The organism is Aerosakkonema sp. BLCC-F183, from assembly GCF_041929145.1.
Classification (GTDB): Bacteria; Cyanobacteriota; Cyanobacteriia; order Cyanobacteriales; family Aerosakkonemataceae; genus Aerosakkonema.
In genome coordinates this window covers 1-57,671 of sequence record NZ_JBHFNU010000021.1, presented here as the reverse complement: position 1 = coordinate 57,671, position 57,671 = coordinate 1, and the positions used below count along the sequence as shown (strand labels likewise).

General features: G+C 42.9%; 49 protein-coding genes and 1 tRNA gene. 22 read left to right on the top strand and 28 right to left on the bottom strand.

Going from position 1 to position 57,671, the window contains the following annotated elements; all coding sequences use genetic code 11:
* Nucleotides 1-187: 187 nt before the first annotated feature.
* The 4 genes from ACE1CD_RS05390 to ACE1CD_RS05375 form a co-directional block, all read right to left on the bottom strand.
* A complete protein-coding gene (locus tag ACE1CD_RS05390) occupies nucleotides 188-817 on the bottom strand; it encodes a precorrin-8X methylmutase (RefSeq protein ID WP_374798737.1) in 630 nt (209 codons plus the stop codon).
* Between the two features lie 159 nt (nucleotides 818-976).
* A complete protein-coding gene (locus ACE1CD_RS05385; protein WP_374798735.1) occupies nucleotides 977-1,786 on the bottom strand; it encodes a TPM domain-containing protein in 810 nt (269 codons plus the stop codon).
* A 244-nt stretch (nucleotides 1,787-2,030) separates the two neighbouring features.
* Entirely contained in the window at nucleotides 2,031-2,600 is a 570-nt protein-coding gene (locus tag ACE1CD_RS05380) for a DUF948 domain-containing protein (RefSeq protein WP_374822141.1), read from the bottom strand.
* 47 nt (nucleotides 2,601-2,647) lie between these two features.
* Complete coding sequence (locus ACE1CD_RS05375; protein ID WP_374798731.1) at nucleotides 2,648-3,058, bottom strand: YtxH domain-containing protein; 411 nt, start codon at nucleotides 3,056-3,058, stop codon at nucleotides 2,648-2,650.
* Nucleotides 3,059-3,243: 185 nt separating this feature from the next.
* Between ACE1CD_RS05375 and ACE1CD_RS05370 the strand changes: the two genes are divergently transcribed.
* Nucleotides 3,244-4,458, top strand: coding sequence for an RNA-guided endonuclease InsQ/TnpB family protein (locus tag ACE1CD_RS05370; RefSeq protein WP_374798729.1), 1,215 nt, complete (start codon nucleotides 3,244-3,246; stop codon nucleotides 4,456-4,458).
* Between the two features lie 266 nt (nucleotides 4,459-4,724).
* Here ACE1CD_RS05370 and ACE1CD_RS05365 read toward each other — a convergent pair whose 3' ends face one another.
* The 8 genes from ACE1CD_RS05365 to ACE1CD_RS05330 all read right to left on the bottom strand — a co-directional run bounded on the left by ACE1CD_RS05365 (nucleotide 4,725) and on the right by ACE1CD_RS05330 (nucleotide 11,214).
* Nucleotides 4,725-5,087, bottom strand: a complete 363-nt coding sequence (locus tag ACE1CD_RS05365) for a hypothetical protein (protein ID WP_374798727.1) — start codon at nucleotides 5,085-5,087, stop codon at nucleotides 4,725-4,727.
* Between the two features lie 38 nt (nucleotides 5,088-5,125).
* Nucleotides 5,126-5,611, bottom strand: a complete 486-nt coding sequence (locus tag ACE1CD_RS05360; RefSeq protein ID WP_374798725.1) for a DUF2721 domain-containing protein — start codon at nucleotides 5,609-5,611, stop codon at nucleotides 5,126-5,128.
* 4 nt (nucleotides 5,612-5,615) lie between these two features.
* Entirely contained in the window at nucleotides 5,616-6,434 is an 819-nt protein-coding gene (gene cobA / locus ACE1CD_RS05355) for a uroporphyrinogen-III C-methyltransferase (RefSeq protein ID WP_374798723.1), read from the bottom strand.
* Entirely contained in the window at nucleotides 6,431-7,237 is an 807-nt protein-coding gene (locus ACE1CD_RS05350; protein WP_374822138.1) for a sirohydrochlorin chelatase, read from the bottom strand. Before ACE1CD_RS05350 ends, cobA begins: the two co-directional genes overlap by 4 nt.
* Before the next feature lie 226 nt (nucleotides 7,238-7,463).
* Nucleotides 7,464-8,150, bottom strand: coding sequence for a manganese catalase family protein (locus ACE1CD_RS05345; protein WP_374798719.1), 687 nt, complete (start codon nucleotides 8,148-8,150; stop codon nucleotides 7,464-7,466).
* 237 nt (nucleotides 8,151-8,387) lie between these two features.
* Nucleotides 8,388-8,945, bottom strand: coding sequence for a Dps family protein (locus tag ACE1CD_RS05340; RefSeq protein WP_374798717.1), 558 nt, complete (start codon nucleotides 8,943-8,945; stop codon nucleotides 8,388-8,390).
* Nucleotides 8,946-9,220: 275 nt separating this feature from the next.
* The gene (locus ACE1CD_RS05335; RefSeq protein WP_374798715.1) at nucleotides 9,221-10,645 is read right to left on the bottom strand and encodes a GUN4 domain-containing protein; all 1,425 of its coding nucleotides are present in this window, start codon (nucleotides 10,643-10,645) and stop codon (nucleotides 9,221-9,223) included.
* Nucleotides 10,646-10,833: 188 nt separating this feature from the next.
* On the bottom strand, nucleotides 10,834-11,214 hold the full coding sequence (locus ACE1CD_RS05330) for a DUF4359 domain-containing protein (protein WP_374822136.1): 381 nt from the start codon (nucleotides 11,212-11,214) through the stop codon (nucleotides 10,834-10,836).
* Between the two features lie 106 nt (nucleotides 11,215-11,320).
* Between ACE1CD_RS05330 and ACE1CD_RS05325 the strand changes: the two genes are divergently transcribed.
* Nucleotides 11,321-11,393, top strand: a tRNA-His gene (locus ACE1CD_RS05325).
* Between the two features lie 36 nt (nucleotides 11,394-11,429).
* Here ACE1CD_RS05325 and ACE1CD_RS05320 read toward each other — a convergent pair.
* Genes ACE1CD_RS05320 through fraC form a run of 4 tightly spaced genes read right to left on the bottom strand, consistent with a single transcriptional unit; the run spans nucleotide 11,430 to nucleotide 15,180 of the window.
* Nucleotides 11,430-12,761 carry a response regulator gene (locus ACE1CD_RS05320; protein WP_374822133.1) on the bottom strand — a complete coding sequence of 444 codons (1,332 nt, stop codon included), beginning with the start codon at nucleotides 12,759-12,761 and terminating at the stop codon, nucleotides 11,430-11,432.
* A gap of 18 nt (nucleotides 12,762-12,779) precedes the next feature.
* A complete protein-coding gene (locus ACE1CD_RS05315; RefSeq protein WP_374822130.1) occupies nucleotides 12,780-13,559 on the bottom strand; it encodes an ABC transporter permease in 780 nt (259 codons plus the stop codon).
* Nucleotides 13,560-13,593: 34 nt separating this feature from the next.
* Entirely contained in the window at nucleotides 13,594-14,640 is a 1,047-nt protein-coding gene (locus ACE1CD_RS05310) for a DUF5357 family protein (RefSeq protein ID WP_374822127.1), read from the bottom strand.
* A gap of 18 nt (nucleotides 14,641-14,658) precedes the next feature.
* Nucleotides 14,659-15,180, bottom strand: coding sequence for a filament integrity protein FraC (gene fraC, locus ACE1CD_RS05305; protein WP_374822125.1), 522 nt, complete (start codon nucleotides 15,178-15,180; stop codon nucleotides 14,659-14,661).
* A 175-nt stretch (nucleotides 15,181-15,355) separates the two neighbouring features.
* Here fraC and ACE1CD_RS05300 point away from each other — a divergent pair, with 175 nt between their 5' ends.
* Nucleotides 15,356-16,489 (top strand): cob(I)yrinic acid a,c-diamide adenosyltransferase, encoded by a 1,134-nt coding sequence (locus ACE1CD_RS05300; RefSeq protein WP_374798703.1) that lies wholly within the window; start codon nucleotides 15,356-15,358, stop codon nucleotides 16,487-16,489.
* Between the two features lie 128 nt (nucleotides 16,490-16,617).
* Here ACE1CD_RS05300 and ACE1CD_RS05295 read toward each other — a convergent pair whose 3' ends face one another.
* A complete protein-coding gene (locus tag ACE1CD_RS05295; RefSeq protein WP_374822122.1) occupies nucleotides 16,618-17,349 on the bottom strand; it encodes a Uma2 family endonuclease in 732 nt (243 codons plus the stop codon).
* Nucleotides 17,350-17,528: 179 nt separating this feature from the next.
* Here ACE1CD_RS05295 and ACE1CD_RS05290 point away from each other — a divergent pair, with 179 nt between their 5' ends.
* Entirely contained in the window at nucleotides 17,529-17,948 is a 420-nt protein-coding gene (locus ACE1CD_RS05290) for a hypothetical protein (RefSeq protein ID WP_374798699.1), read from the top strand.
* Between the two features lie 240 nt (nucleotides 17,949-18,188).
* Nucleotides 18,189-19,004: a phosphate/phosphite/phosphonate ABC transporter substrate-binding protein gene (locus ACE1CD_RS05285; protein WP_374798697.1), complete on the top strand. Its 816-nt coding sequence runs from the start codon at nucleotides 18,189-18,191 to the stop codon at nucleotides 19,002-19,004.
* A 34-nt stretch (nucleotides 19,005-19,038) separates the two neighbouring features.
* Here the strand turns inward: ACE1CD_RS05285 and ACE1CD_RS05280 are convergent, their stop codons facing one another.
* Nucleotides 19,039-20,376, bottom strand: a complete 1,338-nt coding sequence (locus ACE1CD_RS05280; RefSeq protein ID WP_374798695.1) for a tetratricopeptide repeat protein — start codon at nucleotides 20,374-20,376, stop codon at nucleotides 19,039-19,041.
* A gap of 734 nt (nucleotides 20,377-21,110) precedes the next feature.
* Here ACE1CD_RS05280 and ACE1CD_RS05275 point away from each other — a divergent pair.
* Nucleotides 21,111-21,404 carry a hypothetical protein gene (locus ACE1CD_RS05275; protein WP_374798693.1) on the top strand — a complete coding sequence of 98 codons (294 nt, stop codon included), beginning with the start codon at nucleotides 21,111-21,113 and terminating at the stop codon, nucleotides 21,402-21,404.
* A 239-nt stretch (nucleotides 21,405-21,643) separates the two neighbouring features.
* Here the strand turns inward: ACE1CD_RS05275 and ACE1CD_RS05270 are convergent, their stop codons facing one another.
* From ACE1CD_RS05270 to ACE1CD_RS05255, 4 genes are all read right to left on the bottom strand, one after another.
* Nucleotides 21,644-22,420: a Uma2 family endonuclease gene (locus ACE1CD_RS05270; RefSeq protein ID WP_374798691.1), complete on the bottom strand. Its 777-nt coding sequence runs from the start codon at nucleotides 22,418-22,420 to the stop codon at nucleotides 21,644-21,646.
* A 321-nt stretch (nucleotides 22,421-22,741) separates the two neighbouring features.
* Nucleotides 22,742-23,593 (bottom strand): hypothetical protein, encoded by an 852-nt coding sequence (locus tag ACE1CD_RS05265; RefSeq protein WP_374798689.1) that lies wholly within the window; start codon nucleotides 23,591-23,593, stop codon nucleotides 22,742-22,744.
* 323 nt (nucleotides 23,594-23,916) lie between these two features.
* The gene (locus ACE1CD_RS05260; RefSeq protein ID WP_374798687.1) at nucleotides 23,917-24,090 is read right to left on the bottom strand and encodes a hypothetical protein; all 174 of its coding nucleotides are present in this window, start codon (nucleotides 24,088-24,090) and stop codon (nucleotides 23,917-23,919) included.
* A 50-nt stretch (nucleotides 24,091-24,140) separates the two neighbouring features.
* The gene (locus ACE1CD_RS05255; protein ID WP_374822119.1) at nucleotides 24,141-24,890 is read right to left on the bottom strand and encodes a 4'-phosphopantetheinyl transferase family protein; all 750 of its coding nucleotides are present in this window, start codon (nucleotides 24,888-24,890) and stop codon (nucleotides 24,141-24,143) included.
* A 40-nt stretch (nucleotides 24,891-24,930) separates the two neighbouring features.
* Between ACE1CD_RS05255 and ACE1CD_RS05250 the strand changes: the two genes are divergently transcribed.
* From ACE1CD_RS05250 to ACE1CD_RS05230, 5 genes are all read left to right on the top strand, one after another.
* Complete coding sequence (locus ACE1CD_RS05250; protein WP_374822116.1) at nucleotides 24,931-28,302, top strand: amino acid adenylation domain-containing protein; 3,372 nt, start codon at nucleotides 24,931-24,933, stop codon at nucleotides 28,300-28,302.
* Nucleotides 28,299-33,113 (top strand): amino acid adenylation domain-containing protein, encoded by a 4,815-nt coding sequence (locus ACE1CD_RS05245; protein ID WP_374822113.1) that lies wholly within the window; start codon nucleotides 28,299-28,301, stop codon nucleotides 33,111-33,113. Before ACE1CD_RS05250 ends, ACE1CD_RS05245 begins: the two co-directional genes overlap by 4 nt.
* 165 nt (nucleotides 33,114-33,278) lie before the next feature.
* On the top strand, nucleotides 33,279-33,881 hold the full coding sequence (locus ACE1CD_RS05240; RefSeq protein ID WP_374798679.1) for a type IV toxin-antitoxin system AbiEi family antitoxin domain-containing protein: 603 nt from the start codon (nucleotides 33,279-33,281) through the stop codon (nucleotides 33,879-33,881).
* A gap of 225 nt (nucleotides 33,882-34,106) precedes the next feature.
* Nucleotides 34,107-34,511 (top strand): glycosyltransferase, encoded by a 405-nt coding sequence (locus ACE1CD_RS05235; RefSeq protein WP_374798677.1) that lies wholly within the window; start codon nucleotides 34,107-34,109, stop codon nucleotides 34,509-34,511.
* A 36-nt stretch (nucleotides 34,512-34,547) separates the two neighbouring features.
* Complete coding sequence (locus ACE1CD_RS05230) at nucleotides 34,548-34,877, top strand: hypothetical protein (protein WP_374798675.1); 330 nt, start codon at nucleotides 34,548-34,550, stop codon at nucleotides 34,875-34,877.
* 198 nt (nucleotides 34,878-35,075) lie between these two features.
* On the opposite strand, the gene ACE1CD_RS05225 is transcribed toward ACE1CD_RS05230, so the two are convergent.
* Nucleotides 35,076-36,503 carry a glycine zipper domain-containing protein gene (locus tag ACE1CD_RS05225; protein WP_374822110.1) on the bottom strand — a complete coding sequence of 476 codons (1,428 nt, stop codon included), beginning with the start codon at nucleotides 36,501-36,503 and terminating at the stop codon, nucleotides 35,076-35,078.
* A 1,000-nt stretch (nucleotides 36,504-37,503) separates the two neighbouring features.
* On the opposite strand from ACE1CD_RS05225, the gene ACE1CD_RS05220 reads away from it, so the two are divergent.
* Nucleotides 37,504-39,618, top strand: coding sequence for an EAL domain-containing protein (locus ACE1CD_RS05220; RefSeq protein ID WP_374822108.1), 2,115 nt, complete (start codon nucleotides 37,504-37,506; stop codon nucleotides 39,616-39,618).
* Nucleotides 39,619-39,733: 115 nt separating this feature from the next.
* Here the strand turns inward: ACE1CD_RS05220 and ACE1CD_RS05215 are convergent, their stop codons facing one another.
* The 3 genes from ACE1CD_RS05215 to ACE1CD_RS05205 form a co-directional block, all read right to left on the bottom strand.
* The gene (locus tag ACE1CD_RS05215; RefSeq protein WP_374798669.1) at nucleotides 39,734-42,421 is read right to left on the bottom strand and encodes a glucosidase; all 2,688 of its coding nucleotides are present in this window, start codon (nucleotides 42,419-42,421) and stop codon (nucleotides 39,734-39,736) included.
* Between the two features lie 16 nt (nucleotides 42,422-42,437).
* Nucleotides 42,438-42,998, bottom strand: coding sequence for a sugar O-acetyltransferase (locus ACE1CD_RS05210; RefSeq protein WP_374822105.1), 561 nt, complete (start codon nucleotides 42,996-42,998; stop codon nucleotides 42,438-42,440).
* An 80-nt stretch (nucleotides 42,999-43,078) separates the two neighbouring features.
* On the bottom strand, nucleotides 43,079-43,573 hold the full coding sequence (locus ACE1CD_RS05205; protein WP_374822102.1) for a cupin domain-containing protein: 495 nt from the start codon (nucleotides 43,571-43,573) through the stop codon (nucleotides 43,079-43,081).
* A 549-nt stretch (nucleotides 43,574-44,122) separates the two neighbouring features.
* On the opposite strand from ACE1CD_RS05205, the gene ACE1CD_RS05200 reads away from it, so the two are divergent.
* The 10 genes from ACE1CD_RS05200 (at nucleotide 44,123) to ACE1CD_RS05155 (ending at nucleotide 56,094) form a co-directional block, all read left to right on the top strand.
* On the top strand, nucleotides 44,123-44,542 hold the full coding sequence (locus ACE1CD_RS05200) for a hypothetical protein (RefSeq protein WP_374798663.1): 420 nt from the start codon (nucleotides 44,123-44,125) through the stop codon (nucleotides 44,540-44,542).
* Nucleotides 44,543-44,599: 57 nt separating this feature from the next.
* Nucleotides 44,600-48,676: an amino acid adenylation domain-containing protein gene (locus ACE1CD_RS05195; RefSeq protein WP_374822099.1), complete on the top strand. Its 4,077-nt coding sequence runs from the start codon at nucleotides 44,600-44,602 to the stop codon at nucleotides 48,674-48,676.
* A gap of 145 nt (nucleotides 48,677-48,821) precedes the next feature.
* Entirely contained in the window at nucleotides 48,822-49,034 is a 213-nt protein-coding gene (locus ACE1CD_RS05190) for a hypothetical protein (protein ID WP_374822096.1), read from the top strand.
* Between the two features lie 76 nt (nucleotides 49,035-49,110).
* Nucleotides 49,111-49,983 (top strand): MBL fold metallo-hydrolase, encoded by an 873-nt coding sequence (locus ACE1CD_RS05185; RefSeq protein WP_374822094.1) that lies wholly within the window; start codon nucleotides 49,111-49,113, stop codon nucleotides 49,981-49,983.
* Nucleotides 49,984-50,044: 61 nt separating this feature from the next.
* Complete coding sequence (locus ACE1CD_RS05180) at nucleotides 50,045-50,593, top strand: cysteine hydrolase family protein (protein ID WP_374822092.1); 549 nt, start codon at nucleotides 50,045-50,047, stop codon at nucleotides 50,591-50,593.
* A 316-nt stretch (nucleotides 50,594-50,909) separates the two neighbouring features.
* A complete protein-coding gene (locus ACE1CD_RS05175) occupies nucleotides 50,910-53,333 on the top strand; it encodes a TIM-barrel domain-containing protein (RefSeq protein ID WP_374822089.1) in 2,424 nt (807 codons plus the stop codon).
* A 56-nt stretch (nucleotides 53,334-53,389) separates the two neighbouring features.
* Entirely contained in the window at nucleotides 53,390-53,875 is a 486-nt protein-coding gene (locus tag ACE1CD_RS05170) for a GNAT family N-acetyltransferase (RefSeq protein ID WP_374822086.1), read from the top strand.
* Between the two features lie 195 nt (nucleotides 53,876-54,070).
* The gene (locus ACE1CD_RS05165) at nucleotides 54,071-54,523 is read left to right on the top strand and encodes a hypothetical protein (protein WP_374798649.1); all 453 of its coding nucleotides are present in this window, start codon (nucleotides 54,071-54,073) and stop codon (nucleotides 54,521-54,523) included.
* Between the two features lie 126 nt (nucleotides 54,524-54,649).
* Complete coding sequence (locus tag ACE1CD_RS05160; RefSeq protein WP_374822083.1) at nucleotides 54,650-55,300, top strand: GNAT family N-acetyltransferase; 651 nt, start codon at nucleotides 54,650-54,652, stop codon at nucleotides 55,298-55,300.
* 170 nt (nucleotides 55,301-55,470) lie between these two features.
* Complete coding sequence (locus ACE1CD_RS05155; RefSeq protein WP_374798647.1) at nucleotides 55,471-56,094, top strand: hypothetical protein; 624 nt, start codon at nucleotides 55,471-55,473, stop codon at nucleotides 56,092-56,094.
* A gap of 58 nt (nucleotides 56,095-56,152) precedes the next feature.
* On the opposite strand, the gene ACE1CD_RS05150 is transcribed toward ACE1CD_RS05155, so the two are convergent.
* The gene (locus ACE1CD_RS05150; RefSeq protein WP_374798645.1) at nucleotides 56,153-56,665 is read right to left on the bottom strand and encodes a type IV pilin-like G/H family protein; all 513 of its coding nucleotides are present in this window, start codon (nucleotides 56,663-56,665) and stop codon (nucleotides 56,153-56,155) included.
* 233 nt (nucleotides 56,666-56,898) lie between these two features.
* On the bottom strand, nucleotides 56,899-57,465 hold the full coding sequence (locus tag ACE1CD_RS05145) for an SRPBCC family protein (RefSeq protein WP_374798643.1): 567 nt from the start codon (nucleotides 57,463-57,465) through the stop codon (nucleotides 56,899-56,901).
* Nucleotides 57,466-57,671 lie beyond the last annotated feature (206 nt).

Below are 57,671 nucleotides of genomic sequence, written 5' to 3'. Positions count from 1 at the left end.
TGTTTGTTGTGTTAGAGATGTGTCCGATGATGGGTTACGGCACGGCAACTTAAATTATGGCTTGAAAGTTCTGAATTTATCGCCCGTGCCTAACCCATCCTACGATTAAATAAGTTTCTACAATCGCCACAAAAACTCTTTAAACTTCTTCCCCTAACCCCTAGCCCCTACCCCCTAACCCCTGTTTCTAAACTCCCACAGACCCTTCTTGTCCGTAAGCTTGCCAAGCCAAATCCACCAATCCATTTACAATCGCGGATGCTACCACCGCACTACCCTTCCGTCCTTCTGTGCGGATGTGGGGAATTAAGGAATCTTGCAATCTTTCTTTGGCAACATCGACATCGACAAAACCAGCAGGTGTCCCAATAACTAAAGCGGGACGAATTTCCTCTGCTTCAATTAGTTCTACCAAAGAATTTAAAGCTGTTTGCGCGTAACCTACTATAAAGATGCCTTCTGGATAACGTCTGGCTAAAGTTTCTATCCCCCAAGCAACGCGGGTTTTTTCTCTTTGGGGTCGCGTCAGTGCGTCCATACTACAATATACCGGGTTGGCAAAGGTATTTTGGATACTCGGTGTGATGCCGACTTGCACCATCGGCACATCTACGACAATAGTGCTGCGAGCCGCCAAAGCTGCTGCCCCTGCTTGCAAGGCTCGTTCGGAAAAACGAATTAAAGATTTGTACTCAAAGTCTGCTGTAGCATAAATCACCCGACGTACTATTTCGTATTCTGCTGGGGAAAATACGTGCTCCCCTATTTCGCGATCGATAATTGCCAGACTCTGAGCATCTGTAAGGTGCCATTCCATGATTTCTGCTACATAAAACGGAAGCAATGCTTGATTTTCTCTGTCTGGCTCATATTCTACCGCGCTTTTATGGCATCTGTTTCTAGTTCCGCCGCATTGTTGCACTCATCGTCTTGGGACAGAAACCCGGTTTTGGTGAAAAACCGGGTTTCTTAATGCTTAGCGGCTAGAACTTTCAGAAGGAGAAGTTAGCATTGGCGATAGGTAGGCAACCAGCGCACCAATCATAAAGCCTGCCACATTTCGGAACAAGGGCAACCACTCAGAAGTACGGGTGACGACTGGGCCAATACCGAAGGCAATAAACAATATCCCCCACAATGGCGAGAAAATTAAAGCCCATTGCCAAGCCATAACTTGTCCTGGTTTGCGGGGTTGGGCGGCGAATCCAAACACCACACCGCCAACAATCGAGGTAACTAGGGTAAGAATCCACTGCTCGCGGGGCAGTCCCGGTACTACGTTGCAACCGCCCTTGAGCAAACAGGTTTTAATCGAGTTAAGGGATTGAATAATGGATTGGTCTTCACCTTCTTCGCGGACAAAGTACAGGTTGCCGTAACGAGTTTGCAGTTCAATCCAGAAAGTACGAGGTAAAAGATTGTAAATCTCGTCCCCGACGCTGAAGTTCAGGATATTGCCGCCTCGCGAATCAGCAACGAGTAAGACGCTTTTGTCATCCAATCCCCAATAATTTTTGACGGCACGACCGGGAGTTTGGTCATATTGGGTCAAAACTCGCAGCTTCCAGCCAGTTTGTGCCTCAAAACTCTGTATATCTTGTGCAAGAGCTTGTTCCTGAACGTCGGTAAGAGACTTCGCTAAGTCAATAATTGGCGTTTGAATTTGGGGCAGTAACTCTGGATTGTCGAATGCCTGTGCTGCGGGTGCTTGGGCCCAAACACTTGCGGCCAGGAAGAAGGCTGCTATGGATACCAAAAGTCGTTTTACAAAATTATGCTTCTGCATTGGCTTTTTTACCAGAATCTCAAGTCGCGGACACTAAAATATTGCTTTCTTAATCAAAGGATAATAGAAAAATTATATTTCTTTACACTTGTTTACAAAAAATTTTCTAAAAAATTGCGATCGCAACCAGTCAGCTATGAATTGTAAGGATATCTGCGTAAAAAAAGTTTTTTTGCGCTATAATATCAAGGCTAAAATTTTCGGAATTGTAACAACTACAACAAACCAGTAGCAGTGCTTGAAATTATTCAGCTTCATCGCCAGACCAATATACTTCCGAATCTGAGTGAGAAGCCTCGGCGTTTCGCCGCTCGGCAATTTCTCGGTTAGACTCAGAAGCGCGATGAGAAGGTGCGATCGCTCGATCGCGAACATCCAAAGCAGTTCCTTGAGAAGGCGGGAGAGGGGTAGCCGCAGATCGCCGTCCTACAGAGGGAGAGGGGCTAGTTTGGCTGCGAGTAAAGGTTTTCCAAGCGGCTTTAACACCACTAAACACGCTGCGAGTAGTAGTTTGCACTTTTTTTGCCTGCGTCTTGGCGGACACAACGCTTTGCTCGACTTGTTTAGCCGCAACACCAGCGCTTTTAACTCCCTCGCTGACATCATCTGTCAAATCGCTGATTTCCATACCGGTCAAGCGAATCGCTTCCAAAGTAGGAGGCAATTCGCGAGATAGGGTATCAGCTAATTTTTCCACACTGCGAGCAGCACGGGCGATCTCCTGCAATGCGGGTATAGCTGCCATCAAAACAGCCGCAAGACTGACAGCAACCAGCAGTATGGAAAATCCTAACCAAAATAAAGGGTCAATCACAGGATTTGTGCCAAAAGCGAGGGTTATTTTTGCAGTTACCTGAGAGTTTATGTCGATGTGATGTCTTGGGAAGCCACTGTAGTCCCCGAACCATAGGAATTCGAGTATAGCTCCTCCGGGTCGGGGGATGAGTTTTTTTCCGAAGGCGCTGCGGCTTCTGTCCGTTCAAAGGCTTTGCTTTCTTGAGCCCCAGCCTCTATTCCAGCAGATATCGCTTCTTTAAGTCGCGTCAGGGTGTCATCCCAGTTTCTCAGTGCAGATTCGGACAGACGATCGGCTTGCAGCTGTACAGTAGTTGAGAGGTCTTCTGCCAAGTCCGGTAAAGCTTCGGCAGATTTTTTCAGCAGATGTCGCGTTTCTCTGCCCGTGCGCGGTGCTATCAGCAAGCCCGTGATGGTGCCGATCGCCGCTCCGATCAGCATACCGCCAATAAAAGCTCCAGAACGCTTATCAGACATTTTCGGGTCTCTATAGTTATAGTTACAGATTTTATCGCAATGGAGCAAGAAGACTCATGTCATAAGGCAGTTTGGCGGGAGATGAATTGCGACCAGCTTGCATTAATTGAGCGCAGCGAATCAATATAGTTTGACAATGCTATTCCTCCCAGCTACACTGCTAATAACCCTAAATTGACAGAGAGATGTTGACAGCGTTAAAGGTGAGATTGTATCCGAATAAAGAACAGCAAATAGCCTTAGCCAAAAACTTTGGCTGTTGTCGTTTTGTTTGGAACTATTACCTAAACAAGATCAACACTCAATATCAAGAGACGGGAAAAGAGATGAGTTATTGCGACATGGCGAAAGACTTAACGCAACTGAAAAAACATGAGAATTTCTTATGGTTAAAAGCAGCGTCTTCTTCCGCATTGCAGCAATCACTCAAAAACCTAGAAGCAGCATTCAAAAAATTTTTTGAACATCGGGCTGGATTCCCAAAGTTCAAAATCAAAAGTAGACACAGAAAGCAATCTCTGAGATACCCAGCAGGTTGCTCAATCAAAAAGAATGGTATCCAACTTCCCAAACTGGGAATTGTTAAAGCAGTAATATCGAAAAAGCTCTTTGGCGAAATAAAATCCGTAACCGTCTCGAAAGACAGTACAGATAAATATTTCGCCGCTATTTTGTGGGAAGTTGAAGATAATCCAACAGTTAGAGAAGGTAATATTTCGGGAGTTGATTTAGGTCTGAACTCCTTGGTGACAGTGTTTGATGGAGAGATAACTTATAAAGTCGATCCAATCAAACCCACTAGGAAATATGCCAAACGCCTAAGACGGAGACAACAATCATTATCCCGGAAAAAGCCCTGCTCCAATAATCGGAAAAAACAAGTTAAGAGGGTAGCCAAGGTTCATCAAAAAATAGCAAACACTAGACTTGATTTCCTGCATAAACTCTCTCGGAAATTAGTTAACGAAAACCAAGTTGTTGTAGTAGAAGACCTTTGTGTAAAAGGGCTAGCGCGTACCAAGTTGGCTAAATCAGTTTTAGATGCTGGATTTGGGATGCTGCTAAACTTCTTAGGCTACAAGTTGAAAAGAGAAGGCGGAATTATTATAGAGGTTGATAGATTCTTCCCTAGTACGAAACTTTGTAATTGTTGCAAGTTTAAGAATGATTCCCTTACTTTGAAAGATCGGGAATGGATTTGCCCAAAATGTCAAACCCATCACGATAGGGATGGGAATGCGACGAAGAATTTGCGGGAAGAAGGGATTAGAATTCTATCAAAAAATACCGATGGGCAATCGGGATTTCAAGCTTGTGGAGAAGATGTAAGACTCGTTAGTAATTCTACTAAAAAGCGTTCTTCTATGAAACAAGAATCTCCCGTTATAGCGTCAGCTTAACGGGAGAGTGTCAAAGACAAATATTACACTTGCCCGCTCCAAGCGTTTTTTTAGGCGTTAAGGGGCTAGGGGAAGAAAGGTCTAGAATCAAGGGTTTCTAGAATTAAGAACGTCCTAATTGCCTTGATGGTTGCTATACCTGTATTCCTTCGGGAAGCCGCTACCCGTCTGTGAGAAATGCTTTCCCGATCATCCTAGCACTACTATTCACGTCCGTATTAATCAGTCTGCCGTCGCCAGCGCGAAATAAATCTCGGTTAATTCGCTTAACTTTGTCCTCGCTCGATCGGCAATTTCGCTACTTTTTTGAGAAATTTAGACTGCTTTGCCAGCTGACTTCGAGGCTTTTGCCAGACTTTCCCTACTAGCGCTAAGATGCCTATAATTTGTTGCACCCTTTGGATCTGAAATTCCAGCACCTGATACCGCTCTCGCAGCACCGATACGCCCTTCTGTCCTTTAGAAATTGCATTGGGTGCATTGTGCAGCACGTTATGAGTGCCCCGTTCTGCTGCAAGTATGGCATTTGCTGCGCGTGCCAGTATTCGTCGCAGTTTCCACACTCGCCAAGCAATATAGAAGTTGATTAGGGCAATGAGAGTATTTATAACTACGACGACTGGGATCATTTCTTAGCTTCTTACAAACAACTCATCTAGTTTCGTTCTTAATGTTCATCTTTCACTTCTATAATGATAACTCGATAAGAAATAAAAATATCCAATACCATACAAGTAACGCCGCCTAGAACGAGAAACATACCACCTGTAAATAAATACAGTGGCAACCCCTGAATTAAATTTGTAGAAAAAAAGAAATTTATCCCGATGGATAAGGAAGTTAAAACGAAGCAAATTACCGCTAAAACCTGACACATAATGGCATTGCGAACAAACCATGCCGCTCGCAATAATATATTTACTTGTGTGATGATGTGCAACAATCTAATATTGTCCGACTCATCAAGTTGACCTTGTTTGGTCATAAGTTTATTCAGGTTTCGCTTTTCATCATTCAATAACCTGATGCGAGTTAAAAGTGCTATATACCTGGCACTTAATCCCAAAAAAAATAAGGCACTAGAGGAAATCATTACCGCAGGTGCCAAAATCGCTTGAATTGCTTGAGTGGAAGTTATGGCATTGCCATCCATAAATTCATAGATGTGACGGGCGACAACTGGAAAGAATACTGTGTAAGTTTACTACAGATCCAATAACGGCGATCGCAGGTGCGCCAAATTGATTTTTTTCAACTAACTCGACAATTGTACCCAGCTTACCGTAGAGTTCTTGCTGTTCCGGACGAGTACCCCAGCGCACTAACCCGACAGGTGTTTCCGCACTTAAGCCAGCTATTTGCAATTGTTCCGCAATATAAGGTAGATTGTGAACGCCCATGTAGATTACAATTGTTTCCGAACCGTGAGCGATCGCACTCCAATTTACAGCGGGTCGATACTTCCCAGCCGCTTCGTGTCCGGTCACAAAAGTAACCGAAGAACTGTAAGAACGGTGAGTTAAAGGAATACCAGCATAAGCAGGTGCGGCAATTCCCGAAGTTATTCCCGGTACCACTTCCACCGATACACCCGCTTTTACCAAGTCTTCCATTTCTTCGCCGCCGCGACCGAATACAAAGGGATCGCCACCTTTCAAACGCACAACTATTGCTTCAGTTTGCGCCTTTTCTATTAATAAGTCGGTTGTTTCTTCCTGTAATAAGGAGTGACGACCCATCCGTTTTCCCGCATCAATTTTCTCAGCTTGCGGGTTAATCATTGCTACAATTTGCGGACTGACAAGGGCATCGTATATCACCACATCGGCACATTCCAACAAAGCTTTTCCCTTCAGCGTCATTAAGCCCGGATCTCCCGGCCCCGCACCTACTAAATATACCTTACCCAAATACTTTTTCCTCTCTATTTTTCTCTCTTGTGGAACAGGCGTCTCGCCTGTGTATCTGTAATTCATTCTCTTGTTAATTCCAATATCAAATTTACCAACTCAGCACTCGCGCCTATAGGTTCGGCTAATTGGAAATTTACATCAGGGAACTGTTGTTTAATTTCCTTCATCGATTGAGCGATCGCATCCGTAATTCCACCAGCAAATAGAAAACACAACAAAATCCCAATGCTTTGATAACCTGCCATCACTAAATTTTTCACCTGTAACTCTAGGGTCGGAGGTACAGACCAATAGGCAGGTATCGCTCCTAACTGGGTAGCTAGTGTTTCCATCGCCTGATTTCCACCTTGACGGCGACTACCGTGCGATAGCAAAATCCACGCATCTGCCTGAAGATAGGTTTTCTGCTTTGCCAACAACTGACTGAAACCGGGGTGGGAACCAATGTAAGGTCGGGTCTCAACAGTCAATTTCGATCCAAAAGTTTTTTGTGCGGTTGCTACTTCGGCGGGAATATCTTCCATAACGTGAACCCCCGGCAACAAAAACAAGGGGATAATTTGGAGGAGTTCGCATCCAGAGGCGATCGCACTCTTGCCAAACTGCTCGATTTGTTCGTGTAACGACATCGGCGCAAGTTCCAAGCAAGCTGTACCGATCGAAGGTTTCAAGGCACTAGCGACTGTAACCCACGATGCTGCTAACTTACCGGGATAAAAGCGCTGGGATTCCGGAACGCCCAATCGCTCAAACCGATGAATTTGCACCTGACGGGCGATCGACTCAGCCAACTTCTCGACCTCAATTTGAGGCCGTGGGTCACGGCTACCGTGGGATACCAGTAGATAGGCAGATTGCAATTGCAAGCGAGTATCTAAAAGCGAAGACTTGTATGTTTCAGTTAAAATCTTAGCGTTTATTTAGAACAAATTTTGTATCCGATGTTTCTGTATTGGCAATTTCTTGAAAAATATCAAGAGACAGGGAGTAAAATCTTCCCCGTCCCTTCCTTTTTCCTTCCCTCTTAGGAAAGACTCAAAAGACTTTTGACTTTTGACTTTTGACTTCCGGCTAGCAGCACTAGCCCCTAGTTTAAACCTTCTGCTTCAACGGATCGGCAACATACCTGAAATGCGGTTCGCTATTCCAAGGGCCGCGCTCATCCTTACCATTTTGAGACAAATTGAAGTAAAGATCGACGGTACTATCTGGGGGGATATTGCCAAACATAGGATCTGTTAACTTACCCAGCGATTCCAGCGCCTTCATGAACATTTTGGTATGGGAAATTTCGCGGGTTAACAAATGCACTAACGCATTTTTGCTGCCTCCATCGGGTGCCATTTTAATCAACTGTTCATAGGTTTGACGCGCACCGGCTTCTGCACCGATGTTAGCGCGAAGGTCGCGTACAACGTCGCCTCCTTCGTTGATATAAGCGGCAGTCCAAGCTACACCTTGACTATCTAAGAAATGTGGCCCCATACCGCGCACGGCAAACAAGGTACTTTTGAAAGCTTCGGTTTGGTCAACATTTTTAGTGTGCTGCTCGATCATTTTACCCACCATTTCCAAGTGGCTAAATTCTTCGATCGCAATATCTTGCAGCATATCTCTAATGCCAGCATTTTCGCAGTGAAAAGATTGTACCCAGTATTGTAAAGCAGCTGTCAGTTCGCCCGTTGCCCCACCAAATTGTTCTAGAAGAAGCTGGGCGAAACGAGGATTTGGCTCGACAATATTTACAGGTTGAATCGTTTCTTTTTTGTGAAAGAACATGAAAAATTTCCCTCTTCGATCGTATTTAAAGACGGTGCAACCAGTCTGATCGCAGACTGGGAATTATCTTTTGCCCTAGTCAACAGCTTATAGCGGGGAGAAAGTACCAACCTGCATCTGGAGACAGAATCGATATAGTTAATATCTCTATCCTGAGTAAGTCGATAAAAAAAGTGCCAGCAGGCACTATAATAATTGAAAGTTACAATTGGGTAATTAGGATCGACAAAGATTTAGTTAGTTGCCGTTCAGAGACTTGACAAAGCCCAGAGTGAGACTATCGTGGGCGAGGAAGTGAGCCAGATGAAATGCTCTGTCTTCGGTTTCGTAGAGAATTTTTTCGTATAGATAGCGAGTGGCGCGATCGCCCAAACTCTCTGCTTGTGACGCTTGGCTGCGAATATGCTTGATAATCGCTTGTTCTGCTTCCAGATCGTGTTGCACCATCTGTCTGCAAGTAAAAACACCATCCGGTTCCGGGGTGAAGCAGCACAATTCGGCGAGTTTGGTAAAGCTGACTACAGGAATGCCACCCAAACCGTTCAGGCGTTCGCCAATTTCATGGGCGTGTCCCTCTACCTCTCCGTAGCTTTTTTCAAAGAATTCGTGCAGCTGATAGAATTCGGAACCTTCAACGACTAAATGATGTTTCTGGTATTGCAGATACAGCGCCTGGAAACTAGCAAACGCGATGTTAAACCCCTCGCAGATAGGTGTAGTAACAGATTGCTCTAGCAAAACTGGATTGTCGTACACTCGATCGGCAGACCGTAGCAAACCTACAGCTTGAGTCATGGTTTTCCTCTCTTCCCCTTGGGATACTCGGTTGCAGCTACTGTAAATTTATCACTCTTCCTTCCCTTATGAGTCAAGAGCTTTTTTAGCTTGATAACATTAATTCTCAATAATTAAGAACTGCTTAATTATTGGGATGCTGTCAGGTATCAAGTCCTAAAATTCTCAGTAGCTGTGTCTGCTACAAATTGAGATAAATTCACAGTAAGGAAAAAAATCAAAATTTGATAACTTTTGTGCGATCGCACTTAATAGTTAAGTTGCTCATGTTGGCTTTAGGCAATTTGGCATCGGTCTAGCTTGGATGCCATGATCGCAGCGTGACGCCACCACTGATATCCGCCTATCCAACTCCGCGACGGTAGGTGTCCCAAAGGCGCTGATAAACTAAATTTTAAATAGGGGCTGCGAGCATCGTGACTTGGCCAACCGATGCGATCGCAAAATTGAGCGTAGTCTTCCTCTACCAGCTCGAAAATTTGTTTTTGCACGCTCCAACCGAAGTGCCCTTTGCTGAACTTCACCCACAGTCTGTCAATTATCTCCAAATCCTCACAAGGTAACTTTTCGATATCCCCTGTTTGTAGATAACTGCTGGGCGATTTTGTCAATATCTGACACATCACTGTCCAAGTTTCTTTATCTGCCTGTTCCCATTTACCGGCAGCGAGTAAATACTGTAACCTGCTGTAGTCAATCCCCGCTTCGGAAATCAAGTTACCGCGCTGTATCTGTCCAATTTGAGGACGGAAAAGCTTGGTAAAAAAGTTAACATTAGTAGGTGGTGGGGCTTGTTGCGGTTGACGAGGCGCTCTTGAGGTTACTTCCATCGCCTGCATAACTTCTGCAACAGATTTGTAGCGTTGGCTGACTGTACTTTTGACTAATTTATCGAGAATCCGACCCAAGCGATCGCTTACTTGTGTACCCGGCGGTAAGAAATCTCGCCACACCCAACGGTTTTCCACTGCATCAAACATATCCAAAGGCGGAACGCCAGTCAGCAAGTAAATGCAGGTAACGCCCAAACTGTAGAGATCGCTAGCAGGCAATGCTTTGCCCTTCATTTGTTCCGCTGCTACATATTCTGGAGTTCCTACCGCAGTGCCGGTACGATATAAGCCAGTATCGGTAATCACTTTGGCGACACCAAAATCGATCAGTATGAGTTTGCCATCTTTGCGACATCGCATGATGTTGGGCGGTTTGATATCGCGGTGGAGTATATTGCGATCGTGGACATATTTCAGCACCGGCAGCAAATCTCGCAACAATTCCCAAATCTGGGTTTCGTTAAACACACCCTTCTGTGACTCCTGTTGCAAAGTCTCTCCGTCTACGAACTCCTGTACCAGATAAAGCCGCTTTTGCTGCTCAAAGTGGCCAAGTAGCGCCGGAATTTGTGGATGTTTGCCCAATTCGTTTAAACGCGCCGCCTCTTGGTGAAATAATTGTGTCGCTTTTTTTATCACCAAAGTATTTTGAGTCCCCTCAAGATAGAGTTGCTTGATTACGCAACGCTGCTTAGAGGGATGATTTTCATCCACAGCTAAAAAAGTTCTGCCAAATCCGCCCTTACCAATAGGTTTGAGCGATCGATACTGCTGTTTGAGCAACAATGGGGAACCGCAACTCAAGCAAAATTGAGCGTTATCTGGGGCTTGGGGGTTATGGCATCCAGGGGTGAGACAGTAACTCATCTTTAGGGGCTAGGGGTTAGGGGTTAGGGCGTCGGGAAGAGCGGCTAGCGGCTAGGGCGTAGGGAAGAAGGAGAGCGGGAGAAATTTTGACTTTTGACTTTTGACTTTTGACTTTTGACTTTTGACTTTTGACTTTCGACTTTTGACTTTTGACTTTTGACTTTTGACTTTTGACTTTTGACTTTCGATCATTGGGCTTCGGCTTGATAGATGTAGAAATTTTGAAAAGCTCCTAATGTTTCAACGTGATAACCGGGTAGTAACGGGTGTACAGCTAAATCTGTGCTATAAATGCTGAAAAAGACAAAATTATGCCTATATGTATTCTCTGCTATGATACGCTTAAGTTTGGGACGCCCGGTATCAACGAGTTTTTTGCATTCGCGCTCTAAAAAGTTATTGAAACCTTTGGGAGCTTCGGTACAAACATTAGTTTTTAAGTAGTTGCTTAGCTGTCGGCCAGCATACTCTTCATAATCCGACTGGCTGGGATTGCTGGCTACCATCGATAACCCCAGTCCAGCTAAAGTTATACCGATCGCCAATTTGAGAATGTTTAAGCTTTTCATCGCGTTAACGGGTGTTTCAGTTCTAGGTTAGCCGAGAAAAATTTGCCAATATCAGCAAAGCTCTGGATCTATTTGACTGACAAGTGCTATACTAGGTAACGCAACGGCGAGCGTAGCCAAGTGGTTAAGGCAGTGGATTGTGGTTCCACCATTCGGGGGTTCAAGTCCCCTCGTTCGCCCTCCCATCGCAAGTTCAGGTAGCTCAACGGCATTGGCTAGTATTCGGTTTGATGTACTGGGATTTCGATCGCAAACTCTGCTCCGTGTCCCGGTGAGGAACAACAAAATAGTTGTCCTCTATGTTTTTGTACGACTATTTGGTAACTAATCGATAATCCCAGTCCGGTACCGCTACCGGGAGGCTTGGTCGTAAAAAATGGGTCAAATAAACGCGATTGTACTGACTCCGGAATTCCTGGGCCATTGTCTGCAATCCGAATTCTGACGGTATGGGAACCTATCAATTCCGTGCAAATACGAATAGTTGGTAATGGATACTGGCTGGTGGCTAGTGGATTAGATTGAGATCCGCTAGCCAGCAACGAATATTGAGTAACTTGTTTTAAAGCGTCGATCGCATTATTTAACAAGTGCATAAAAACTTGGTTGATCTCGCTTGCATAACAAGTAACTAAAGGTAAATTTCCATAATCTTTAATAACTTGAATAGGCGGATGTGTTTCTGTTTGGCGGAGTCGATGCTGCAACATTAGCAAACAGTTATCTATTCCCTCATGGATGTTGACTGGCTTCATTTCTGCTTCGTCAAGCCTGGAAAAGTTACGTAAGGAAAGTACCAGATGCTGAATGCGCTCTGCACCTCTGTGCATTGCGTCGATAATGTTATGCGTATCGTCAAGCAAAAAATTTAAGTCTATAGTGTCAACAATTTGTTGAATTTTTGCCGTGCTGTTGGGGTATTCTTGTTGATAAGCTTCTAGCAAGCTAAGCAAATCTATAATATAATCTTTAATGTAAGTGATGTTACCATAAATTAAATTAATTGGATTATTAATTTCATGAGCTATTCCTGCCACTAACTGTCCCAAAGCAAGCATTTTTTCATTTTGAACAAGTTGCACTTCGGCATTTTTTAATTCGCCTAGAGTTTTTTCAAGCAAAAAGTTTTTTTCCTGAACTTTTATTTGCAGCGATCGCAGTTTAAGCTGATTGCCAACACGCGACAAAACTTCTGCCTCCTGAAAAGGTTTGGTAATATAATCAGTAGCTCCAACATCAAAAGCTTTTACTTTGTCCAATACATCATTAAGAGCGCTAATAAAAATTACAGGAATATCGCGAGTTTTTTCATTTTCTTTCAACTTTTGACAAACTTCATAGCCATCCATACCGGGCATCATTACATCGAGTAATATCAGATCTGGCAACACAGTTAGGCACGCCGTCAGAGCCATCTGACCGTTTAAAGCTTTGCGAACTACGTACCCTTTTTCGGTTAGCATAGCTGACAAAAGGCGTAAGTTATCTCGTGTATCGTCAACTACGAGAATATTTTCTACGTAAGGTTCTGTGAGATCGCTGTTCATGTTATATTTTGCTCAAGCTTAAAATTGACGTCGAGAGAAAATGAGGGTAGAAATGCTTAACAGCAGCGCAATGTAAATCAATCCATAGATAAGATTAATCAGCATCACTCCCGCATGGGGGAATAGCTGAATACCATAGACCGCTTCATTTTTAAAATCCAATTTTGTTAAGTCTGGCAATACGAGGTAAATTCCTCGTGTCAAACTCTCTATGCTGGCATTTTTGGATATTTGACCCAATTTGACTAGATCTGGGCTAAGGTGTCCCATCAAATACACAGCTAAAGTTAAGAATGTTGCTAGTAGCGAACTGGTAAATACTCCAAATAAAATCGCCACAGCAGTTAGTAAAGAAAGTTCGATAAACAAATAAAAAATTGCAACTAATATGCTCCAGAACGGCGAAGAAATCCGGTTGAGTATAATAACTAAAAAATAAATTACGGTCATGGAAGCCAGCAGCACTCCCAGTACTGCCGACAAACCCAAATGTTTGCCAATAATAAATTCTGCTTTGCCGATCGGCTTAGCCATTAAGACTAGAACTGTCCGCTTTTCAATTTCTTTGTTTACCAGTCCGGTGCCAATAAATATAACCACGACTAAGCCAATTAAAGCAATGCCGGCCAAACCGATATCCAGGGTAATTTTGTTTTCGGTACCAGCTGCTATTCGAGGTAATAGCAGCGCAGCAGCAAAGAACACAATGGCGAATAAACCGACTAAATAGAGAACGCGATCGCGAATCACTTCTCGAAATACGTGCGTCGCTATTACTAATATCCTGGCGTGACTCATATCAATTTTAGTTTTTAGATTTTAGAGTATGATACTATGACTTTGAATACTTAGGTTGTCCCTTAATAGGAGAAGTAACAGGCCCACAGATAACTCTACTCAGGGTTACAGGTGAAGATGCCGCTATACTTACTACTGGGGTTGTACGATTGACAGCAGAACGCGATCGTCTCAATCTTAGGATATTCTCCCGCGTACTGGGTAAATAGCTGCCTTCTATAGGCACTGGTGAAATTCGACAAGTTTTTTTGATATGATAACCTTCAGGCATAGAACCCAGACCTTGCCACTTCCCTAACAGTTGTAGATTATACCCTATTTGGCTTGGCAAAAACTTAGTTTCAAAGATCCACATAGAATTTTCTTCAGCAGGAGGAAGTTTTTTCATTACTTCGTCTGCCAGAATTGCTACTCGCTTATCGGCATCTATTAACCATCTTTCCGTCTGCGGCCAAGGTTGATTATCTATTTGTGTTTTTATTTGAGACTCTATAGCGTCTAAAATGCTAGCACCTCTCGAAGTTGTATTCGATAAATATGCGATTTTTATCACAAATGTACTTTGACTAAAATTATCTACCAGCAAACTTGGATATCGTTGTAACCAGTCCTGGATGAAAAAGTTAAATTGTAACCAGCAACTAATCATAACGTGAATTAAAAATAATATTACCAGTCTTTGGCCACTTGCTGGCGAAGGAATTTTAAACTTTCCTTCCCGGTGTATCAATTCCGCCGTTACAGCAATAATTCCTGACAGAGTAGGCCAAATTACCAACGCAAAAGACTGTATTGTATGGCTGGAAATGCTAAACAAAAAAATAGACATCAATGCTCCAGAAATCCAAGGACTCAGAGCAATGCCACCGATAGTTAAAGATTTTTCTATTGCAAACAAAACCGAACTAATGAGTAAAAACAACCAGCTAATCAAGGCTAGTATGTTTTGTAAAGATGCTATTGTAAATAAAGCGATCGACCAAATCAAAAAACTGATGATAAATCCCGTTTGCCAAGAAAATATTTGAGGCGGTTTGATTAGCTTGACAAAAATACTTACCCATTTGCTTATTTCTTTCATTTTGCTCAAAAACGATAATTATAGTATTTGGATAAAAAAACAAAGCAAAAGTATAAGGCTTTGGCTGTAAGCATTAGCTAAGAAGAGGCTATTAGGTTCGATGACTTTAACCTTTGTAATCTGTGATTGAAAATCTGCCTTGTTTGAGACATTACTTTTAAGTATATTATTTAGTTTGATTAATAAATTTAAACTAAATAATTCAATAAAAAAACTTAATAAAAATACTAAAATAGCCAGTAATATTATATTAAAATAAATGCTAGTCGAGGGTAAAGATTGTGGAAATACAAAATTATCAAAAAGAATAAAATTAATTAACTCTTTTCGCAATAATTGAGGTAAAAATGGTTCCATAAAAAAGAAAGTCAGCCAGCCGAAGATAGTGGAAAATAAATTAATAGATGTTGCATACTCTAGGCTAACTCTACGGGATAAACCGAGCCTTTTCTCCAAAACGAATGATTCTACAGCGATCGCGATCGACAAAAACAAAATTTGGAACATAATCGCCCGCAGAGGCAAGACAACTATAAACATAGATATGAACGAGATAAATTGTAGATTTTAGACAAAATTTACATCTTAAATCCAAAAATTAGTATTTTCTAACTCCGAGTCACCATTTTATATTGCCTAATCTTGAATAAACACTAATGATTGTGACACGATTAGCTATATATTAGTTAATTCTGACAATCTCGACTACTGAAGTATGACTAGAACGGGAATTGGTATTCGCACGGCTCAGATACGTCCGGAACGCATCCTGGGACAAATACACGTATACGATGGCGCGGGTAAAGGAAAATCTAGAGCAGCGCTGGGAGTGGTTTTGCGATCGATTGGATTGGGTATCAATGCAAAAGTTTACAATAGAGTGTTGCTGCTGCGTTTTCTCAAAGGGCCGGGACGTACTTACGATGAAGATGGAGCGATCGCAGCTTTACAGCAAGGATTTCCCCATTTAATCGATCAGGTGAGGACGGGGAGAGCGGAATTTTTCGGGCCAGAGGAAATAACCCGGTTCGATCGAATCGAAGCGCAACGCGGTTGGGACGTGGCCAAAGGAGCGATCGCTTCCGGCTTGTATTCGGTCATCGTCTTAGACGAACTTAACCCAGTTTTGGACTTAGGTTTGCTGTCCGTCGATGAAGTTATCCACACCCTCAAACACAAACCGGAACACTTAGAAGTAATTGCTACAGGTAGAGCCGCACCGCAAGCGCTGCTGGATATCGCCGATTTGCATTCGGAAATGAAGCCTCACTACCATCCCATGTCTTTAGAACAAGGCATTGAAGGTATAGAAATTTATACTGGTGCCGGTAAAGGCAAATCTACCAGCGCCTTGGGAAAAGCTTTACAGGCGATCGGCAGAGGTATCAGTCAGGACAAATCTCACCGCGTCCTGATTCTACAATGGCTCAAAGGTGGCGCAGGCTATACAGAAGATGCGGCGATCGCCGCCTTGCAGCAAAGCTACCCAAATCTAGTAGACCATCAACGCTGCGGGGGAGATGCGATCGTTTGGCGCGGACAACAGCGAGAGATAGACTACGTAGAAGCAGAACGAGGCTGGGAAATCGCCAGAGCTGCGATCGCTTCCGGTCTGTATAAAACTATCATCCTCGACGAACTCAACCCCACTGTTGATTTAGAGCTGCTACCCCAAGAACCGATCGTGCAAGCGCTGCTACGCAAACCTCGCGATACGGAAATCATTATCACGGGTAGGTGTTTAAATACACCAGCTTATTTCGATTTGGCCAGCGTTCACTCGGAAATGATCTGCCACAAACATTATGCCGATCGAGGAGTCGAACTCAAACGCGGAGTGGATTTTTAACAGGCGATCTCAAAAATGTTAATAATTCAAGTTGCAGCTTTAGATTAAGTAGGGTGCGTCAACCGATCGAGAACTTTCAGAAACCGGGTTTCTTGAAGAAACCCGGTTTTTTTGGAGAGCAATTTTCGTTAAAGGTTCGGCAAATTATTGGGATCGATACCCTGAGATCTCAAATAAGCCATCAGCCTTTCTTTTTCCTGACGTTCCTGTTCGATTTTTTCTAGCGCCCAAAGTAACAAATTACCATCTTTGTCCCACCATCTTAACCAATACCCAGTTCTGCCTTCTTTTGTGCCTTGCCAAGTTCCCAAAAATAATCCCATTGTTTCAATCCAATGCCGACCGTTTTCATCTGGTTGCTTTAATTCATAGCGCCCATTTTCCAATTGATAATATTCTAATATTCCGCCGTCTGGGTCAAATATCGCGTAAATGGGAATTTGCAATATCTGTTCGTAAAAAAACCATTTTCCTGGTGGATAGGTGCGTTTAACCGAATATTCGCCACCATCTTTATCTGATAAAAATTCTATGCCGATCGCTGGTACTTCCCCTTCTAAATTGGGTGTATAGCTTTGGCGGTCTGGTAAAACTTCTTTCACTGATGCTACATATACCCAATCTGGTGCTTTGGCGATAAATTGCCCGTTTATTGTCGCACACAGAGCAAAGTTAGAGGCGATTAACATTTGGGGTTGAATGAAGCCACCGATTTCTAAACTTTCCCGTAAAGCACCTGCTAAAAGTGGCTGTCCTGTATTTTCCACTGGTTCATCCTCTAACTGGAAATCATCGGGTAGAGCCTCCCAAGAAATGACTATTCCTGGGGGTGATTTGGTTTCGCTGAGTAGAGTTGCCATAAACGCTACTTTTGGGTTAATTTGTTTTAATTTTATCAAACTTTTAGTGGTTAGGTTTTGAGCGAGATTCAGAAACCCGGTTTTTTAGAAAAACCGGGTTTCTAAAGCCTTAAAGAGTACTTGCTATTTCTTACCTAAATGAGGCAATATAGGAAAAAATCATATCTATAGGTCAACCTATGCCGCCAAGCCGTAGATTAGCTGACTTAGAAAAAACGTTAGAGTTGTGGTACGAGCAACTTGGGGGGTCAGAAAAGGCTCTCCCGATGACTTTTGACCCCAAGGTATATACCGCAATCAACCAGGACATCCGAGTACAGATTTTACCAGAAATTCGCAAGTATGAAGCTGAATATTGGCAACTGCTGACGCAAGAAGCACGCCATTGCGATGTGCCAGAAGATGATGCGAGTCTTGCCATTGTAGAAATTGTGCCAGAAGTTGAAATAATTCAAAGCCAACCGAGTGCTAAGTATCCCGATGAATTGATTAAGTTGTTATTGGAAATTCGGGATAAGTTGAACGAACCTGGGACACCTGCGGCGGCTAAGGCGAAATTCGCTTTGAGTTTAGTTCTGTGTCTATCACCAAAAATTTGACTTTCCTAAGCTTGCTCAATATACTCCCTGTTTGAATTTCATTTAGGATCGCTATAGTAAGGATTTGTTTAGCGGAATATTCGAGTTAATTGATTGGTTAAAAAGGGCAGATTCATACTATAAAAAGACGTTATTACCATTAGAAGATGGTTTTTGAATTAGTAGGATATATTGAAACAATTTTAGCTTAAAATAATAAATTCCAATAGATAAACTGTACATTAAGAAACAAGAAGTTTTATGAGCCGACCTCAATCCCTGAAGCTGTTGTCCTATCTATCGCCTAATATGTTTTGGTTTTACGAAGCAGTTGGTGCTTATCTTGAGCGTGTCTTTGCTCTAGAAACGCAGATTGTCCAGAGCGTTGTCGATCCCCTGTGCGATCGCGCTATGTGGGATGAGGAATTAGACATGGTTTTTATTTGTGGTTTACCTTTTATTCGATATCACCGTCAGGCCCCTACTCAACTAGAAGCGTTAGTTGCCCCAGTGATGCAAGCAAGCCGCTATCAAGAGCGTCCAGTTTACTTCGCTGATGCGATCGTCAATGCTGCCAGCGATATCCAGAACTTTGACGACCTAGCAGGAAAAACCTTGTGCTATAACGACAAAGGATCTAACAGTGGTTATAATCTCCTGCGTTATCGTCTGATCCAGGGGAGATACTCCAGTAATTTTTTTGGCAAAGTTATTCCATCAGGTTTCCATCAACGTTCTATTAAATGGGTCGTTGACGGGTTGGCTGAATGTTCAGTCATTGATAGCACTGTTTTGGAACAAGAACTACGCAACTCCCCACAATTGTCACAACATTTGCGGATAATTGAATCGCTTGGCCCATGTGCAATGCCACCTGTCGTTGCAGCCAAGCGGTTAGGAACAACATTTATCGATGAGTTAAAATTTGCACTCCTTAATCCAGATCTAGAATTACAATCGGCAATGGAGCGAGCACAAATCAAAGGCTATGCTGCTGTATGTTTAGAAGATTATTTTCCGATTGGTAGGATGTATGATGCCGCCGTAGCAGTGAATTTTGAAATTGGAGAGTCTTGAGTTCTTATGCTCAAGACCAGAATGTTCCTCATGTTTAACTTGCCTTGAGTACCGATCCTAAATTGTTGTAGCTTAAGGTTAATTCATGGGAACGTAAGGGAATATAGCGGCGAGATGTCACGCGCTTATTGAGCAAACGCAGTGCCGTATGGTTGTGTTCGTTACGCAACCAGGCATCAAGATAAATCTGTTCAAACAAATCCCGTTGAGCATGGCTGCCGCCAACTTCATGCAGACGTGGTAAAACTGCTCCAATTTGGGCGTAAGCTTTAATCCAATTTCCTTGAGCGTGAGCGACCATTCCCTGCATAGCTGGGATCGTTACCTCCCGCCAAACTTTTTGTACAAAAGGAAATGCTTTATTGACGTAGGTTTCTACACTCAATAGCATTTGTTGCAACAGTTCGCCTCGCTCTGCTTTAGCAAGCGCATACACGTAATGCAAATCTTGAAAAGGTAAAGTATGTTCGCCAATGCGAGAATTTAAATAAGTTGCCAGTTCTTGCCAGCGAGAACCCACATCTACGCCTCGTAGTTCCAAGCGCAAGAGCAATGAGATAGCCCCTACTTGGTCTTTGGAAGATTCTTTAGTGGCTCTACCCCAGATGTATCGATCGTAAAGTGCTTTAACTTTGGGAAAATCTTCTTTTTCCAAATAATAAAGCGCGATATGCCACCAATTATGAGTCAATAACATGGAATTGCAACTTTCCCAAGTGTCGCTAAAGCTTTCCATCCAAGCGATGCCTTCATCGATCCGTCCTTGTGTTTCCATCACATGAGCCACTGCATGTTGCGCCCAAGGATCGTGACGGTTGATTTCTACTGCACGCTTTCCTACTGCTTCGGCTTCTTCAAGACGGTAGCATTGCTCTAAGCCAAAGGCTATCATACCGTACAGGTAATGATTATCTCGAAAAGCTGGGATAACTTTTTCCGCAATCATCAGCAGACGCATAGAGTTTCCCATATAGAAATAGTGATATTGACCCATTTGAACCGAGAGTAGGTCGTGTGGATATTTTTTGGCAATTTCTTCATGGCGATCGAGTGCTTGCTGAATATCCCCTTGCGCCCAAGCTAAGACGGCACGGATGTAAAGCTGTTCGCGTTCCGTTGTACGTGCCATGTACTTTTGCGCCTCAGCTAGATAGGGTGTAGCTTGAGAGCGAGTTGAGGCGCTTTCCTGGGTGAGGTAATAAGTGGCTGCGTAAGCCTGAGCGATCGCGCAAGTCGGATCGGCAGCAATTGCATCTAAGATCGCTTGGGCATCTTTCCCATAGCGAAGTGAGGCATCGATAAAGCGTTCGATCGCGGAAAGCGCCTCTGCGGAATTTGTTGTAATTGGAAGTCCATTGGAGCCTTTTAACATCTGCTGAATTTAAACTCGCTATAAACTACGGTAAATCGGTAGAGATAGTGTACTTTCTATGGAAAGTATGCCGCACCTTATGGAAAAAAGCAAGTCATTACAGATAATTCGATGACCTTTGGCGAATCTGGTTGCCAAACATTGCTAAAGGGGAGACAACTATCAGTAGACCGAAAAGTTTTGCGATCGCCACAGCACAATGGGCCGACAATGGTTGGTAAGACTAAGTAAATTGTATTTTTGAATACAATTTACCCAGCTATAGGGTCTAGGGATTATATAACTAAATTTAATGGTATGTCAGCGTTAGGCCACCCCTCTCATGGCCATCAGAATCGTTCTATGAAGGCTTTTTTATTGATGTCTGTTAAATTAAATACGTGAAAAATAGCTGTAAAACTAAAGGAGAATTACTTTGGAGAATAATTCTAGCCGTCCCGCATTAACAGACAGGCAAACTTTAGATACCGTAGTTAATTAATTGTTTAAGCGAACATATTCCCATATCGACGCAAGGAAGCTGCCATCAAAAAACTATATTTGAAATTTTAATCAGAGCAGCAACTCAAAAAGATAGTATAGAAAATACAGCGCGGGTATTAACAAATGCGCCCAGCAGTAATAATATCCGTTATCATTTAGAAAAATATGATAATCTACCAGACTTAGAAACAGCTTTAAATCAAGCGTTACAAAGCCAGTTACCTGAGCGTTTGCGCCAAAGTTCACAAAAGGTGGCAATTGACTTTAACTTAATTCCCTATTATGGGAGACCATCGTCAGCCGAATTACCATTCGTTTATAGAAGTAAAGCGAAAAATGGCACTTGCTCATTCTATGCTTATGCTACATTATATGTGATTAAAAAAGGTAAACGGGTTACACTGGCAATTAAAGCTATCCGTCGCCAAGATACTAAAGTAGCAATTCTTACTTACCTTTTAGCGTTAATTGAGCCTTTAAAGCTGGAAATCAAAGCTTTGTCTTTAGATAGAGAATTTTTTTGTGTGCCAGTAATACGCAAGTAGATCTGCGAGTTTGTCAATTACATTTTGATAGTGAAATGCGATATTTCTAGGAGAGGCTATGCGATACGTTGCTACCCTATGCGCTTACGCGCAGGCTACGCCAACGGAAACGCCTGCGGCTAACGTAACAGGCTTCGCCAACGCACCTACTTGAGTGAGAGAGAATAGCGATCGCTTTTTTTAGATGTAGTGAAAGTGCGATCGCTTAAGCATCAGCCTTTCTATTGAGTGCGATCGATCTAAAGATCTGGATCTATCCCCAACTCTCGCAATTGTTGAGCTAATCGATCGGCACGTTGAGCTAATTGTGCGGCACGTTGAGCTTCCTGGGAGGCACGTTGAGCTTCCTGCGCGGCACGTTGAGCTTCCTGGGAGGCCCGTTGAGCTTCCTGGGAGGCACGTTGAGCCTCAAATTTAACCTTTTCTTCAGGCGTCAAATAACGTTTTCCCTCTGCGTCATACCAATATAACCATTCTCTCGTCACCCCAGAATAATTTCCCCTTTCGCAGCCAATTCCTAAACCTATTTCCGGCATCCAAACTGGATTTCCTGATTGTAACTCATACTTGCCATTAACTAACTTATGGACTTCCAAATGTGGTTTGCGGCGACGACGGGAGGAATAAATGACGTAATAAAGTATGCCTAATTCTTGATATTGAGCTAATTTATCACTGTATTCCTTCCGATAGTTTTGGGAAACGACTTCTAGCACCAAAGTTGGTACAACATTTTCATCCCACAATACATAACTGGGGCGCAATTCTTCATCATAAAATCGTTCCACACCTAAACTTAAGAAAGCATCTGGCACGATCGGGGGTTGGTCAGGGTGATAATAAATACCCATATCGATGCCAAAAAACCAATCCATGCGTTCTGCCCAAAGGATGAGCAAAATTGCCTTTAGCAACCCCGGTATTAATTCTTGCAGTTCGTTATCCACAGGTGTCTCATCAGAGTCAGGTAGTTCTTCAGCAGAAGGTAAATATCTCGACAAGTCGTACTTTAACATAGCGGCTTTGCCCAAAACTCACTTACAGGTCTTAATTTTATCAATTTTTTTTGGTTAAATTGTAGGAGCAATTTATGAATTGTCCTTACAATCAGATTTGAGTATTGCGAGCTAGTTCGGGTAAAAACTCTGGAAAATGTGGAATAAATTTTAATGTGATATCGGCACATTCAGACGAAGAAAGGAAGAGCGATATTATCAGTAATAATGCCTATAAGGTGAGTAAACTTTAAGTTTACTCACCTTATAGTAGCAGATTGCAATTATAGCAATTCTAAACGATCCGTAAAAGGTACTTTCCTTTCTGCGCGACCTTTACAGTTAATTAGCGCTCAAAATAGACCATTTCACGGTTTGAGTACCACTATTGTCATAATATACACCTTGTTGGTCGTTGTTGATGAAGGATACAGTTTCGCCCGGTTGAAGCTCAATTGTTTGTTTTTTGCCGTTAGCAACAGCTTGGTCATTTTTGAGAGCGACTAATGCAGCTGGTTTGATGTGGGAGAAACGCACATAGGGTTCTCGTCCCGAATTCTCCGGATTGCCATTAGCATCTACTGGATTCGCAAATATCCATGAGTCGCCATAATTCCACGAGCCCTCAGCTTGAATTTGCAATGTTATCTTTATATGTGATTCGTTAGTTAAGCTGGGAAGGTTTTGTTCCTCATTTGCGTAAACAGTAAGTTCGCCTGTGGGTAGTTCATAATTTTCATTGTCCGGCTTAGAGACAATAGAGCCTTCTTTAGTTTCGCCATTGCCGTCAGTCTTAATACCCGCAATAAACCACTTAATTTTGAGACTGCCTTTGTTGTCGTTATAAACGCCTTTTTGGTCATTATTGATGAAAAATACGGTCTTGCCCGGTGGGAGATCGAAAGTCTGCCCCTTACCGCTCGCCACAGCTTTGCCGTCTATTTCTGCCACTAGCGCTGCTGGGGTGATATTTGGGTATCGCAGATATGGGTTTCGCCCCATATCCTTCGGATTGCCATCGCCACTTACTTCTTCGCCAAATCCACCTTTGCCGCCATAAGTCCAAGTTCCCTCGGCTTCAATTTTCAATGTAATTGTTTTGCTGGAGTTATTAGTCAAGCTGGGAAGGTTAGTTTCCTCTTTTGCTTCGACGGTAAGTTCGCTGCTGGGTAGCTTTATGCTGGATTTTGTCATGGCTTTTTGGTGTTTGTTTACACGAGTAACTTTAGCATAAACCTCTTCATAAGCAAGCAATATTTGGGGCAATTATGTATTTTTTATAACAAAAAACACGAGTATAAAGGTAGGAAAAGTAGGTAATTTTTTTCGGTAATATATTATCTCATTTATCTTATGGCATTGATAAAAAAGAAATATAACTGCACCGCCAGACCTATAAAAAAATGCGATCGCTTTTATGGTGGCGATCGCACTTTGATTATGGTATAGGTAGAAACGCATTAAATTACGTCTCTACTGTATTTGTGAGGAAGAGCCGTTCTGACCTCAAGAATGAATTAGGAGGTCATCGCTGGTTCGGTTACTTGGGTAAAATTCAAACCGTTGACTTGTTCGCTATTTGGTTGTATAGTTTTAGCGGCATCGGAAGATACTGCTCGATCGCGGCTCAAGTCGAGCTTGACGACACGCCATTGTGCTTCTTCCACTTTTGGCAGCCTCAGTGTTAACATACCATTCTTCAAGTTAGTGGGGAAAACCTACTTAAGCAGTGAGATTTTCATTACTCCACCCATTCCCAGCAGCTAATGTTAAAGCCGAAACCTTGTACTGCGATCGCACCCACGTAGCCAGGAAAAGGGTTCAAATGCTGGAAGAACCAACCAGCAGCTAATTGCCGATCGCCTTTAATACTGAGTAGCCTAGCAGGTTCTCCCGGCACTAGGGAAACATCAAACTCATCTAGGGGTAAAGCTAAGCCATCACCAATTGCTTTAACGTATGCTTCTTTGCGAGTCCAGCAATTAAAAAACGCAGCTTGTTTTTGACTGGAATCGAGGTCGCGCAACACAGCATATTCTTGCTCAGAAAAAAAGCGTTTGGCAATTTGTTCCGCATCTTCCATCGGACGGATTTGTTCGATATCGATACCGAGTTCGCGATCGCGAGTAACCGCATATAAAGCGACCCCATCAGAGTCAGATAAATTAAATCGAATTGTCTCCCCACTACAACTTTTTGCCAGTGCAGGTTTGCCGCGAGAAGCATAATCAAACTGCAATTGCTTCGGCGACATATTCAAGTAGCGACCCAACAGCGTTCTAAGAAGGCCACGGCGAACAATGAAACGTTTTTTATGTTGCTCAAAATAAAAGCGATCGGCCCTCTTTAGCTCATCCTCAGAGAGAGTTTGTGCCAACTGCACCACCCGCACGTCTGTTAAGTCAATATCGGCACACCAAATATGAATATCATTACTCGACAATGTAAAGTCTGCTGGTGGAGTATCCCAGAGACAAGCAGAAATAGCCATTATTAGTTATCCTTTACGAGGGAGAAACAAAAAAAAGATTATGCCAAATTTTTCGGAAAATATAAATACAGATAATTTAGGAGAAGTCAATCTTCCTCAAGAAGAAGATGTTTTCATTTTTCCTGCCTCTTTTGCTCAGCAGCGACTGTGGTTTATCGACCAATTGGTTCCCGGCAAAAGCTTTTACAATGTGCCGACAGCAATTCGCCTGACAGGTTCGCTCAACCTAACCGCCTTAGAGCAGACATTGAATGAAATTGTACGACGACACGAAGCTTTGCGTACCGCATTTGGGATGATGGAGGGGCAACTCGTGCAGGTAATTGCTCCTACTTTTAACATATCCCTACCCGTATTCGACTTGCGGCATTTGCCTACAGAAGAACGGGAGACGGAAGCAAAACGCATCGTCAGCGCAGAATGCGATCGACCTTTCAATTTATCGACTGGCCCATTGCTGCGATCGATGCTGTTTGAGCTTGCCGATACAGAACATATTTTATTGCTGAATATGCACCATATTATCTGCGATGATTGGTCGATTGGGGTGCTAATTCGGGAACTGAGTATTATCTACACAGCGTTTGCAAAAAATTTACTTTCTCCTCTGCCAGAATTACCTTTACAATATGCAGACTTTGCTCACTGGCAGCGCGAATGGTTGCAAGGCGAAATGTTGGCGACTCAGTTAGCTTATTGGCGACAGCAATTAAACAGCATTTCTATACTAAATATACCTACCGACAAACCAATATCGGCTAAACAAAGCTATCAAGGAGCAAGGGAATTTTTAGAGTTACCAAAACATTTAGCCGATGCGCTAGAAACACTTTCTCAGCAAGAAGGCGTTACCTTATTTATGACATTGCTGGCGGCATTGCAAACATTGCTTTACCGCTACACCCATCAGGAAGATATTGCAGTCGGTTCGCCGATCGCAAATCGTAACCGCAGCGAAATTGAAGGATTAATTGGTTTTTTTGTCAATAGTTTGGTATTGCGTACAAACTTAAGTGGAAACCCAACTTTTCGGGAACTGCTAGCGAGAGTGAAACAAGTAACGCTGTCCGCATACAGCCACCAAGATTTGCCTTTTGAAAAGCTAGTTGAGGAACTGCATCCAGAGCGAAATTTAAATCGACATCCGTTATTTCAAGTGGTGTTTGGTTTCGAGAATGCTCCCATGTCCGCACTAGAACTGCCTGGGTTAGTGCCTAGCTTTATGAATATTGACTTGACAACAACTCGCTTTGATTTGGAGTTGCATTTGTGGAAGTGTTCGGAGGATTTCAGAAGTTTATGGGGAGGAAAGTGGGAGTATTCGGAGGGGATTAGAGGCGTAGTGGTTTACAACACCGATTTATTCGATCGAGCTACGATTGTTAGAATGTTGGGACATTTTAAAACGCTGCTGTCAGGTATCGTTGCCAATCCAGAACAACGAATTGTTAATTTACCGTTATTGAGCGAAAATGAACTATATAAAATATTAGTTGAATGGAATAACACGCAGGCAGATTATCCTCAAGATAAGTGTATACATGAATTGTTTGAAGAAAAAGTGGAGCAATATCGTGATGCGATCGCAGTTAGTTTTGACGGCAAGCAACTTACTTACGGAGAGTTGAATATCCGCAGCAACCAACTAGCACATTATCTCCAAAAATTAGGTGTAGCTTCGGAAGATTTAGTAGGCATCTGTATGGAGCGTTCTGTAGATACGATCGTCGGGTTATTGGCTATCCTGAAAGCGGGGGGAGCTTATGTGCCTTTAGACCCAAGTTATCCATGCGATCGCTTAAATTTGATGATAGAAGATGCCCAAGTTTCAGTATTGCTAACACAAGAAAATTTAGTTAAGTATTTTGACAATTTTTCCAAGCCAGTCCTTAATATAAATAAAGACTGGCAAACTATTTCTCAAGAAAGCAAAGAAAACCCAAATAGCAGCGTGACAAGCGACAATTTAGCTTATGTAATTTACACTTCTGGTTCCACAGGAAAACCCAAGGGAGTTGCTGTCAATCACAAAGCTGTAAATCGCCTTGTCTGCAACACAAACTATGTGCAAATAGTACCCGAATATAAAATTGCCCAAGCCTCCAATACTTCCTTCGATGCAGCGACATTCGAGATTTGGGGAGCGTTACTTAACGGGGCTCAACTTGTGGTAATTAGCAAAGATATCATCCTTTCGCCAAATGAATTGGAATGGCAACTTCGCCAACAAAACATCAGTATTTTATTTTTGACCACAGCCTTATTCCAACAAATTGCCAGATCTGCTCCCCAAGCTTTTGGTGGGTTGCGATACCTGCTATTTGGCGGCGAGAATGTCGATCTCAGATGGGTGCAAAAAGTTTTGAAAAAGGCAGCGCCAAAGCACTTAATTCATGTTTACGGCCCTACAGAAAATACAACGTTTTCATCTTATTATCCCGTGCAGGAAATACCAGAATCGACCAGATCTATTCCCATCGGTCGCCCGATCGCCAACACGCAAATTTATCTGCTGGATGCACAATTACAGCCTGTACCTATTGGCGTTGTTGGTGAATTGTACATCGGCGGTGATGGACTGGCGCGAGAATATTTACATCGTGCGGAATTAACTGTCGATCGCTTTATTTCAGTTCCAAATCCAAGAAACCCGGTTTCTCCAAGAAACCGGGTTTCTGTTCTTCTTCCATCGCGTCTTTATAAAACTGGTGACTTAGCCCGCTATAAACCAGATGGCAATATTGAGTTTTTAGGTCGTATCGATAATCAAGTCAAAATTCGGGGTTTTCGTATCGAATTAGGAGAAATTGAAGCCGTACTTTGTCAGCATTCAGAAGTTGCAGAAGCTGTTGTAATTGTCAGGGAAGAAATACCGGGCGATAAGCACTTGGTAGCTTACATAGTTCCTGAAAAACAACCAACTAATCCAAAATCCAAAATCCAAAATCCAAAATCGCATGACTGGCGCGAGTTCGCGAAAGAGAAGTTACCAGACTACATGGTGCCTTCAGTTTTTGTGATGCTGGAATCCGTACCGCTGACACCTAATGGCAAAGTCGATCGCACTGCCTTACCTACGGTAGATACGCTCAGTCTTAATATCGAAGAAGATTATATAGCACCTCGCACTTCTGTCGAAGAGGTGCTAGTAAAAATTTGGGGTAAAGTTTTGGGAAGACAGCAGTTAGGTGTCCACGATAATTTTTTTGAATTGGGCGGACATTCTTTACTCGCAACTCAATTGACTTCCCGAATACGCGATGCTTTCCAAATAGATTTGCCTATACGCACATTGTTTGAAACACCCACTGTGGCGAGTTTAGCTAGGTACATTGAAACAATGTCTTGGGCAGCGAGAAATTTAGATAGCAGTAACTCTACGGCACACGATCGAGAAGAGGTAGAATTTTGAATATAGTTGAATTTTTATCCCAGCTTCGCAGTCTAGATATTCAGGTTTTTGTTGATAGCGATCGCATTCGTTGCAATGCACTTGAAGGAGTTATCACACCTGAACTGCGTGTACAAATTCAAGAACGCAAAGCCGAAATTATTTCATTTTTAAAAGCTGCTAATTCCACAAGTAAAAACAATACTATATCCCTCGTACCTATTTCTCGCGATCGAAATATTCCGCTCTCATTCGCGCAACAAAGATTGTGGTTTTTAGATCGGTTAGTACCTAACAATCCCTTTTATAACGTTCCGGCAGCAGTGCGTCTCACAGGGTCGCTCAACTTAGAGGCACTGTCACAAACTTTTAACGAAATCGTGCGACGTCACGAAGCTTTGCGTACTACTTTCGTAACAATTGAAGGGCAACCAGTTCAAGTAATTAATCCAGCCTTAAAAGTATCTCTACCAATCATCGATTTGCAAGATTTACCACCAGGAGAACGAGAAAAAGAAGCGCGACGACTGGCAGCACAAGCATCTCAACAACCTTTCAATTTGTCCGCCGATCTATTGCTGCGAATAACGCTGCTGCGACTGAGCGAAACAGAACATATTCTATTATTGAATATGCACCATATTGTCTCTGATGGTTGGTCGATCGGCTTATTAATTAGAGAAATGGCAATCCTCTACACAGCCTTTGCCAGCAAGCAACCTTATCCTTTGCCAGAAATACCAATTCAATATGCAGATTTTGCTTTTTGGCAGCGCGAATGGTTGCAAGGTAAAATGTTAGAAACGCAACTTAGTTATTGGCGGCAACAATTAAACGGCATTTCTACACTAAATTTGCCGACAGATAGACCTAGATCGGCTATTCAAACTTACCGAGGTGCGCGTAAAATTATACAATTACCTAAAAATTTGAGCGCAGCGCTAGAGGCTTTTTCGCAGCAGGAAGGGGTGACACTGTTCATGACCCTGCTAGCAGTGTTTCAAATTTTACTTTATCGCTATACGCAACAAGAAGATATTGCTGTAGGTTCGCCTATTGCCAACCGCAACCGCAGCGAAATCGAAGGATTAATTGGCTTTTTTGTCAATAGTTTGGTGCTGCGTACCGATTTATCGGGAAACCCAACTTTTCGGGAAGTTTTAATGCGAGTCAAAGAGGTTACTTTGGGAGCTTACGCTCATCAAGATTTACCTTTTGAAAAGCTGGTGGAAGAACTGCATCCAGAGCGCAATTTGAACCAAAATCCTTTATTTCAAGTTGTGTTTGCGCTACAAAATGCACCGATGTCGCCGCTAGAATTACCAGATTTAATGCTAAGTTCGTTGCCATTTGATACCGAAACGACGCGGTTTGATTTGGAGTTTCATTTATGGGAACCATCTCCCAACAATAAGCTATGGGTAGATAGCGCCGAAGGAATCAGCGGTTTTGTCATTTACAGCACTGATTTATTCGATGAATCTACAATTAATCGGATGTGGGGACATTTTCAAAACCTGCTTGAAAGTATTGTTAGCAATCCCGAACAAGCAATTGCAGAATTACCGCTATTAACTGAATCTGAGCTACACCAGTTGTTAGTCGAATGGAATGCTACTCAAGTAGAGTATCCCAAAAATCAATGTGTTCATCACTTATTTGAGGAGCAAGTCAAGCAAAACCCAGATGCGATCGCGTTAGTATTTGAAGATAAGCAACTCACATATCAAGAGCTAAATATACGCAGCAATCAACTTGCACATTACCTACAAAATATGGGTGTTGGCGCAGAAGTTTTGGTTGGTATTTGTGTAGAACGTTCCTTTGATATGGTAATTGGGATGTTGGCCATCCTGAAAGCAGGCGGAGCTTATCTTCCTTTAGATCCAACTTATCCGTCCGAGCGCTTAAACTTTATGCTAGAAGATGCTCAAGTATCAGTTTTATTGACGCATGATCGCTGGTTTAGCAGAGTGCGATCGCAAAATTCAAAAATTATATGCTTGGACAAAGATTGGCAAACTATCGCTCAAAAAAGCGAAGATAATCCGAGCAGCAACCTTACAACAAACAACCTCGCTTATGTCATCTATACTTCTGGTTCTACCGGAAAACCTAAAGGAGTTCAAATCGAACACAAGGGATTATTAAATCTCATCTATTGGCATCAAAAAACCTTTGCAATATCACCGAGCGATCGAGCTACACAGATTTCTGGCGTAGCATTTGATGCTTGTGTTTGGGAAATTTGGCCCTATCTTAGTGCAGGAGCTAGCATTTATTTCACAAATGAAGAAACTAAGCGATCGCCCGAACAAATTCGAGATTATTTAGTATCGAAATTAATCACTATTAGCTTTTTACCAACACCTTTAGCGGAAAAAGTTTTATTATTAGATTGGCCGCACGCAGTAGCTTTGCGAACCTTACTCACAGGCGGAGACAAACTACATCACTATCCTATAGTTGAATATCCTTTTCAGCTATTTAATAATTATGGGCCAACAGAAAATACTGTTGTGACAACTTCCGGGATAGTTCCTGTCAGCAAGCAAGCCGATGTAGCGCCTGCGATCGGTCGTCCTATTGCCAACACACAAGTTTATGTGCTGGATAAACATTTACAACCTGTACCTATTGGCATTCCTGGGGAACTGTACATAGCTGGTGATGGACTGGCGCGAGGTTATTTAAACCGCTCGGAATTAACAGAAACGCGATTTTTCCAAAAAACCGGATTTCTCCCAGAAGTACGCCTTTATCAAACAGGCGATTTAGTTCGGTATAGAGCAGACGGTAACATCGAATTTTTAGGTCGTCTCGACGAGCAAATAAAAATTCGCGGTTACCGCATTGAATTAGGCGAAATAGAATCAGTACTCAGTCTGCATCCAGCCGTGCTACAAACAGTAGTAACCAACCGCGAATATGCAGGCGAAAATCGTTTAGTAGCTTATATTGCGCTGAATCCAGAATACAGCAGCGAACAAGCACAAATTAAAGAAAAGCAATTGCAGAATGAGCAAATTTCCCAATGGCAAATGCTCTACAACGAAACTTACAATCAATCTGTCAACCATCCAGATCCTACATTTAATATTGTCGGTTGGAATAGCAGTTACAGCAATCAGCCAATCCTAGCAGAGCAAATGCAAGACTGGGTGAATAACCAAGTCGCACAAATCCTCGCATTGCAACCCAGCCGCGTGTTAGAAATTGGCTGTGGAACGGGTTTATTACTATTCAGAATTGCGCCTCACTGCCATAAATATTGTGGAACCGACTTTTCTTCTGCTTCGCTTAACTACATCCGACAGCATTTGCAAAACCAAAAATTACCTCAAGTAACGCTGCTTCAAAAAATGGCTATTGATTTTGAGGGAATAGAAGCTAAAAGTTTCGATGTGGTAATTCTCAACTCTGTTGTGCAATATTTTCCCAACATAGACTATCTTTTGCGTGCGATCGAAGGCGCTATTAAGGCAACTGCTCCCGGTGGTGTTATCTTTATAGGAGACGTGCGTAGCCTGCCGTTGCTGCAAGCTTTCCATGCCTCGGTGCAACTGCATCAAGCCGAGCCATCTCTCACCCGCGAACAGTTGCAGCAACGGGTACAAATGCAAATTTTCCAAGAAACTGAATTAGTTATCGACCCAGCTTTTTTCAGTGCATTAAAACAGCACTTTCCGCAAATTAATGACGTGCAGTTGCAGTTGATAAGAGGTTGTCATCATAATGAATTAACTCAGTTTCGTTATAATGCGATTCTTTATATTGGTGTTGAAAAAGATGGTGAAAGAACCCCACCCCAACCCTCCCCGCAACGGGGAGGGAGCCAGAGCATTCTTACTTCCCCCCGTGGCGGGGGGATGGAGGGGGGTAAACAGGCTTCCCCCCGTGGCGGGGGGATGGAGGGGGGTTTTCCAGACTGCTTGGACTGGGAGAAAAATAACTTAACTATCTCAACAGTGCGGCAGATATTGATTGAGAATCAACCGGAAATTTTAGGCATCGCCAATGTGCCGAATGCGCGGGTAATGGCAGCGGTAAAAACGGCAGAATGGCTATTCAATACAGAAAAGTTTGCAACTGCAATCCAGATGCGAGAAGCTTTGCAAAAGCTCGATCGCATAGGAGTCGATCCAGAAGATTGGTATGTTCTAGATGTACCGTACAACATAGATATTAGCTGGTCAGATTCTCATAGCGAAGGGCGCTACAACGTAGTCTTGCAACGACAAGATGCAAGCAGCAAAAAATTAATTTTTCCACACACCACTCAGTTACGTCCGTGGCAAACATACGCCAATAATCCCCTACAAGCTAAAGCCGCACGTAAATTAGTGCCGCAATTGCAGATGTATCTGGCAGAAAAGCTACCTGAATATATGATGCCTTCGGCTTTTGTAGTGTTGGAATCTTTGCCTTTGACGCCGAATGGAAAAGTCGATCGCCGCGCTTTACCCGCACCCGATCCAATTAAACCAGAATTGGCAGCAGGTTATGTTGCACCTCGAACTCCTGTTGAGGAAATATTAGTGAAAATTTTTGCGGAAGTTCTGGGAGTTAAGCGAGTGAGTATTCACGATAATTTCTTTGAATTGGGAGGACATTCTTTACTCGCGACTCAGCTTGTTTCCAGAGTGCGCGACTCTTTCAAGGTGGAGTTGCCTTTGCGTAGCGTTTTTGAAACACCGACAATTGCCGAATTATCTAAGGTGGTGGAAAGTTTTAAAGATAGTAATACTGAAAGTAAAGCGCCTGCTTTGGTGCCTATTTCTCGCGAGAGTCGGCGGATGAAGCTGTCATCATTGAACAAAGAAAGCAAATAGAGATCTCTTGCAGCATTTAATTAACATATTAAGCCCCAAACCAAGTTAGCTATTTGCATATGGCAATAAAATTTGATATAATACGCAGCCAAAATCAGGAACTTGTGACAAAATGTAGGTATATATTTATAAATACCGACGCTTTGTAACAACGTGGAGAGTTATATGGCTAATTCCAAAGCTGCACAAGTGCTGGAACGAGTGAAAAATCAAGGCGTTATCCGATCGAGGGACTTCCAAGAGGAGGGAATTGAGCGAGAGTACCTGCGCCGTCTGGAACAGCAAGGGCTGCTAATGCGATCGGGCCGTGGTATCTATACTCTGACTGATGCCGAGCTGACAGAGAACCACAGTCTCGCTGAAGCCAGCAAGCGCGTGCCTCATGCTACTGTCTGTCTGCTCTCCGCACTCCGTTTCCACGAACTCACAACCCAAGCGCCTTTTGAGGTTTGGCTGGCTATTGACAATAAAGCACGTACTCCAAAGGAGGATATTCTCCCCCTGCGTATTGTGTATATGTCTGGCCCATCTCTGAGTGCTGGCGTTGAAGAACATCAAATTGAAGGAGTGCCAGTACGAGTCTACAGCCCCGCAAAAACAGTGGCAGACTGCTTCAAATATCGCAACAAAATCGGACTGGACGTTGCGATCGAAGCTCTACGTGACTGTTGGAAAAAACGCCGCAGCACAGCAGATGAAATTTGGCACTATGCCAAAATTTGCCGAGTTTCCAACGTTATGCGTCCCTATCTTGCATCAGTTGTATGAGCCAAAATCAGCATCTGTAGCGAAAGGAGAAACATTTGATAAAGTCTGGATACCACCTGGAGCTTGGCAGAATCCTGAGCAAGCGAAGACCTCTGACCCTCCAAAACCTCAATAACGACTCTCATAGGGTTGATAAAAAATAAATGTTGAGCAATTAGCACAAGTATTCATATTTCTGTATTAATTTAATAATCGATTTTTTTAACTAAGGTGGAGAGCCAATAAATGTTAGTTTCCGTTATTACGCCCACAACTGGCGATCCTTTATTAAAGCAAAACGTTGAAAGTATACAAAATCAGGACTATAAAAATATCGAACATATAATCGTCATCGATGGCAAGGAAAGAGAGGATGAAGCTTTCAAGATAATAAATAAAATCGAACTTAAGAAACAAACTTATGTGGTAACTTGGCCTTATGCTACGGGAAAAGATAGATTTAACGGACACCGAATCTATGGGGCGAACTGTTATTTAGCGAATGGCGATTATCTGGTGTTTTTAGATGAGGACAACTGGGTGGATGAGAATCACATATCCTCATTAGTCGAATTGGTAAGTAAATGGCAATTAGATTGGGCTTACTCATTAAGAAAGATTCTCGATCGCCAAGGCAACTTCATCACTTAAGATGATTGCGAAAGCCTTGGTAAATGGCCATCATTTTTGAACGAAAAAGATCATTTAGTTGATGTTAACTGCTATTTTCTCAAAAAACAAGTAGCAGTTACAATTTCCCCTCTTTGGTATAGAAAAGCTAAAGAACCTGGAGTTCAAGATGTAGATAGAGCTATGTGCGCCAATCTTATAAAATTATACCCTAATTTTGAAACTACAGGTTTTTACACTGTTAATTACCGAGTTGGCTCGACGGAAATATCAGTTAAACCGGAGTTTTTTATAGAGGGGAATAAAATCATCAAAAATAAATATCCTGACGAGTACCCTTGGCGTAATTCAAAATGGAGTTTAATAAGCAATAAAGAAAGCTTTTAGTCGCTGCGATCGCAACCAACTTTAGCCATATTTTACGATAAAGGGTGGGTATCTTATTGACCCACCCTCTATCAAAGCTAATAGACATCTTCTCCAAAAGAATCTCAAATGGCAGGCAGGATGCCTACCCCACAAGAATTTTTGGAGATGTCTAATTAACTACTAGCTTTAAGCAAACAAAAAGCTTAAGCAAATTTCTTACAGCGGTGTGCTGCGATCGATAATTCTCCTGTTTTCAGCATCAATGTTTGACTGTCGCCGACGCATCTCCTCTTCGGATTCAACAAAGTCGTCGTCCGCTGCTTTGGGAGCGTTAAAATCTGCGGTGGTAGACATTGGTGATTGAATGTAACCAGTATCTGCATATGCTTCCATTGGAGCGACATCTCCTGGATAAAAGCTTGCACTAGCAGGAGTTGCTGGCATTACCGTATCTACAGGGGTAATGGCTGGTATTCCAGTTTCTACAGGGGTAGTGCGGTTGTCAAGAATAGTCACATAGGAGACATCCTCAACTGCACCTTTTCCTGACTCCTCTATAGAGGATTTGGCTGACTCAGCTTTATCCTTGACAGCATTGCCGACATCTCGAACAGAAGATTCGATTTTCTCAGCGCTACCTTTAACGGCATTTACTACAGAAGGTTTGGCTTCCTGAGCAGTATCGCTGACAGCATTGCCGACATCTCGAACAGAAGATTCGATTTTATCAGCGCTACCTTTAACGGCGCTTACTACAGAAGGTTTGACTTCCTGAGCAGTATCGCTGACAGCATTGCCGACATCTCGAACAGAAGATTCGATTTTCTCAGCGCTACCTCTAACCGCGTTTACTACAGAAGGTTTGACTTCTTCAGCAGTATCTCTGACGGCGTTTCCTACACCTTGAACAGAAGTTTTAATTCCCTCAGCGCTACCCTTAACTGCTTCTACTACAGAAGGTTTAACTTCTTGAACAGCACTCTTTACGGACTGCGCTACATCTTTTACAGAAGGCTTAACATCCTCAACTGCTTCGTTAAGAGTTTGGGCGGCATTTACTACAGAAGGTTTGGCTTCTTCAACTGTACTTCTTACCGACTCGGCCATACCTACTACAGAAGGTTTGGCTTCTTCAACTGTACTCCTTACCGACTCGGCTAAACCTATTACAGAAGGTTTGGCTTCTTCAACTGTATTCTTGACGGACTCGGCTATTCCTACTACAGAAGGCTTGACTTCTTCAAGCGTACCTTTTGCTGCATCGCCCACATCTTCTACAGTGCGGTTAACTCCTTCGGCTACACCTTTGACGGCATCTACTACACCTTCTACTGTTTGACTGACACTTTCACCTGCATCGTTACCGGTGAGACCGCCAGCTACTGCGCCCGCTAAAGCACCAATCATTGCACCAGGACGACCGCCAATTAAACTACCAATTGCGGCTCCAGCTACTCCACCAGCAGCAGCGCCAATGCGCGTAGCAACTGGATGACTGGCAGATCGATCGCTCGTTTCTTGAGTGTTTTCGCGATCGTTCTCACTCTTGACAATCTTTTCTTCTGTTGAAGAAGCATCAGATTGACTCATATTATATTGGACATTCTCGTCATCCTGAGAAAATGTCTGTTCGTTCTGATTCATCTCTATTCTTTCCTCCGTAAATTTTTTTGTCCGTTCAGCAAGGGAATATCTAAACTGTCTTCCTAATTGTTAACCACTGAATCTTTCCAGCTAATAACTTTCAGATTTTGAGTAGCATAACCCGCTCGGCTGCGGTTTTTTTCACCAACAATAAACATAACAACTACAGGCGCTCCCCAACACCGCTCCACCGAAAGATATCGCTAAATGCCTTGTCAGTCTCTGGTTGTAAGCTTTTGGTTGATAGGAGTAATTACGCATTGGAAATCATTATCTAATGTGCATCTCTGGATCGCAATTAAATCCCACCAAAGATGAGCAAAAATTTACCAAACCTATCTATGGGTTGATGAAAAAACTAAATATTGTTAAACAAACAGAGGTATTAATCTTCCTGTTATACCTTAATACTGACATACCGATCGTGCTGTGTAGTGCAAAAATGTTCGTTCTGAGGATTAAGTTAATCATAACTCTGAAAAAGTTGCGAATTTTGAAGTAAGCTGGAAGGATAACGCGGGATATACCCGTTGGAACCAAACTATTGCAAATAATATGTATGTTTTTATACTAAGTAAATTTTAAAGACAGGACTGCAATCGGCGATCGTCAAATGAACGATCTCTAATCATGGTCGAGAGATTAGTTTATTAAGTCTTCTGTGGCTTAAAGGGCAAAGTTAAGCGTGCAATTAAGATTCAAGCCTGATACGGTAATCAATGTTACGGTTAACACAATGGATTTTTCTACCGGAAGACAGATGCTATTTATATATATCAGAACTATATTTGGGTTTTAACAAAAGTATTAAGGCTAGTATTGTCAATTTAACTTAAACAAACTGTTTTTGAGAGCTATGATGTGAAAGTACTTAGATCGAAAAATATATTGGATTACAAACGGTATAGGCATTCTTCTGGCCGCATAGTACTTGCGAAGGGTTTCTATTACAATTTTATTCGGCGCAGTAGAACTGTTATTTGCTGAGAGGTCAATACAGATGGAGAGCGAAAAACGCTACTGCGCTGCGATCGAACAACCTTCCGGAGGTATTTATTTTGTTGATGTTGATAGCAAAGGTATTCTGGAAGCAAATCAGGCCATTTGTAATTTGCTCGGTTACACACAAGAGGAATTTTTGGAACTGACACTTTACGATATCCTTGTTGTTGACAGAGAAATTATTAACTCCGATATCAACCTGCTTTTAACGGAAAAACAATTCTTATTAATTAGCGATGGCTGGAACCGTCGTAAGGATGGTTCCTTAGTTAATGTTGAGGTAAGCCTTAATCTAATTTGCTGCGGCGGCAGGAAAGTTATCTGTGCTGTAGGGCGGGACATTACCGATCGCAAACAGGCAGAAGAGTTGCTTCGCAAGAGCGAGGCGGCAAATCGCGCTCTCCTGAATGCTATACCCGATTTGATGATTAGAATCACTGGAGATGGCACTTACCTGGATGCGATCCCGGCAAAAAATTTTCAGACTTGGACGACTCACCGCGATATGGTGGGTAAAAATATATACGATGTGTTGCCACCAGAAATAGCTCGGCAACGGATGTATTACATCAAGCAAGCACTTTCTACTGGCGAAACGCAAATATATGAGTTTGAGCTAACTTGCGAAGATGCTAAAGTTTCCTATCAAGAAGCTCGTATCGTTGTGAGCGGAGAAAATGAAGTCTTGGTAATTGTGCGCGAAATCAGCGATCGCAAGCAAGCAGAAGCGACGATCCAGTATCACGCTTTTCACGACCTACTGACCGGCTTGCCTAACCGCACAATGTTCGATCGGCACCTATCAACAGCCCTGGCAAATGCCCATAATAGCAAAACTATGCTGGCTGTGATGTTTCTGGATATGGATCGGTTTAAGACGATCAACGATACTCTGGGTCATGCTGTAGGCGATCGATTGTTGCAAGGCTTTGCCGAGAGAGTGAAAGCCTGTTTGCGGGAAAGCGATATCGTTGCGCGTTGGGGAGGCGACGAGTTCACCGTACTGGTGCCCCAAATTACCAGCCCAGAAGATGCCGCAAAGGTGGGGCAACGAATACTCGAAGCTCTAAAGCCAGCCTTTTACCTGCAAGGACACGCTACGGGGGAGGAAACCCCACCCCTACATATCACCAGTAGCATTGGCATTGCGCTCTATCCCCACGATGGTGAAGATGCCGAAACTTTATTAAGAAATGCTGATGCCGCACTATACCGCGCTAAAGAACACGGTCGGAATAATTATCGGTTCTACAAGCCGGAGATGAACGCACAAGCTTCCCAATTGTTGGCGTTAGAAAATCGCCTGCACCAAGCGCTAGAGCAGCGTGAGTTTGAAGTTTACTACCAGCCTCAGATACACATCAACACTGGGGAAATCATCGGTATGGAAGCTCTTGTACGCTGGCGACATCCAGAACTGGGTCTAGTCTCACCAGGACAATTTATTCACCTAGCAGAAGAAAACGGATTAATTGTACCGATCGGCGAGTGGGTGCTGCGGACTGCTTGCGCCCAAAATAAAGCTTGGCAGAATGCGGGATTTTCGCCGTTGCGGGTGGCAGTTAACCTTTCGCCTCGGCAGTTCCAACAACCTAACATCGCATCTAGAGTGGCAATGGTGTTGGAAGAGACAGGGCTAGATCCTCAGTATTTAGAGCTGGAAATTACCGAAACTACTATTATGCAGAATCTTGACTTTGCCAGTGAAATGTTGCGAGACTTGCAAACGTTGGGAGTTTACATTTCTATTGATGATTTTGGTACTGGTTATTCTTCCTTGGGTTATTTAAAAAAGTTCCCCTTTGATAAGCTTAAAATCGATCAGTCTTTTGTGCGGGATTTGAAGGATAACCCGCAGGATATAGCAATTATTTCTGCTATGATTACGCTCGGACGCGGCCTTAATTTAAAAGTAGTGGCAGAGGGAGTCGAGACTCGCGAGCAATTGGAATTATTGCGAAGTTTGCAATCAGAAGAGATGCAAGGTTATTTATTCAGTCAGCCTCTGGCAGTAGAAGAAGCGACAAATTTACTGCACAATCCTTTGATAAAAACCAAGATTTATTGTAGCACTTTCTGCATTGCTTGCAGTCAGAATAAATTGCTTTATTGAAAGCTTAATCATCTGCCTATATTATTAATCTAAATTATTAGAATAATATCGTGATGGCTTGAGCGGACAATAATCTGTACGCTAATAGCCGCATTGTTTCTAAAAGTAAGGGCGCTCAACTAGAAGCGATATTTTTACTCCTATCCTCTCCACACTGTTGAATTAATTCTGCTACTAAACCAGTCCATCCGGTTTGATGGCTAGCACCAAGTCCCGTACCGTTATCGCCATGAAAATATTCGTAAAAAAGGATCGAATCGCGCCAGTTAGGGTCGGTTTGCAGTTTATCAATTTTACCGTAAACAGGTCTATTACCAGAAGAATCTTTTAGAAAAATATTGACAACATTACGAGACAATGCGATCGCCACTTCCCGCAGCGTCATTTCTTGACCCGAACCTGTGGGACACTCGATTTTGAAATCATCGCCCAAGTAAGAATAAAACTTGTGCAACGCTTCTGTAATTAAGTAATTTACGGGAAACCAAACTGGGCCGCGCCAATTGGAATTGCCGCCGAAAAGATTGCTGCTAGATTCTGCTGGTTCGTAATCGACTCGGAATTCGCATCCATTGGCATTAAAAATATATGGATTTTGGGCATGATATTTGGAAAGGCCGCGAATGCCATAATCTCCAAAAAACTCTGTTTCATCCAGCAATCTTTTCAAAATGCACTTTAGTTTACTGCGATAAACAATTGCTAGCAATCTTCTCGCACCGATACCTGGGGTTTCCATGCAAGCGACATTTTCTTTCAAATCCGGTCGATTGTTAATGAACCATTCCAGCCGTTTTTTAAACCCAGGCAGTTTATTTAAAGTTTCCGGTTCCAGCGTTTCGACCGCAAACAAAGGAATCAATCCCACCATTGAACGAATTTTTAACTTTAAATTTTTGTCATCGGGGAGATGCAAAACATCGTAGTAAAAACCATCCGTCTCATCCCACAACGAACCATCAGTATCGCCGATGTGATTCATCGCGTCAGCAATATACAAAAAATGCTCGAAAAATTTGCTGGCGATATCTTCGTAAGCTGAATTTGTTTTAGCTAGTTCGATCGCGATCGCCAACATATTTAAGCAATACATTCCCATCCAGCTTGTGCCATCAGACTGTTCTATATGTCCGCCTGTCGGCAGTTCCGCACTTCGATCGAAAACACCGATGTTATCTAAACCTAAAAATCCGCCTTGAAATACGTTTTTTCCTTCGACATCCTTGCGGTTTACCCACCAAGTAAAGTTGAGCAGCAACTTTTGAAATACTCGCTCCAAAAAACGTTTATCTGCCCGTCCGTACATTTTTTCTTCTATCTGATAAACGCGCCACGCAGCCCAAGCATGAACGGGCGGATTGACATCGCTAAATTTCCATTCATAGGCCGGAATTTGGCCGTTGGGGTGCATATACCATTCCCGCGTCAACAAATCGAGTTGCTTCTTCGCAAAATCGGGATCTACCATCGCCAAAGGAATAGTATGAAAAGCCAAATCCCAAGCCGCAAACCAAGGATATTCCCATTTATCTGGCATTGAAAGAATATCGTCATTATAAAGATGAAACCACTCGCAATTTCTACTGCGTTTGCGTTCTTCTGGTGGTGGTGGAGTAGCGCGATCGCCATTCAACCATTCTTCTACAACATAATGATAAAATTGCTTGCTCCACAACATACCCGCGAAAGCTTGTCGCTGCACGTTTCGCTCATCTTCTGACAGCGATTTGGGAGCAATCCGCTGATAAAATTCATCTGCTTCTTGCTGACGAGTTTTAAATATAACTTCAAATTCCCTACCGAACGGTTGCGATAAATTTGCCGAATCGCTCAGTCGCAAATGGATGACTTTCGTTTCGCCAGCATCAACGGTTAACAAGTAATATGCTGCCACCTTGGTTCCCATATTATTGGGATTGACTGCTGACTTTTGATTATGTACAATATAATTATTAATGCCATCTTTCACGTAACGCGAAGCATTGCTAACACCAAACAATAGTTTGTTATTAGTTTCGTTTTCTGTAAAGAGAAGTTCTGGTGAATCCTGACAGTACAGCCATCTTTCTCCCAATGTGGGGTGCGATGCTTCGATAACGCTGAATTTATTTTCTGTATGACTGACTTTCGCGAATGGTTTATCTTTGATGCCATTCCAAGACCAAGTGTTGCGAAACCAAAGAGTTGGTAACAGATGTAGCTTTCTCGCTTCTGCACCTCGATTGATAATACTAACTTGAATTAAAATATCTTCTGGCGAATTTTTGGCATACTCTACAAAAATATCAAAATAACGGTCATCATCAAAAATCCCTGTATCGAGCAATTCAAATTCTGGCTCTTTGCGACTGCGCCGCCCATTTTCTGCAACTAACCGATCGTATGGAAAAGCTTGGTGCGGATATTTATACAGACATTTCATGTAAGAATGGGTAGGAGTGCTGTCGAGATAAAAATAATATTCTTTGACATCTTCCCCGTGATTGCCTTCATTTCCCGTTAAGCCAAACAGCCTTTCTTTTAAAATTGCATCTTCGCCATTCCAGAAAGCAAGAGCAAAACATAACCGCTGATGGTTATCGGAAATTCCCGCAATCCCATCTTCACCCCAGCGATAGGCGCGAGAACGAGATTGTTCGTGTGTAAAATAGTCCCAAGCGGAACCATCGGGGCTGTAATCTTCGCGGACAGTTCCCCACTGGCGATCGCTCAAATATGGCCCCCAACGCTGCCAATGTGCTTGGCGTTCCCGTGCTTCTGCTAACCTTTTTTCTTCCTGGGTGATGTTTGCTGCTTCGGTCATACTTGAGAGTGCAAAATCAAGATAAATTGCGAATAATTTGGCAGGGATTTCCCACAGCAACAACATTTGCAGGTATATCTTTTACAACCACGCTGCCAGCGCCTATAGTTGTGTTGTCACCGATAGTTACTCCTGGACAAATGATAACATTTCCTCCGAGCCAAACATTATTACCGATTTTGACAGAAGCGGCTAACTCTTTACCGCAAAGACGAATTTCCGGTGAGATAGGATGAGACGCGGTGTAAATTTGAACATAAGGCCCGCATAAAACGCTATCGCCAATCTCCACTTTATTGCAGTCAAGAATGACACAGCCAAAGTTCATGTAAAATTTATCGCCAACATAAGTATTGCTGCCGTAGTCGCAGTAGAAAGGTGGCTCAATTTCAACATTAGCACCAACTTTGGCAAATAATTCCGTTAAAATTTGCGTGCGCTTTTCCGTTTCTTCTTCAGTAGTATTATTGTATACTCTGCTCAGACGACGTGCGCGTTTGCGATCGGCAACTAATTCGGCGTCGGCAGCGAGATATAATTCGCCTGCCAGCATTTTCTCTTTTTCGGTTTTTTCCACTGCCTTAAATGATTGATTGTCAGTCCAGAAACCCAGTTTCTCCTAGAAACCGGGTTCCTTTGGATATCTATCTACTATTTTTACACCATTTGGGGTAGATTAATCTCGATGTTGTGCTCCTGCGCGATCGCAATTAATTCTCCGAGCTTTTCTGGTTCCGGTGGCGGCGGCGGTGTAGACTTATCGGTTGCCGGTACACCTGCTTTTTCAAAAAATTTCCCCGCATTTGCCGGAGTAATAATTGCCAACATTTTGGCGGGCGATGTTGTTAAATTCCGATAGGTATGAGGAATACCTTTCGGAGCCAGAACAAACGAACCGGGTGTAGCAGTGAAGCTTTTTTCACCGCTTTCAATTAACAATTCTCCTTCCAGTAAATACAATCCCTCAACTTCTTCCCTGTGCCAATGCTGTGGAGGCCCACTACTTTCCGGTTGGACGGTTATTTCCAAAAGAGAGAATCCGCCGTTAGTCTCTTCTCCCACTGCTTTATAAGTAATTAAATCGCCTAGTAGCCAGAAAGATTTACCTTCTCCAGGAGGAACGACTTTGATAGTTTCAGTGCTTGTGTCCATAGTTGCTGTCTAATATGGTTTAATTAATTGCGTCTCTGCTTTAGACTTAAACCAAGTATAACTGAGGAATTAGGTTTGCCAATAATTTATATTTAAACAATTGCTTGAAAAATGCTGAGTTAAATCTCAGCATTTTTCAGCGATTTCTCAGGAAAAATTAAGGTCGGCTTCAGAAAGTTTTAACAGCAGTAATTACAGGCTTTATCGCTGATGGACTAAATGCGATATACCTATGCTACGCGATGCGATCGCCACGGCAAATTTAACAATTTCTTTATATTTCAAGACTTACGCACGCTGGGGCTATAAACCGGGTTTCTTCGTCGATCTTTCACGGTGAAACCTACCATTTTTCGTAGAAACCCGGTTTCTTTGCGTAAGTCCTATATTTATAAGGGATGTTGTTGCGCTTGAGCGCTAAAGCACAACAATGCAGTCATTCAAGCAACTTGAGTTACTACTTGCGATATTGACAGATATTTGACAAACTGGGAACAGGTGAATGACTGCCATACCAGCATAAATATTGGATTTTGAAAATAAAAAATTATGAACGACTCTCGCGATCTGATGATTATTATAGTGATAATGCTTAACGTCATTATTTTTTGGTTCCTATTTTCGAGAAGCTGGCTAAGCCTTGCAAAACTATACAAAACTAACCAAGTACCCCCACCCAACATTCGCTATATGAGACATGGTTCTGTAGGTGGGATTCGCTACAAAGGAACGCTAAACGTGGGCATAACTCTCGAAGGAATATATCTGAGTATCATTCCGCCATTTAACATTGGCTCGTCACCTCTGCTGATTCCTTGGAGCGCAATTGACAAAATCGAAAAAGTTAACAGCTTCTTTATACAAAGTTATCGTTTGTACATAAAAAATAGCAAAACAACTATAATTTTAAACAAAGAGGAGTTAGCACCAGCCAAAGGCTTTTTAGCACAACGAGGAATGGAATTATAATAATCCAAAATAAAAATTTATGCAGCTTGTTGGGAAATTTTTAAGCCAGGTTGAAGCATGACGGAGAATATTTCCAGAGCCGATATTTTTGAAGAAGCAGAAGTATTTGTATTGACGGCATCTTTTGCCCAGCAGCGGCTGTGGTTTTTCGCTCGATTAGCACCGGAAAATCCTTTTTACAATGTGTCAACAGCAGTGCGCCTAACAGGTGCGCTCAATCTAACTGCCTTAGAGCAAACTTTCAACGAAATTGTGCGTCGCCACGAAACTTTACGCACTACGTTTGTGATGGTGGAGGGGCAACTTATGCAGGCGATCGCACCATCTTTAAGTATACCTCTTCCCGCGATCGACCTACGCAATTTATCAGAAACTGAACGAGAAACCGAAGCGCAACATTTGGCAACTCTTGAAGCACAGCGACCTTTCAATTTAACCGCAGGGCCATTGCTGCGAGTAACGCTATTACAACTAACTGAAACAGAAAATATTCTGCTGCTGAATTTACATCACATTGTTGCTGATGGTTGGTCTATCGGCGTGCTAATTCGCGAACTCGGAATTATCTACACAGCTTTTGTAGAAAAGCGGCCTTTTTCGTTACCAGAACTACCACTTCAGTACGCCGATTTCGCCGAATGGCAACACCAATGGTTACAAAGTGAAGTGCTAGAAACTCAGTTAGCTTATTGGCGAAAGCAATTAGATGGAATCTCGATACTGAACTTGCCTACAGATCGAGTGAGACCCGCAATTCCAACTTACCGAGGCGCAAAACTATCTCTCACAATACCACAATGTTTGAGTAAGGCGATCGCATCATTAAGCCAGCAAGAAAATGTCACCTTGTTTATGACTCTCCTGGCAGCATTCCAAACCTTACTTTATCGTTACACAGGACAAGAAGACATCGCCGTAGGCTCGCCAATTGCTAACCGCAACCGCAGCGAAATAGAAGGATTAATTGGCTTTTTTGTCAATAGTTTAGTACTGCGTACAGATTTATCCGGAAACCCAACTTTTCCAGAATTGTTAAATAGGGTGAAAGAGGTAACGATGGGCGCTTACGCTCACCAAGACTTGCCCTTTGAGAAGCTGGTCGAGGAACTTCACCCAGAGCGTGACTTGAGCCGCAATCCCCTATTTCAAGTCAGTTTCAGCTTGCAAAATACGCCTGTAGAAGCGCTATATTTACCAGAACTAACTTTGAGTTTATTGGAGTTCGATCCGGGAACGGCGAAGTTAGATTTAGAGGTTCACTTTTGGTCAGAATTGGAATGTCTAAAATGTCAAGTTGTGTACAGCACTGATTTATTCGATCGCACTACAATTACTCGGATGTTGGGACATTATCAACGCTTGTTAGAAGCTATTGTTACCAATCCAGAACAGCGCCTTTCAGAATTGCCAATATTGACAAATGTAGAACTACATCAATTGCTAGTAGAGTTTAATTCTATTCAATCCAAAATCCAAAATCCAAAATCCAAAATTCCTGAATGTTTCCATCACTTATTTGCCGCGCAGGTAGAAGAAACTCCCGATGCCATAGCTGTAGTATTTGAAAACGAGCAATTAACCTACTGGGAACTGAATAACCGAGCTAATCAACTCGCACACTATTTGCAAGAATTGGGCGTAGTTCCACAAACTTTAGTTGGTATTTGTTTAGAACGTTCTCTAGATGCGATCGTCGGAATTTTAGGTATTTTGAAAGCAGGCGGAGCCTACTTACCTTTAGATCCTACCTATCCGCAAGAACGCCTGAACTTCATGCTTGAGGATGCTCAAGTATCAGTGTTATTAACTCATTCAGCGCTCAAAACTAAAACAGAAGCACGTAGCACTTCTGTTGTCGTTTACATCGATAAAAATTGGCAGGCTATTGCACAACAGATCCAAAAAAATCCTCTTGTTAATTTAACGCTAGAAAACTTAGCTTATGTCATCTATACTTCCGGTTCTACTGGAAAACCTAAAGGCGTTTTAATACCACATAAAGGACTGTCCAATTTAGTAGAAGCTCAGAGAGAAATCTTCAAAGTGCAAAAGTGCGATCGCATCCTTCAATTCGCATCATTGAGTTTCGATGCTTCCATCTTCGAGATAGTCATGGCACTAGGATCGGGAGCAACACTTTTCTTAGCAAAAAAAGAATCTCTTCTGCCCGGACAACCATTAATAAAACTATTGCGCGAAAAAGCTATTACTCACGTCACGCTTCCGCCTGCGGTGTTATCAGTATTACCAAAAGAAGAACTTCCCGCGCTGCAAACTATTATTTCTGCTGGCGAATCTTGCAGTCAAGATATTGTCAAAAAATGGGCTGCTTGTGGCACAGGCGAGACGCCTGTGCCACAAGCAGGCGTCTCGCCTGCGAACCCTAAATTTTTTAACGCTTATGGCCCAACTGAAACAACTGTTTGGGCTACAATTGCAGAAATTACCGATGACAGCGAAAAACCTTCGATCGGTCGTCCCATTCCTAACACTCAAGTTTATATATTAGATAAATATTTACAGCCTGTTCCCATCGGCATTATCGGTGAATTGTACATCGGCGGTGATGGTGTCGCTGAAGGTTACTTGAATCATCCAGAATTAACTGCCGAACGGTTTATTTCGCTTTCAGAAACCCGGTTTCTTCAAGAAACCGGGTTTCTGCGTCTTTACGAAACAGGTTTTCTGCATCTTTATAAAACTGGTGACTTAGCTCGTTATCGCAAAGATGGTAACATTGACTTTTTCGGTCGCATCGACGAACAAGTAAAAATTCGCGGTTTTCGCATTGAATTAGCAGAAATTGAGGCGGTGCTAAATCAGCATCCAGCAGTTCGGGAAGCAGTGGTAATTGTACGCGAAGATATACCAGGCGATCGACGTTTAGTAGCTTATATTATTTCTCATCAAAATCTGACAGCGACGAGCGTAGAACTCCGCAATTTTATCAAAAATAAATTGCCAGATTACATGGTGCCTTCAATTTTTATACTGTTAGATTCTCTGCCGCTAACAGCTAACGGCAAAGTCGATCGCCGTAATTTACCTGCACCATTTAATTTAAAATCGGAAATCTCAAATTCAAAATCAAACATCGCTCCTCGCACTTCAACAGAGTCAACCCTAGCAAAAATCTGGGCTGACCTTCTTAAGATTGAAAATATAGGCATTTACGATAACTTTTTCGAGTTAGGAGGAGATTCCCTGTTAGCTATACGTCTCATCGATATAATTCACGAACAATTTAACCGCCAGTTACCCCTATCATCCTTATTTTTAAACCCCACAATTGCAGGTTTAGCCAACGCTCTCTTACCAGAAACAAATTCTCTGGCTTGGTCGCCCTTAGTGGCAATTCATCCCAGAGGTGCAAAACCACCTTTTTTCTGCGTTCATCCCATTTTTGGTATGGTTTTTCCTTATTACGAATTGGCATATCATTTGGGAATAGAACAGCCATTTTACGGACTACAACCACTCGGTCTTGATGGAGAAAAACCGCCCTTAACTCGCATCGAAGATATGGCAAGTTACTACATTGAAGCGTTGCGTTTGGTGCAGCCAAACGGCCCTTATTTTTTAGGCGGTTGGTCTTTCGGCGGTTTAGTTGCTTTTGAAATGGCTCAACAACTGCAAAAATCAGGACAAGAAGTAGCTTTACTTGCTGTGCTTGACACTTTAGCGCCACTACCGGGCAATCAAGTTTCTTTCTGGGATGGTTTAAAGTTTCTCCTAACTACAGGAATGCGATATATATGGCCTTTTGCGCTGGATTACTTTTATCTTGCGACGGCTGACGACAAGCAGCAAAGCAAAATTATATCGAAAGAGTCTAGAGGACGGATATTAAAAGAACTAACAAGTAAATCAATATTTAAAGTATTTCAAGCGAACAGTGCAGCAACTGTTAGCTATGTGCCTCAAGTATATCCCGGCAAAATAACTCTTTTTAAAAGTAGCGATCGCACTAGCATTACCAATCAAGATCCTACTATGGGTTGGAGCAAATTATCAGCGACGGTCGTCGAAGTTCATCAAGTTCCTGGCAATCACTTAACCATGCTTAGAAAACCCAATGTTCGGGTACTTGCCGAACAGTTAAGCTTATATTTTGAAAAGTCGCATTGCATTTAGTAACGATACCATTTCTATGTTAATGACCTATAAATCCTCCTTTGTGCTGATATGTTAAATTTGAATTTAAGCCTGAAGATAGGTATTTGTTCTAATAGGCGGAACTAAGCTGAGGTATGTTCGCATACGAGCGGAGGAAATATTTATGCCAGGTGGTCATGCAAGTCATAAAAGCACTTCGACCAAACCCAATACCAACACTAACGGCGTAATTGATGATGCTACCGATCCCACACTAGATGTGGAACAGCTTGTCGATCTCGGTGGCGATTCCACCAGACTCGATGAAGCACCAGAAAATGCTGCTGCTGTGGAAAGACCGAGCGATCGCTATAAATCCGGTTACGATCGCGACTAACAGTTTTATTGTCAGGATGGAAAGAATGTCGTGCCTTTTATAAGCTGAAAATCAATACCTTTTAAAGGAGCGTTTTATGAATGAAGCAAAAGGACTTAAACTGCCAACAAAGGGTGAAAATTTAAACTTAGAAAGCGGTGAAATTTTGTTCGTTGGCACCGCCACAGTCCTTTTGCGCTACGCGGGATTCGCCATTCTGACAGATCCCAACTTTCTGCATCAGGGAGACCACGTACATTTAGGTTACGGGATACGCTCAACTCGCACAACCGATCCAGCTATAGAAATAGAGCAGCTACCTCCCCTTGATTTGGTTGTGCTGTCTCATATGCACGAAGATCATTTCGATCGTGTCGCCGCAGAAAAGCTGGATAAAAACTTACCAATTATCACCACCCACCACGCCGCTGCCAAACTCAAACACAAAGGTTTCACCTCACCGCACGGACTCAATAACTGGGAAAGTTTTACTGTTACCAAAGGTGATGCCAAAGTGAGCATCACTGCCATACCTGGAAGGCACGGCCCCGGCGTTTTGGCAAGTGTACTGCCGCCAGTAATGGGAAGTATGCTAGAGTTCCAGTCAAAAGCTGGAAAAACGGTTTTTCAGCTCTATATTACTGGCGATACCCTCGTTTATAAAGATATCTACGAAATTCCCAAACGATATCCCGATATTGATTTAGCTTTGCTACACCTGGGAGGCACAAAAGTTTTTGGAATCCTACTAACTATGGATGCCAAACAAGGGGTGCAGGCAATTCAAATTATTGCTCCTCAATTGAGCATACCAATTCACTATAACGATTACACAGTTTTCAAATCGCCGCTGGAAGATTTTATGCAAGCAGTCACCTCGGCTGGATTAGACGATCGCGTCAAATATCTGCGTCACGGTGAAACTTATACGTTTAATGTCTCTCCAAATCGGTGGCAAACTAGGGACTAGGGGTTAGAGGTTAGGGGTTAGGGAAGAAGGAAAAATAACCGACTTTCAAAGGTTGTTGTAAATGTCAAAACCATTACTGATTTTTGACGTACAATCCGGCTTTATCAACCAATTCACGCATCACATTCCGCAACGCATCGCGCAATTAATCCAGCGCAACGAATATGACTATATTTTATTCACTCGATTTGTCAATTCTCAAGAAGGGCCGTACCAAAAATTCCTTGATTGGCACAGCTGCGATGCGGAACCGGAAACCAATATTGTCCCGGAATTACAACCTTTTGCTAAACCCGAATTAATCTTTTCCAAACAGGGGTTGTGTGGTATGCCAGATACTATGATTGACTACTTGCAAAAAGATTATATCGATAAAATCTTCATTGTCGGTATCGACACCGATATGTGCGTTTTGAAAATGGCAATGGATCTTTTCGATCTCGGTATTGAACCGATCGTACTTACCGATTGCTGCGCCAGTACCGCTGGTTTGCAGGCGCACTTGGCGGGATTGGCAGTTCTCAGTCGCAATATCGGTGCTGTTAGACTGCGCGAAGCCGGTCTCGGTGATGGTTCGCTAGCCGCGCCATCGCAAAAAATTAAAGATTAGAAATTGCTTTTTAATTTTTAATTTCCGAACAATAGTAAGGTAAAGTTCACCCGCTTGTGTGAACTGCCGAGTACAGATCGGGAATTACCTTTTAATTAAGTAGATGCACTCTGATGATGCCCCTGACAGCAGGGGTTTTTTATTTGGACTTAAACTGTAGAGGTAATTTATGAATTACCTCTACAGCTACAGTAGTAGAAAAGAAATCTTACCCAAGATTGATGAGCTTTTGAGCCAGAATTTGTTTTGCTCTAAAAAAGTTAACTGGTAAACGAACTTTTACGCGGGTCAAAATGTTGGCTCGAACTATCGCACTATGAATTTCTGGAAGCAAATATCGCAAAGATGGAAGTATTTTACAGGAACCCTATTCTACTTGGGTTTTGCGCCACACGCATTCTTATACTCACTTAAACGCGATCGCATCGAACAGCAGTTCCCCCCTCCCCAATCCGACGAAGCTTTTGACAACCCCGGCAAACTTATCCGCGCTGAGAAAAGCAGCCGAGGTGCTTACTTTTACTTCGAGCAAGCCGAACTGGAAGTATATTTTCTGACTGCCGATTTAGTCCGACTTGCTTGGAGACCCGGTATACCTCCCGTCCCCTACGGAATTGCCCGCCACCAATGGCCGGAAGTACAAACAAATTTAGACGAAGCTGAAGATAGCTATAGCGTATCGAGCGATACTTTCAAAGTCATCGTCGGGATCGATGGCAGTGTGAAATTCTGCGATGCAGCCGGACAGATCGTGCGGGAAGAAATGCCGCCGCAGCGCAAAGCCGAAGGGTGGATTCATCAAGCATTACTGCGTAAAGAAGAAAACATCTACGGATTGGGAGAACGAGCTTTTCCGCTCAACCTGCGTAACCCCAAAGACGGCAGACTGGAAGTTAAATATCGGATGTGGAACTACGATGCTGCCGGGATGTACGGTGTAGGTTCCGATCCGATGTATTTGTGTATACCAGTTTATTGGGGTATGCACCAGCAAGGCAGTTACCTAGTTTTCTACGAAAACTCTTACGAAGCCACTTTTACCCTTGGCGATATGGCGACAGCAGACTTCGAGGGGGGTTCGCTGCGTTACTACGTGACTTGCGGCACACCCGCGCAACTGCTGGAACGCTACACAGAGTTGACGGGACGTGCCCCGCTGCCTCCCCGTTGGGCTTTGGGCTATCATCAATCTCACTGGGGATATCGTACCGAAGAAGCTGTCCGCGCCGAAGCGAGGTCATTTGAGGAACATAACTTGCCTTTGAGTGCGATTCATTTGGATATTGACGTTCAAGTAGGTTTCCGCGCTTTTACTATAGATCCCGATCGCTTTCCCAAGCTACCCAGTTTTACCAAGGAACTGCTACAGCAAGACGTGCGGTTTATCGCGATTATGAATCCCGGCATCAAGTACAGCCGCCACAGCAACTTATTTCTGGAAGGTCAGTTATTGGAAGCGTTTTGCCGATTACCCAACGGCAAGCTAGCTACTGGCCCAGTTTGGCCGGGTTGGTGCGTTTTCCCCGATTTCACAAATCCAGTCGTTCGCCAGTGGTGGAGTCGCCAGTACGAATATCTGCTGGATGTCGGCGTAGCAGGCTTTTGGCACGATATGAACGAACCGGCTGCTTTTATTTTATGGGGCGATCGCTCTCTTCCCAAACCCACCCAGCATTATATGGAAGGCAGAGGCGGCGACCATCGCGAAGCCCATAATCTTTATGGATTGCTGCAAGCAAAAGCCGGTTACGAAAGTTTGTCCCACCATCGACCCCACCAACGCCCCTTCATCGTCTCTCGTGCCGGGTGGGCAGGTTTGCAGCGTTATGCTTGGACTTGGACTGGCGATATCGAGTGTAGCTGGGAGGCGATGCGGATTACCGTTTCAACGGTAGTAGGTTTGGGATTGTCGGGAATTCCTTACAGTGGCCCAGATACCGGCGGTTTTCAGGGGAATCCCAGTGCGGAACTTTACACCCGTTGGTTCCAAATGTCGAGTTTTCTGACATTTTTCCGGACTCACTCCTCGAATAACGTTTCCCATCGCGCACCGTGGAGTTATGGCGAACCTTATCTGAGTATCATGCGGCAATTCTTGCAATTGCGCTATCGACTCATGCCTTATTTCTATACTTTGGCATGGGAAGCGTCCCGGAAGGGTTATCCTCCCGTTCGTCCGGTTTTTTGGTCTGATAGTGAGGATTCTCGACTTTGGGATGTGGATGATGCTTTCCTTTTGGGTAATTCTCTCCTGGTATGTCCGATTTTTGAGGCAGAGGCGCGATCGCGCAATGTTCTCTTACCAAAAGGACATTGGTATAATTTCTGGGATGATGCCTTATTAGAAGGATCGCAGCAAGTTAATCTGGAAGCACCATTAGAGCAAATCCCTCTTTTGGTAAAAGTCGGTACTATTCTGCCAATGGAAGAAGCTAAGCAATTAATTCTCCATCTCTACCCACCCGTGCAAGGAAACTCCATAGGATGGATGTACGGCGATGCGGGTGACGGCTATGCAGAATCGCGCTTTGATGTATTCCGAATCGTGTTATTTGAGGAAGGATTAGATTTAACTTGGGAACAGCAAGGCGATTTTACTTTCCCTTACCAAAGTGTGAAAGTGCATCTGCACGGGTATGAGTCACAGCAAGCTTGGATAGATGGCGAAGAAGTTACTGTTGAAGGTAATTCTTTGGAATGCGGCACTTTTGAGAAAATTTACTTTCGTCGTCTGTCTTAAAACGCGGTAGGTTGGTTTGAGGAATAGCGAAACCCAACTTACACCTTTGCTTCCCTATGATGATAATCCGTCCCGCGACACCCGCTGATGTACCCGCAGTCCTACCGATGGTTGCCAAAATTTGTGCTTTGCACGAAGATTGGGATGCTGCCAAATATGGCTTTTTACCAAATCCAGAATTGCGATACGATCGCTGGTTGAGTAAAATAGCAACAGACGATCGCGCCGTTTTTTTAGTCGCTGAAACTGAAGCGCCTGAATCAAAACAATTGGTGGCATTTTTGGCCGCAACGGTAGAACGGGAAATACCCATTTATCGTCTCAAGGAATATGCTTTTATACACGATATTTGGGTGGAACCGGAGTATCGTCAGCAACGCATTGCCCGCCAGATGGTAATGCAGACAATCGCACTTGTTAATAAAATGGGTGTCAAACAAATTCGACTCGATACGGCTGCACCTAACGAAGCAGCAAGAAAGTTGTTTTCTGCCTGCGGCTTTCGCGTCAGTACGATCGAAATGCTGACCGAATTAGACTAAAAAAGTGGAATTACTGGAGGGCCAGTTTACTAGCATAAATTGAGAATAAATTGACAAAAATACCGAAATATGTATTATGCAGGGGCGATCGCGTAGCGGCGCGGATGACCTTAGCAATGGAAGCAGATTTGCTATCAAACGTTAAAATTATTGAATAACGCGCTTTTTGAGCTTTGTACGCCCAATCCAAAAACTATGTTTCGCAAATTTGTGATTTTTCTTATAGCCTTGATGCTTTGCTTCAATCTATTTACATTACCCTCCATATCTGAAACTGTTCCCGAATGCGATCGACAAGCAGAAATCTTTACATTTAAATTGCCAAACTACGCGATTCAGCATCAGGGAGGAGCTATCCTCAATTTGAAAGTAGCTTATCGTTTGACAGCAGAAGCGATCGACCAAAAAGACTACCCAGATTTGATGTCAGTTAAAAAAGATATCGATAATTTTTTCATCACTTATGGGAATGAAACAGACTATTGGGAAATCCTCAATAAAAACCTGGTGCAATTTATCTTAGATAAATATTTGCAAATATCATCTTTGAAGATCGAGATGGGTGTGATGCCTACTCTAAACGAGCCTTTATTTCGTTCCAGTATTGTTCGTAGCACTCGACCCGAAATGTGCAATATCAGTATGTAAACTACGGTTTTAAGATAGCTCGCAAGCGCTACTAGATAGGATGATTTCGGGAAATTACTAGCTTAAATATAGAAAAAACCTCCCTAATGGATTAAAATAAAATATTTGCATTTTCACGTCTAATTTATGACTTCCTACGAAAAAAACGACATAATTTTCAGAACCTTACAACCGGAAGACGTTGAGGATACAGTCGCTTGTCTCTGTGATTGTTTCCCACAACGAGAGCCAATGACTAAACTCCTGGGAATCACCTACGAAGAATATCGTACTTTGGCTGAACCTTACTGTCAAAAAGCTGCACAAGAAAAACTTTCTTTGCTTGCTAAAGATAAAGAAACTAATCAAATTTGCGGTTTCATTATTTCCGAGGATTGGATGAGCGGTCTCCCCGAACAAGTAGCAAATACTACCGATAAGTTGGAAGTAATTTATAATCTATTGTTACAGATGGACGAAAAATACCAAGCCGATCGCCAGATAAATAAAGGAGAAATACTTCATATTTCTATGCTGGGTGTAATGGAGGAGTATGAAAGAAAAAATATTGCCTCTAAGCTAGTCATAGAAAATTTAAAACTAGCCAAAAGCAAAAATTATAAAACGGCAGTAACGGAAGCAACCAGCTTAGTTTCTCAGCACATATTTAAAAAGCTGGGATTTCAAGAAGAACTAGAGATCGAATATAAGTCCTATACGTTCGAGGGAAAGAAATTTTTTGAATCTCTAGAGGAACATAAAGGCTGTATTTTGCTAACCAAAAATCTGGATAATTAACCTTAATATTTCAAATCCTTATCATTTCAGCCAAGTTAATTATTCCATTAGGGGGAAGCGTAACGCCTTTTTTAGTGTTTAGAGTAAGCATATCAAAGAAAGGTAGAGCCAAAATTTGATAAAAAGAACTGCCAGCTTGAGCGAAAGTGATAAGGAGGCTTGTCAAGACTATGGAATTCAATCGGAATTTTTTTGGCAAACAAGCATGGTTTAGTAGAGCCACTATCATAGCGATTATGGCCAGTTCGATCGCAGCTTGTAACGACACCACAAATAACCCAAATGCTGCTACCTCCACTCCTACCCCGACTCAGACTGTCGTGGTGACGCCCAGTCCTATTCCCACTCAGACTGTTGTGGTGACACCCAGTCCTATTCCCACTCAGACTGTCGTGGTGACGCCCAGTCCCATTCCCACTCAGACTGTTGTTGTGAGGGAACCAATTACCGATTTAGCAATTGTTGGCACTACACCAGATCAACAGTCCCTTGTTAACAAGCGGGTAGAAGTAACAAATATTAAGGCTCAAAATGTCAATGGCGATCGTACTTTTTGGGTGGGTGCAGGTAACAACCAACAACTCTTCGTTGTTCTCGATCCAGTATTAGACGCAGGTAGCGCTGAAAACAAAGTTGTTGTTAAACCGGGACAAGCACTTAATCTCAACGGTATTATCAAACCGATGCCGAGTTCTCAACAAGCTCAAACCCAATGGGGTTTAAGTGCCGCAGAAGCTCAACAACTGAGCAACCAAACAATCTACTTGCAAGCCGATCGAATCAAATTTCTTTAAAAATAAATCGCTACTAAATGCGACGGATTGGGTAAATTTACAGCCCGTCGCATTGTATTTAGATCTTTCTAGATCCGGCAGGACATTGAATATTATTCTGCACAAGTCGAGGCATAGCCGGAGGGGTTCTTGTTGCAGAGTTACTTTCACAGATACCAGTAATTGTTCTGCTATTATTGCCAGACCCGATGACAAAAACAGCCCCCGTATAACTCCTGATTCTAGAGTCTTTTGCTGAAGCTGTTGCCCTTGCGCTTCTGGGATTTACGACAGCAACTTTATAGCTGTAATTGCCAGTTTCCGGGCTAATACCTACCCCTAATTGGCCAAAATTTCCTGTAAATCGGTTATTTTCAACATAATAAGCTTGTTGTGCCCTATTCAATGAGCTAATCGTGCTTTTACCTTCATCTTGTTTAGCTCGTATTATCGGGCCAAATTGTTTAATTCCAGCAAATTTGGCAGAATTTTGATTGTGGTATGTACTGGAAATTCCTGCGGTAGCAGTTATCCCCATAGAAAGCACGGTTAATAGTGTGGTAAAGATGGACGGATAAGCTTTTTTTAACATAGTCGGGTAGCCAAACTTGAAACCCATTTTTTTCCTCCTACTAGACCCTGTTAGTATTTAACCTGTTGGGTTACTTTAAGGATATCATCTACAGGCGGAAATATATTTGCACGCAAAATCTCTAAAATTGTAGGGTGGGCATTGCCCACCCTATATTTTCAAATCGAAAGTGTAGGAGCGCGAGTTATTACGTTTCTCCTAAAGTTTGCTACAGAGGGTTATTTCCCTATTCCTTAACTGCAAAGAACCTGACGCATCTTCCGCATATTGGCAGGTAAGTCTAAGTGCATTGCCTGTTGAATAAAAATTGATGGCACTGGAATGTTAGGCGTTGCTTGTACGGTATACGTAAGTATAGTGCCGTTGCTGCAATCTTGTAGCTTTAAATCTGCGGCAAAATCGATAAAGCTGCCTTTTTCCATCCGGAACTGAATTTGCTGCTGGACTACCTCAATTACTTTTAGGTAGATTTCCACCTCGGCGGTGAACATCAGGAAAGCTTTCCTGGCAATTTGATACAACCGCTTGCTTTTGCCGGTCAGGTTATCACCTCGGTGTAAAACTTCACTGCGGATCAGATCGGGAAAATATTGCACCCAGCGCGGGTAGTCCGTCAGTTGCTGCCAAGCTTGCGATCGCTTGCATGGTAGGTACATTGACGCAGTACAAGCACCGCCCCAGGCAGAGTGCGATCGCGTCTCCAGCAAAATTTCCCCAGATAGCAGCGCTATTTGCTGCTGTCTATTCCACACCACATCTTTAGCTAGTGCGATCGAGTCCGATACAGAAGGTACAGTCATTTTAGTTTCAACAGCTTCTAGAAATACGAATAAGGTTCGGAGTTGGATTTGTCTAACTTATATACTTTGACATCCTCGCCGCCGTGAACGGACGGCGATTCCAGAAATCACTTTCTGGGTTTCCTCTTTCCACGACTCGGCTTACATTGAGGAGTTTCCTCACCAATGTAGAGGTCGATGTCTCCAGAGGCGTTTAACGTTCCCGT

Coding starts and splice junctions, on each gene's coding strand:
- ACE1CD_RS05160 (WP_374822083.1), top strand. CDS start 54,650: ATGACTTCCTACGAAAAAAACGACATAATTTTCAGAACCTTACAACCG.
- ACE1CD_RS05260 (WP_374798687.1), bottom strand. CDS start 24,090: ATGTTAACACTGAGGCTGCCAAAAGTGGAAGAAGCACAATGGCGTGTC.
- ACE1CD_RS05250 (WP_374822116.1), top strand. CDS start 24,931: ATGCCAAATTTTTCGGAAAATATAAATACAGATAATTTAGGAGAAGTC.
- ACE1CD_RS05340 (WP_374798717.1), bottom strand. CDS start 8,945: ATGACTCAAGCTGTAGGTTTGCTACGGTCTGCCGATCGAGTGTACGAC.
- ACE1CD_RS05285 (WP_374798697.1), top strand. CDS start 18,189: ATGAGCCGACCTCAATCCCTGAAGCTGTTGTCCTATCTATCGCCTAAT.
- ACE1CD_RS05170 (WP_374822086.1), top strand. CDS start 53,390: ATGATGATAATCCGTCCCGCGACACCCGCTGATGTACCCGCAGTCCTA.
- fraC (WP_374822125.1), bottom strand. CDS start 15,180: ATGTTTATAGTTGTCTTGCCTCTGCGGGCGATTATGTTCCAAATTTTG.
- ACE1CD_RS05320 (WP_374822133.1), bottom strand. CDS start 12,761: ATGAACAGCGATCTCACAGAACCTTACGTAGAAAATATTCTCGTAGTT.
- ACE1CD_RS05200 (WP_374798663.1), top strand. CDS start 44,123: ATGAACGACTCTCGCGATCTGATGATTATTATAGTGATAATGCTTAAC.
- ACE1CD_RS05235 (WP_374798677.1), top strand. CDS start 34,107: ATGTTAGTTTCCGTTATTACGCCCACAACTGGCGATCCTTTATTAAAG.
- ACE1CD_RS05175 (WP_374822089.1), top strand. CDS start 50,910: ATGAATTTCTGGAAGCAAATATCGCAAAGATGGAAGTATTTTACAGGA.
- ACE1CD_RS05270 (WP_374798691.1), bottom strand. CDS start 22,420: ATGTTAAAGTACGACTTGTCGAGATATTTACCTTCTGCTGAAGAACTA.
- ACE1CD_RS05345 (WP_374798719.1), bottom strand. CDS start 8,150: ATGTTCTTTCACAAAAAAGAAACGATTCAACCTGTAAATATTGTCGAG.
- ACE1CD_RS05220 (WP_374822108.1), top strand. CDS start 37,504: ATGGAGAGCGAAAAACGCTACTGCGCTGCGATCGAACAACCTTCCGGA.
- ACE1CD_RS05215 (WP_374798669.1), bottom strand. CDS start 42,421: ATGACCGAAGCAGCAAACATCACCCAGGAAGAAAAAAGGTTAGCAGAA.
- ACE1CD_RS05240 (WP_374798679.1), top strand. CDS start 33,279: ATGGCTAATTCCAAAGCTGCACAAGTGCTGGAACGAGTGAAAAATCAA.
- ACE1CD_RS05365 (WP_374798727.1), bottom strand. CDS start 5,087: ATGATCCCAGTCGTCGTAGTTATAAATACTCTCATTGCCCTAATCAAC.
- ACE1CD_RS05180 (WP_374822092.1), top strand. CDS start 50,045: ATGTCAAAACCATTACTGATTTTTGACGTACAATCCGGCTTTATCAAC.
- ACE1CD_RS05315 (WP_374822130.1), bottom strand. CDS start 13,559: ATGAGTCACGCCAGGATATTAGTAATAGCGACGCACGTATTTCGAGAA.
- ACE1CD_RS05145 (WP_374798643.1), bottom strand. CDS start 57,465: ATGACTGTACCTTCTGTATCGGACTCGATCGCACTAGCTAAAGATGTG.
- ACE1CD_RS05155 (WP_374798647.1), top strand. CDS start 55,471: ATGGAATTCAATCGGAATTTTTTTGGCAAACAAGCATGGTTTAGTAGA.
- cobA (WP_374798723.1), bottom strand. CDS start 6,434: ATGAATTACAGATACACAGGCGAGACGCCTGTTCCACAAGAGAGAAAA.
- ACE1CD_RS05280 (WP_374798695.1), bottom strand. CDS start 20,376: ATGTTAAAAGGCTCCAATGGACTTCCAATTACAACAAATTCCGCAGAG.
- ACE1CD_RS05295 (WP_374822122.1), bottom strand. CDS start 17,349: ATGGCAACTCTACTCAGCGAAACCAAATCACCCCCAGGAATAGTCATT.
- ACE1CD_RS05300 (WP_374798703.1), top strand. CDS start 15,356: ATGACTAGAACGGGAATTGGTATTCGCACGGCTCAGATACGTCCGGAA.
- ACE1CD_RS05310 (WP_374822127.1), bottom strand. CDS start 14,640: ATGAAAGAAATAAGCAAATGGGTAAGTATTTTTGTCAAGCTAATCAAA.
- ACE1CD_RS05370 (WP_374798729.1), top strand. CDS start 3,244: ATGTTGACAGCGTTAAAGGTGAGATTGTATCCGAATAAAGAACAGCAA.
- ACE1CD_RS05265 (WP_374798689.1), bottom strand. CDS start 23,593: ATGACAAAATCCAGCATAAAGCTACCCAGCAGCGAACTTACCGTCGAA.
- ACE1CD_RS05360 (WP_374798725.1), bottom strand. CDS start 5,611: ATGGATGGCAATGCCATAACTTCCACTCAAGCAATTCAAGCGATTTTG.
- ACE1CD_RS05330 (WP_374822136.1), bottom strand. CDS start 11,214: ATGAAAAGCTTAAACATTCTCAAATTGGCGATCGGTATAACTTTAGCT.
- ACE1CD_RS05390 (WP_374798737.1), bottom strand. CDS start 817: ATGGAATGGCACCTTACAGATGCTCAGAGTCTGGCAATTATCGATCGC.
- ACE1CD_RS05385 (WP_374798735.1), bottom strand. CDS start 1,786: ATGCAGAAGCATAATTTTGTAAAACGACTTTTGGTATCCATAGCAGCC.
- ACE1CD_RS05165 (WP_374798649.1), top strand. CDS start 54,071: ATGTTTCGCAAATTTGTGATTTTTCTTATAGCCTTGATGCTTTGCTTC.
- ACE1CD_RS05195 (WP_374822099.1), top strand. CDS start 44,600: ATGACGGAGAATATTTCCAGAGCCGATATTTTTGAAGAAGCAGAAGTA.
- ACE1CD_RS05185 (WP_374822094.1), top strand. CDS start 49,111: ATGAATGAAGCAAAAGGACTTAAACTGCCAACAAAGGGTGAAAATTTA.
- ACE1CD_RS05290 (WP_374798699.1), top strand. CDS start 17,529: ATGCCGCCAAGCCGTAGATTAGCTGACTTAGAAAAAACGTTAGAGTTG.
- ACE1CD_RS05375 (WP_374798731.1), bottom strand. CDS start 3,058: ATGTCTGATAAGCGTTCTGGAGCTTTTATTGGCGGTATGCTGATCGGA.
- ACE1CD_RS05190 (WP_374822096.1), top strand. CDS start 48,822: ATGCCAGGTGGTCATGCAAGTCATAAAAGCACTTCGACCAAACCCAAT.
- ACE1CD_RS05335 (WP_374798715.1), bottom strand. CDS start 10,645: ATGAGTTACTGTCTCACCCCTGGATGCCATAACCCCCAAGCCCCAGAT.
- ACE1CD_RS05255 (WP_374822119.1), bottom strand. CDS start 24,890: ATGGCTATTTCTGCTTGTCTCTGGGATACTCCACCAGCAGACTTTACA.
- ACE1CD_RS05205 (WP_374822102.1), bottom strand. CDS start 43,573: ATGGACACAAGCACTGAAACTATCAAAGTCGTTCCTCCTGGAGAAGGT.
- ACE1CD_RS05225 (WP_374822110.1), bottom strand. CDS start 36,503: ATGAATCAGAACGAACAGACATTTTCTCAGGATGACGAGAATGTCCAA.
- ACE1CD_RS05150 (WP_374798645.1), bottom strand. CDS start 56,665: ATGTTAAAAAAAGCTTATCCGTCCATCTTTACCACACTATTAACCGTG.